The following is a 55,657-nucleotide window of genomic DNA, read 5'->3' on the forward strand; positions in this document are numbered from 1 at the left end:
AGAAGGCGTGATCACCGTTGAAGAAGGCACTGGCCTGGAAAACGAACTGTCGGTCGTAGAAGGCATGCAGTTCGACCGTGGCTACCTGTCGCCGTACTTCGTCAACAAGCCGGAAACCATGGTTGCCGAGCTGGACAGCCCGCTGATCCTGCTGGTCGACAAGAAAATCTCCAACATCCGCGAAATGCTGCCGGTGCTGGAAGCCGTTGCCAAGGCCGGCCGTCCGCTGCTGATCGTTTCCGAAGACGTCGAAGGCGAAGCCCTGGCGACTCTGGTCGTGAACAACATGCGCGGTATCGTCAAAGTCGCTGCCGTCAAGGCGCCAGGCTTCGGCGACCGTCGCAAGTCCATGCTGCAGGACATCGCTGTATTGACCGGCGGCACCGTCATCTCCGAAGAGATCGGCCTGAGCCTGGAAAGTGCCACCCTGGAGAACCTGGGCAGCGCCAAGCGCGTGACCATCTCCAAGGAAAACACCATCATCGTTGACGGTGCTGGCGTTGAAGGCGACATCCAGTCCCGTATCAACCAGATTCGTCAGCAGATTGGCGAAACGTCCTCGGACTACGACCGTGAAAAACTGCAGGAGCGTCTGGCCAAGCTGTCTGGCGGCGTTGCAGTGATCAAGGTAGGCGCTGGCTCCGAAGTTGAAATGAAAGAGAAGAAAGCCCGCGTTGAAGACGCCCTGCACGCAACCCGCGCAGCCGTCGAAGAAGGCGTGGTACCTGGCGGTGGCGTTGCGCTGATCCGTGCTCTGGAAGCGCTGACCAACCTGACCGGCGACAACGCCGACCAGAACGTCGGTATCGCTGTACTGCGTCGCGCAGTCGAAGCACCGCTGCGCCAGATCGCTGCCAACTCCGGCGACGAGCCAAGCGTTGTGGTCAACGAAGTCAAGAACGGCACGGGTAACTACGGTTACAATGCTGCAACTGGCGTCTACGGCGACATGATCGAAATGGGTATCCTGGATCCTACCAAGGTGACCCGTTCGGCATTGCAGGCAGCAGCCTCCATCGGTGGTCTGATCCTGACGACCGAAGCAGCCATTGCTGACAAGCCGAAAGCCGAAGGCGCAGCTGGCGGCGGCATGCCAGACATGGGCGGCATGGGTGGCATGGGCGGCATGATGTAAGCGAGCCCTCGCGCTCTACCTGTTTACAGGTAAGAAAAACCCCGGCCAGTCATGGCCGGGGTTTTTTTATGCCTGCCCAGCCTATAAGCTGCGCGAGCCCCGTCGGGGCGACAGCAGCACTCGGAGATCTGCCCATGCGAATCCTATTGGTTGAAGACAACCGCGACATCCTGGCCAACCTGGCCGATTACCTGGGTATGAAAGGCTACACCGTCGACTGCGCCCAGGACGGTCTGTCCGGCCTGCACCTGGCGGCCACCGAACATTACGACCTGATCGTGCTCGATATCATGCTCCCGGGCATCGACGGCTATACGCTGTGCAAGCGCCTGCGCGAAGACGCGCGACGCGATACGCCGGTGATCATGCTCACTGCGCGCGATCAGCTCGATGACCGCCTGCAGGGCTTTCGTTCCGGTGCCGACGACTACCTGCTCAAGCCGTTCGCGCTGTCGGAGTTGGCGGCGCGCATCGAAGCGGTCCTGCGTCGTGCCCAGGGCGGTGGTCGTCGCTCGCTGCAGGTCGGCGATCTGATCTACGACCTCGACACCCTCGAAGTCACCCGCGAGGGCCGCCTGCTCAAGCTCAACCCGGTGGGCCTCAAGCTGCTCGCCGTGCTGATGCAGAAGAGCCCCCATGTGCTACGCCGCGAAGTGCTGGAAGAAGCCCTGTGGGGCGATGACTGCCCCGACAGCGACAGCCTGCGCAGTCACGTCCACCAGTTGCGTCAGGTGATCGACAAACCGTTCGACAAGCCCTTGCTTCATACCGTGCATGGCGTGGGTTACCGTCTCGCCGAAGGCCGCGATGGAGTTTAAGCAGAGCCTCGCACAACGCATCATCATCGCCTTTGCCTTGATGAGCGCCCTGGTGGCGGGCGCTTTCGCAGTCGGTATCGTGGCCACCGTGCACCTGGTCGAGGAACGGTTGATTTCCGCAGGCCTGGGCGGCGACCTGCAGCGCCTGCTGCTGATGGACAACGGCGCCGACTGGAGCCACCGCCCCGAACCCGACCAGTTGTTCTACTACGATGGAGGTCCCGGCGAGTTCGAGCTGGCGCCGGACGTGAAACACCTGCCGGTCGGCTTTCACGAGGTATTTCGCGACAAGTTGTCCTACCACGCGATGATCCAGGTGGTCGACGGGCGTCGCTACGCCCTGTTGCAGGACCAGAGCGATTTCGAAGAGCGTGAGCGCGTGTTGTTCGCCGTGGTGCTGGTGGGCTTCGTTCTCAGCCTGGCCCTGGCGATCTTTCTCGGCTGGGTGCTGGCGCGCAAGGTCATGGCGCCCGTCGTGCGCCTGGCGCGTCAGGTCCGCCATCGTGATCAGATCCTCGGCATGGCACCGCCGCTTGCGCCGGACTACACGGCCGACGAAGTCGGTGAGCTGGCCGTGGCGTTCGATGCCACCCTTGGCCGCCTTCGCGATGCACTGACCCGCGAGCGCCTGTTCACCAGCGATGTCAGCCATGAACTGCGCACGCCACTGATGGTACTGGCCAGCTCCTGCGAACTGCTGTTGGAAAATCCGGCGCTGCCCGAGCGATCGCGTGCCCAGGTACAGCGCATCGCGCGCGCCTGCGAGGACATGCGCGATCTGGTGCAGACTTTCCTGATGCTGGCGCGCGCCCAGCGCGATGACAGCGGCCGCGTGACGCCGGCCACGCTGGGCCAGGTCGCCGAGGACCTGATGACTCAATGGCGACCGGCGATCGAAAAGAAGGGCCTGAGATTGGAGTTCGTGGCCGGTGCGCCCCTGAGTCAAACCTACAACGGTACCTTTCTACACGCGGTGATGGGGAACCTGTTGCGTAATGCCCTGCATTACACCGATCAGGGCTTCATTCGCCTGACGCTGGACGCAACTAGCTTCCAAGTGGAAGACAGCGGCGTGGGCATTCCCGAGGCTCAGCGAGAGGCCATGTTCCAGCCTTTCGTGCGTGGCCCTGAAAAGCGCGGGGAGGGGCTGGGCCTGGGGTTGTCGCTGGTTCAGCGCATCTGCGAAGACCAAGGCTGGCAAGTCCAACTGGAGCCTGTCGAACCCCACGGTTGTCGCTTCACCATCGAACTCGGATTGGGCAAGCACGCATTGGCCTGATGCTTGCTTCCAACTGCCGCGTGCCATTACTGTAGGAAATATCCTGTATCACCTAGGAAATTTCTGACAAATTTTTCACAGTGACATGACCTGGCCATGACGGTTGGATGAATAAGGTGTGCGCCATCTGTCCTAGAGGCGTGCCCCATGTCCGATCCCGTCAAGTTGGAATTTTCCGAGAAGTATGACCGCGCCCACGCGCAGAAATATTTTGATAAACATCGCAACAGTTTTGCTCGACGCATGTCACACAGGCGCGACGAGCAACTGGCCCGCAAGGCACTGGCACTGGTCGGCGAGCCCGGCCTGGTGCTGGACCTGCCATGCGGTGCCGGTCGTTTCTGGCCGCTGCTGGCCGAGAAGCACAACCGCGTGATCATCGGTGCGGACAATTCGGCGGCCATGGTGGAAACCGCGTGCGCCTCGCAACCCAAGGAGATCGTGGAGCGGGTTCAGCCGTTGCAGACCTCGGCGTTCGATATTGCGCTGCCGGACAATTCGGTAGACAGCATCTTTTGCATGAGGTTGCTGCACCACATCGGTGAAGCCGAACACCGCCTGACCATTCTCAGGCAGTTTCACCGGGTAACCCGTGACAGCGTGGTGTTGTCGCTGTGGGTCGACGGCAACTTCAAGGCCTGGAAGCGTGAGCGGGCCGAACAGCGTCGACGTCTGCGCAACGATCAGGACGAGTATCAGAACCGCTTCGTGTTGCCTGCGGCAACCGTGGAAGCGGAGTTCATCCAGGCCGGTTTCCGTATTCAGGAGCGCCTGGACTTTTTGCCGATGTACGCCATGTGGCGAGTGTACGTTCTACGTAAGGGGTAAGCAGGATGGCGGTTGAGGGCATGACGGCAGGCACGGCGAGCGGCAAGGCCGGCTTCGATCATTACTGGCGGCAACAGGGCGCATGGGTCGAGGAGCCCAACGTGCGCCGTGGCGGCGAAAGCGGCGTGCAACGCCTGTTCGCGGCCGACGGGCAGATGATCTACGTCAAACGTCAGGTCGGACACATCTATCGCAGTTGGCTGCACCCGTTCGGTCGTCCCACGGTGTTGCGCGAACGTGATGCGTTGACCGCGCTCTACCAACTGGACGTCAACGTGCCGAAGATGATCTTCTGCGGCACCCAGCGCGACGAGAACAACGAGTGGCAAGCACTGCTGGTGACCAAGTCGCTGGACGGTTTCGAAGAGTTCGAGCATTGGTTGCAGGGCGGCGGTCGCGAGCGTCATGGCGAAGCAGTCTACGAACAGGTTCTGCAGAGCCTGGCGACCAACCTGGCGCGCATGCACCGCGGACGCTGGCAACACAGCTGTATCTACATCAAGCACGTATTCGTCCGGGTCACGGGCGAAGGTAGCAATGCGCGCGGTGAAGTGGCGCTGCTGGACCTGGAGAAGTGCCGTCAACGCATGACCGCTCAGCAGGCGGCCTCACACGACATGAAGCAGCTGCGTCGCCATTCGTCGTTCAGTGATCCGGACTGGCGCAAGCTGATCTACCTTTATGAGGCGGCATTCGGCAGCTCCATCAAAGGTTTACGGTGATGAAACTAGAAATCGCACGAGGTTTGTTTCTGGTGGCGGCGCTAGGCGTGGCCACCGCGGCGGCAGCGGCGTGGGAACAACCGCGCGCGGCCATCCTCAGCGCTGCCCACGGCGAGGGCAACTGTCCGTTGCCGCGTTCGCAGAAGGCGCAGATGGCCGTCACTCCGGACAAGGATTTCATTCTGTTCATGCTGGGCCTGAGCCAGGGCGTACGCACTCAGGGGTAAGGCACCCAGCTCACCTGTATTCAAGCCACGTTCAAGTGCAGGTACAGGTGATTGTCCCAGAGCCCCGACGGCAGTTGCAGCGGCGCTCCCACCAGCTGTGGAGCGCGGCAGTCGTAGTAGCGGCAGCGGCCTTGCCCCGAGGTCACCACGAAACCATCTTCCACGGCACCGACGCCCGCGCAATCGGGCAAGGTGCCGTCGTGCTTCACCGCACCGCTGTCCATGTCCCAGATGAAGAAACGGTTGGCCCTGGGCGCGGTGAGTGCCACCAGGCGCAGCTCGCTGTGCACTGCGACGCTGGCGGTGTAGTGCCCCATCGACTGCAATTGTTCCAGCGAAACGGGGAAGGCCTCAAAGGCCTGGCCCGGTCGCTTGACGGCCAGCAGCGGGGCGCTCTCGTGGCTTGGTCCCATGAACTGCTGACAGGCGAACACGGTGTCGTCGGCACTGATCGCCAGATGCCGCACGCTGTTCATCGGCTGCTCCAGACATTCCTTGCTCAGCAGCGAGCCATCGCGGCGCATCATCACCAGGCTCGGCTGCATGGCGTCCAGATTCATCTCGACCCGGCTTTCGGCTTCGGTGCGGATGCCACCGTTGGCCACCACCAGGGTTTCGCCGTCCGTCATCCATGACACCTGATGCGGGCCGATACCGTGGGTGGACAACTCGCCGCTGTGCACCAGGCGACCGTCGACGAAGCGATAGACACCCAGCATGCCACGGCCTGGATCGGTGGTGTCGTTCTCGGTGGCATACAACCATTCGCCGTCCTTGTGAATCACGGCGTGGCCATAGAAGTGCCGGTCAGGGCGCGATTCCAGGGTTTGCAGCAGCGCCCCATCACGCAAGTCGATCAGGTAACTCTGAGTGCCGGGACGACGCGCGACGAAGAGGGCCACCGGCAAGGTCGGGTGGTCGACGATGTCATGGCAGCGTTGGCCGACCTGGGTGGCGAACACCTCACGGCCGTCCAGCCGATAACCCACGGCGTAGTGCCCGCCATCGGCATCGTCACGGGCCGACAGCAACAGTGGTTCACGCTGTGCGTGCCTGGACAGTGTCCAATTGCCCAGAGTCAGGGCCTTGAGCAGCACTTGGGTCAGCTTCTGCGCCGAGCGTGCGATCATCGTCAGTCACCGTCGTTGGCATTGAAGCCCAGCTGGATGTTCAGGGCGCGGGCCAACTCGCCTTCGTGCAGGCGGTGGACCACGTTGAGGCTGTCGTAGAGGGTGTTGAGAAACTGTTTGCCGGCATCGTCGCCAAGCAGGTCGCCCAGGCTGCGCGTGTTGCTGTCGAGCAGCTTCATGGACGTGGCGTAGGCTGCATCGATCTTGTCGGCCAAGGCTTTCTGGTCGCTGGGCAGCAGGCCGCGCAGGCCCTTGTTGTCGACGCCGACCCAGACGGTCTGCGCAGCCGCCAGACTGGCCCGCACGCTGTGTATCGACTGGGCGCTGCGCCAGGCTTCGGCCTGGTAGGGTTGGGCGATGCCCTTGGTGAGGCGGCCCATGGGCGCGCCGAGCTTCTTCTTCAGGGTGTCGAGTGCGGTGACCTGGGCCCGCAGGACGTCGGCGATGGCCTCGTGAGAATCGGCGTAGCGCTGATTGGGAAACTTGGTCATCTGCGCAAGCATGCCGTCGGCGCTGTTCCAACTGGCGAGAATCTCTTCAGCCAGGGCTTTCTGGTGCTCGCCGATGGCAGTGAGCAGCGGGCAATAGCGAGCCTTCTGCGCGGCATCGGCAATTTCCGGCTTGCTGTCGAAAAGGATGTACTCGTACGCCGACAGCCCCTGCACCACCACGCTGGCCTTGGCCAGGCTCTGTGCATCGATGGGTTGCTCGGCGTTGGCAAGCTGCTCGACCTGGCGCCCGACCAGGTTTTTCTTGTCCGGCCAGAACTGCACCGACCAGGCCTTGTTGCCCTCGGCCAGCGGGCCGATCAGCAAGGGTTGCAGCTCGGCCCAGGCTTTTTGCGCCTTGAGGAAATCAGCGCGCGCGGCGTCCAGTGGCTGGGAGCCTTGGCAGAACGCCAGGGCGCTGGCGGCCAGTTGCCGATCGGCTTCTACCCAACGGCTGTAGGTCGGCAGGATGACCTGCTTGGCGATGGCGGCACTGGTGACGGCTTGCTGGTCTTGGGGCGAGCAGGCGCCCAGTGCCAGGGCGGCGAGGCCGGTGAAGAGCAGCTTGGGACGGAACATGTAGGCTCCTGAAACGTGTAGTCATCTAGAGAGAGTTCAAGAACGCCAGCAGCGCAGCGCGCTGCTGGTCGTCGAATTGCAATACCTGCTGTTTCGCCGCTTCGGCCTCACCGCCATGCCACAGCACGGCTTCGAGCAGGTTGCGCGCACGGCCGTCGTGAAGGAACTGGCTGTGCCCACTGACCGTTTCGCTCAAGCCGATGCCCCACAGCGGCGGCGTCCGCCAGTCCTGTGCGCCGGCCTTGAACTCGCTGCGTCCGTCGGCAAGGCCGGGGCCCATGTCGTGCAGCAGCAGATCGGTATAGGGGCGAATCGTCTGGTTGCGCAACTCCGGTTCCGCGGCGTCGCTGGCCGTCGTGTATTGCGCCACATGGCAACCCTGACAGCCAGCCTGGTAGAACAGATTCTTGCCGGCCAGTACCTGCGCAGAGTCGACGTCGCGGCGCGCCGGTACGCCCAGGTTGCGGGTGTAGAACAGCACCAGGCGCAGAATGTTATCACTGACTTCGGGTTCGCCGCCCGGGCCATTGCCATTGATCGCCCCACGGCAGGCGGTTTGCGCCGCCGTGCACTCATCGAACGGACGCAGCGAAGTGGTCAGCCCCATGTCGCCGGAGAAGGCATGCACATTCTGCTGATTCAGGTTGGGCTGCCCGGCTTTCCAGCCGAAGCGGCCGAGCACGGTACGGTTCTGGGCATCGTCCCATACCTGGTTGGGCCGACCCTTGATCGGGCCGGCGCTCTCGGCCTGGTGGCGGGCATTGGCCAGGATGTCCTGCTCGCTGATCGCTTCGAGCAGGCCCAGACCGATCATCGGTGGCGCGATCCGCGCGGATAAGCGTGTATCGGGATGCAGGTCGCCGTAGCCCAGTTGGCTGATCTGCAGCTGCGGCTTGCGCAGTTCGATCTGCGTACCGTCCTTGAAGCGCACCGGCACGCTCTGGTAGGTCACCCGCACCTTGCCTTCAGGGGCATGACCGGGGATGGCCATGTCCTGCAATTGCGTGCCATAGACCGGTTCGGGCACCACGCCCAGGCGCTCGATCTCGCGCAGGTAGTTCGGGCTGTCGGGCAGCGACAGGCGTACCAGCATCGACACGGCACTCAGCGCGTCGTCCTCGGGCGGGTGGCCGCGACCGTCCTTGATGTGGCAGTTCTGGCAGGCATTGGTGTTGAACAGCGGCCCCAGGCCGTCGCGCGCGGTGGTGGTGGATGGCGCGATGACCCACGGGCTGCGGAAGAAACTGTTGCCCACGCTGAAATCCAGGCGCCGGACCGGTGACAGATTGGCCGAAGGCATGGAGTAGGCATTGACGTCGAATTTGCGCACCGTGGCCTGGCCTGCGCTGTTCGCTTCGCCAGGTTCGGCCTGGGTGAAGCGCGGGGCGTCGTCGCACCCGCCCAGGCTGCAGGCCAGAAGCAGAGAGACGAAGCAGGGCAGGGCTGTGCGCATGGTCTGGAAGCTGTGGGAATCGGTTGAAAGTTTGGCGATGGGGCTGTGAAAGCCTGGCGGGCAGCGGACTCGCCGCCCGCTTCGCCTGTACGGGCTTTCGAGCCTTGGGTGAACGGGCTGCACCGGACGCGCGAGTGCCTGTCGGTGCAGCCCGGATCGATCAGAACTCGTGGTCGGCGGTGTCCGGGTTGAGATCGGTGATCCCCAGTTTGCCGGCGGCCTGCTCGATAGCGCCGGTCTGCTTGACCAGGGCGGCGATGGCATCGCGCACCACTTGCTGGCCGGCGGCGTTATCGCTGCTGATCAGCTGATCGAAGTGCTCGCCCTTGTTGGCGCGGTCGACGATGGCCTGCATCTTGGCTTCGGTGTCGGCCAGGTCGGCCTTCAACGCGGTATCGGTGGCCGGGTCGGCCTTGGCCACCAGCGAGGACAGGCTTGCACCGGTCAGCTTGGTGCCGTCGGTACGGGTGTACTCGCCCAGGTAGACGTTGCGGATACCCTTGGCGTTGTAGAACGCCGAGTTGTGCGTGTTGTCGCTGAAGCAGTCGTGCTCGTCTTCCGGCGAGTTGGCTTCCAGGGCGACCTTCATGCGCTCGCCGGCCAATTCGCCGAGGGACAGGCTGCCCATGCCGAAGAGCATCTTGCGCAGGCCGCTGTCGACCGGCTCGCCCACCAGGGTGGCGCGGTAGTTATCGGCGACGTTGGGTTTCCAGTTGGCGAGCATCTCTTCGAGGTCGCTGACCAGCAGGTCGGTGACGGCCTTGAGGTAGGCACGACGACGGTCGTTATGGCCACCGGTGGCACCGGCGCCTTCCAGGTAGTCAGACGCTGGACGGTTGCCGGCGCCTGGGCCGGTGCCGTTGAGGTCCTGGCCCCAGAGCAGGAACTCGATGGCGTGGTAACCGGTAGCGACGTTGGCTTCCGAACCACCGAGTTCGTTCAGGCTGGCGAGCTTCTCGGGGGTGATGTCGCTGACGTCGACCTTGTCTTCACCGACCTGGATGATTTTGTTGGCGATGATGTTGGCGGTAGCGCCGGGGTTGCCCAGGGCGTGCTCGTAGCTCTTGTCGGTGTAGTCGATCAGGCCTTCGTCCAGGGGCCAGGCGTTGACCTGACCTTCCCAGTCGTCGATCAAGGTATTGCCGAAGCGAAAGGTTTCGGTCTGCAGGTACGAAGGGCGCGAGGCAACCCAGGCGTCGCGGGCAGCTTTGAGCGTGGAGTCGCTGGGCGCGGCAAGGAAGGCGTCGACGGCTTTCTGCAATGCCTGAGCGGTGGTCAGAGCATCTTCGAACGTGGCGTGCACGATGTCGGCGTAGTGGGCGACCACGGCCTTGGCCGCAGCTTCGTCGAGGGTGCCGGAAGCCGTAGGCACCGCCGCCGGGGCCGCCGGCGCGGAGGCAGCCGGGGCTGGGGTCTGGGCGGTGGTGGTTTGCTTGTCCTTGCTGTCGCAGCCGGCAAGAGCGATGGCGATGGCCAGCAGACTGGCGGTGGCCAGGGGCGTACGAATCATGGCGAAATCCTGCGTCAAGAGTGGCGAGCGGGCGCGCGGAGGGCGCGCAAAACTGCGCCATAATGCGAAAGATATGCATTTTCTGTAAAGGGCTAATGTGAAAAAAGCTTCAGGCTGACGCGTTGCGCTAACTCTGCGACGGTGTCGAGGTGAGGTGGGTACGGCTGCGCTCCGATTGCTTGAGCAGGGCCGTCAACTCACGGGCCGCCAGCGGCTTGCTGTAGAGGTAGCCCTGACCCTCGTGGCAGCCCTGGGCGACGATGTACGCCTCCTGCTCCAGCGTTTCGACACCTTCGGCGATGACCTGCATGTTCAAACTCTTGCCCAGTTGGATGATGGCCCGCACGATGGTCGCGTCATCCTCGTCGCTGAGCACGTCCTGGACGAAACTCTTGTCGATCTTGATCTTGTCCAGAGGCAGCGACTTCAGGTAACTGAGCGATGAATAGCCGGTGCCGAAGTCGTCGATGGCAATCAGCGCGCCCGAGCGGCGCAGGCTCAGCAGGTGCTGCGCGGCCGTGCTGATGTCCTCCATCAGGCCGGTTTCGGTCACCTCCAGCTCCAGGCTGCGCGGCGGCAGGCGATACATTTGCAGGATGTTGCTGACGACGCGGGGCAGTTCGTTGTGGTGCAACTGCACCGTGGACAGGTTGACTGCCATGCGCAGGCCGATGAAGCCCTGGTCATGCCACTCGCGCAACTGGCTGCAGGCCTGATTGAGGACCCATTCGCCGATGGCGATGATGCTGCGGTTCTGCTCGGCCAGGGGGATGAACTGATCGGGGGGAACCAGGCCGTGTTCCGGGTGCTGCCAGCGCAGCAGCGCCTCGACGCCGACGATACGGTGGTCGCGGTAGCTGATCTGCGGCTGGTAGACCAGGTGCAGTTGATTGCGCGCCAGTGCCTCGCGCAGGTCCTTTTCCAGCTCGCGGCGTCGGCGCATCTCGGTGTCGACGCTGGCGATGTAGAACTGGTAGCGGTTGCGCGAACGGACCTTGGCCAGGGTCATGGTCTGCTCGGCTTTCTGCAGCAGCTTCTCGGTACTGTCGCCGTCTTCGGGAAACAGGGTGATGCCGATGGTGGCGCGCAGGCGGATCGAATGCTCGTCGAGCGCGAAAGGGGCATCGAGGTCGTCGAGAATGCGCTGCGCCAGCTCCGCAGCCTTGTAGGGCTGTTCGATGTCCGCCTGAACCAGCGCGAACTGGTCGCCGCCCAGGCGTGCCAGGTTGCCGAACCTGCCGCTGTGGGCCCGCAGGCGGTCGGCCAGGGCGCGCAGCAGGAGGTCGCCCGTCTGGTAGCCGAACTGCTCGTTGATGCCCTTGAAGTCATCCAGGCCGACGCACAACACCGCGACCCGACGCTGCAGGCGATGGGCGTCAAGCAGGACCTTGTCCAGTTGTTGCTGCAGCTGCACGCGATTGGCCAGGCCGGTCAGCACGTCGTGCTGGGCCATGTGCAGCATGGTGTCTTCGGCTTCGTGGCGAAGTTGGGTGTTGCGCTCGATGGACGCCAGGAGCTGGTTGGCCGTGTTGACCCACAGGCCCAGCTCATTGTGCTCATGACCGCGTGGCAACGGCAGTTGGTATTCACCGGGCCGGTCGGGATTGATCTGCAGCAGGTGTTCGATGATTCGTGACAGCGGCTTGGTCAGCAGCCAGTGATAGATCAGGTACAGCAACAGGCCCAGGGCCAGGGCGCGCAAGGTGCCGGAAATGAAGATGATCACCGAGCTGACGATGAAGTCCTCGCCATAGGTGGCGGTGTCCAGGGTGATGTGCAGGTCGCCGTAGTATTCGCTGAAGGGTCCGCGACCGACCAGGCGTGTGCTGAAGCTGCGCTCCTGGCCCAGGATGCGATCGGTCAGCCAGCGGCTGCTCAAGCTCTGCAGTGGGCGCGAGCGTTCGGCCAGCATGGCTTCGTTGGGGTGGCCGATGGACGCCTGGCGCACTGCCTCATCCTGAAACAGCCCTTCGATCACCTGCATGCCCATTTCCCGGTCCAGGCTGTAGAGCGCCTGGGTCGAAGGGTCGCGGAACATGGCCAGGATCCGCTCGGCGTCGGCGGAGATGGCCTGGCGGGTCTTGTAGCCATCGAAGACGATCTGCGCACAGCTGAGCACCATGCCCACGACCAGGGCCGACATCAGCACCGCGCGAAGCAACTTGACGGACAAGCTGTTCCTGACTTCCAGCTTCAATGGCAATTCCTTGTGTCGAACGCTTGGCATCAAGATGCCACGAGTATTGGCAACTTACCGTGGGCCGTAAAGCCACAAATGAACGCGAATCGTACCGATTGTCTCGAATGGCGACAGGCGCGCCAGTGTGTCGGCCGGCCTGGATGCATTCTTGAGCGACAATCTGGCAACACGGTAGACCGGAAGTGCCATCGGCGAATGCAGGCGGGCACAAAAAAGCCCGGCACGAAGGCCGGGCTTTTCAGAAACGATGTGGCTTATGCAGTGAAGGCGCGGCCTTCGTACTGCTGGGCCACGAAGTCCCAGTTCACCAGGTTCCAGAACGCCTCGACATACTTCGGACGCACGTTGCGGTAGTCGATGTAGTAGGCGTGTTCCCAGACATCGCAGGTCAGCAGCGGGGTGTCGCCGTTGGTCAGCGGGTTGCCGGCACCGATGGTGCTGGCCAGGGCCAGGGAGCCGTCAGCTTTCTTCACCAGCCAGCCCCAGCCGGAACCGAAGGTGCCGACCGACGTCTTGGTGAATTCTTCCTTGAACGTGTCGAACGAACCGAACGCGGTGTTGATGGCTTCGGCCAATGCACCGGTAGGCTGGCCGCCGGCGTTGGGCGCCAGGCAGTTCCAGTAGAAAGTGTGGTTCCAGACCTGGGCGGCGTTGTTGAAGATGCCACCGGACGACGACTTGACGATTTCTTCGAGGGTCTTGCCTTCGAACTCGGTGCCAGGCACCAGGTTGTTCAGGTTCACGACATAGGTGTTGTGGTGCTTGTCGTGGTGATACTCCAGGGTTTCCTTGGAGATGTGCGGCTGCAGGGCATCGTGGGCGTAGGGCAGCGGCGGCAATTCGAAAGCCATGGTGATTCTCCTAATCAGGTCTGTTGCGGTTTGCGCACGGCCGATCACGGGCGGCCTGAGAAACGTCGGCGAGTTTTTACTCTTTGCGACGCAGTGCCGGATCATAGCATCGGCATGGGGCCTTAACCACGCAACAACTGTGTGGGATAGAGGTTCCAGAGCCTTTGCCTGGCCAGACTGACGGTTTCAGGTGAACACCAGTTGCGCCGCGACCGCGAACATCATCACCGCCACCATCAGGTCGAGCAGGCGCCAGGTGGTGGGGCGTGCCAACCAGGGGGCGAGCCAGGCCGCAGCCAGGGCCAGGCCGAAGAACCACACCAGCGACGCACTGGTGGCGCCGGCCACATAGGCCGCGGGTACGCTTTGCTGGGCGCCCAGTGAGCCGATCAACAGCACCGTGTCCAGGTACACATGGGGATTGAGCAGGGTCACCGCCAACGCACTCAGCAGCACTGCCTTGCGCGAGCGCAGCCCGGTATTGTCGGCCCGTTCCAGGCTCTGCCGCGAGCAGGCACGGCGCAACGCCTGGGCGCCGTACCAGAGCAGGAACAGGGCGCCGCCCCAGCGCGCCACCGCCAGCAACGTCGGATTGTGCGCCAGCAGCGTGGCCAGGCCGAACACGCCGGCGGCCACCAGCAGCGCGTCACAGGTCACACACAGCAGGGCTACGGGCAGGTGATGCTCGCGGCGCAAGCTCTGCGCCAGAACGAACGCATTCTGCGTGCCGATCGCCATGATCAGGCCGAACGAAACCAGCAAACCATTCAGGTAACTCTGCCACATCGGTGTTTCTCCCTTTAGAAGCTGGCCATTGTGAGGACTGGCGCGGTATAAGAAAAACCAATAGTGCTGATCACTCATTAGGGAAACTGATGTTCGATTACAAGCTGCTCGCCGCACTGGCTGCCGTGGTGGAACAGACGGGGTTCGAGCGTGCTGCCCAGGTGCTGGGCTTGTCGCAATCGGCGGTGTCGCAGCGGATAAAGCTGCTCGAAGCGCGGGTGGGTCAGCCGGTGCTGATCCGCGCCACGCCACCGGCGCCCACCGATATCGGCCGGCGCCTGCTCAACCATGTGCAGCAGGTGCGCTTGCTCGAGCGTGACCTGCAGGGGCAGGTGCCGACGCTGGATGAGCAGGGCATGCCCGAGCGCCTGCGCATCGCCTTGAATGCCGACAGCCTCGGCACCTGGTGGGCGGGGGCGGTGGGTGAGTTCTGCATTCGCGAGCAGTTGCTTCTGGACCATGTGGTGGAGGATCAGGACGTCGGCCTCAAGCGCATGCGTGCCGGTGAAGTGGCGGCCTGCCTGTGTGCCAGCGAGCGGCCTCTGGCCGGCGCGCGCAGTCTCTTGCTGGGGGCCATGCGCTACCGGGCGCTGGCCAGCCCCGATTTCATGGCCCGGCATTTTCCCGACGGGTTCGACCCGGCCCATCTGCCGCGCACGCCCGCACTGGTGTTCGGTCCCGACGACTATCTGCAACACCGCTTTCTGGCATCGCTGGGTCTGGCCGAGGGCTTTCTCCATCACCTGTGCCCCTCGTCCGAGGGGTTCAACCGTTTGGCCAAGGCCGGCATGGGTTGGGGCATGGTTCCCGAACTGCAGGTCGAGGACGCGCTGGCCGAAGGCAGTCTGATCGAGATCTGCGTCGGACATCCGGTGGATGTGCCGCTGTACTGGCATCACTGGCGCAACGGCGGACAGTTGCTCGAACGCCTCACGCACCATCTGCGCGACGGTGCCGGGAGCTGGTTGGTGCCGCTGTGAGCCCTGCGCGCGTCTATCGGTAGCAGGCGTCGTCAAGGCGTGCAGTGCACACCCGTAAATCACCTCGAAGCACGCGGCAAAGCCCTTTTCCGGGCGAGCTGCGGTTACACATTGATCGATGTACAGCGGAGCAATTCATGAAGATTCTGGTCACCGGCGCAAGCGGCTTCATCGGCGGACGCTTCACGCGTCTGGCGCTGGAGCAGGGGCTTGAGGTGCGCATCAATGGTCGCCGGGCCGAAGGGGTGGAGCATCTGGTTCGACGCGGTGCGCAGTTCACCCAGGGTGACTTGCTCGACCCCGATCTGGCCAAGCGCCTGTGCATAGGCATCGATGCGGTGGTGCATTGCGCCGGGGCCGTGGGTACCTGGGGCCGCTACCAGACGTTTCATCAGGCCAACGTCGAAGTCACCGAGAACGTCGTCGAGGCCTGTCTCAAGGAGCATGTGCAACGGCTGGTGTACCTGTCGTCGGCGGCGGTCTATGTCGACGGCCGCAGCCACCTCGGACTCAAGGAAGAGCAGGTGCCCAAGCGTCTGCGTGGCCATGAGGCGCGTACCAAGTGGCTGGCCGAGCAGAAGGTGCTGGGCGCCGCCGAGTTCGGCCTGGAAACCGTCGTGCTGCGCCCGCATCGGGTGAACGGCGCTGGCGACGGGCAGCAGTTCGCACGGCTGATCGAGCGGCAGCGCAAGAATCGCCTGCGGATCATCGGTGACGGCTTGAACAAGGTCGATTTCACCAGTGTGCAGAACCTCAATCAAGCACTGCTGGGCGCGTTGTCGGCGGGCGATACCGCGCTCAACCAGGTGTACAACATCAGCAATGGCGCGCCGATACCGTTGTGGGACGTGATCAACTACGTGATGCGCCAGCTCGAATTGCCCCAGGTGCAGCGCTATCGCGATTTTGGCCTGGCCCACGGCAGCGCTGCGCTCGGCGAGGCGGCCTGCCTGCTCTGGCCCAGCCAGCCTCGGCCGCGACTGTCACGCTTCGAGGTGCAGGCGCTGCATGAGCATTTCACGCTGGATATCAACCGCGCCCGACACTACCTGGGTTACGACCCGCGGACCTCGCTGTGGGCATCGCTGGATGAGTTCTGTGGCTGGTGGCGTGCCCAGGGCGCGCCCGGCGCTTGAGCCAATTGCCTCGGTGGTCGGGCGATGGCCGCGGTTGCGAGGTTATACTCGCGGTCCCGGCCATTACCCCGTGACACAAAGGTTTCTCACATGCGCAAAGATGCCCGCGACGACTTCGACGACAACCTGCCCAGCCTGCGCGGCGATACCCGCGACGATGACGACTTTGCCCCGGTGGACGGCGGGCGCGAGCGCGATGCGTTGTATTCGCGCAACACCCCGGTGGTGCGCGTCAAGGCGCCCAGCACCGGCGCGCTGTGGGCACTGATCGGGGCTTTGTTCATCGCCTTGGGCGGGCTGGGGTGGTGGAGCTTCCAGCAGATCAACCTGATGGAGCAGCAGTTGGTGGCGACCCAGGAAAGCTTCGCGCGCATCAGCGAAGAAGCGGCGGGGCGCCTGCAGGATATCAGTGGCAAGGTTGCCAACACCCAATCCACTGCCGTGTCGGGCAGCGAAGCGATGCGGGCCGAGATCAAGCAGTTGCAGGACCAGTTGGCACAGCAGACCCAGCAGCAGAGTGGTGTGGCCGGTCAGCAGAGCACCTTGCAGACACGTCTGGAGCAGGCGGCGTCGCAAGTGGCCGCGCAGCAGGCGCTCAACGAGCAGTTGCAGGCGCAGTTGAAGAGCCTGGGCAGCGAGCTTGCCGCACTCAAGCAGGCCCAGCCGGATACCGGCAAGTTGCAGGCACGCTTGGATGGCCTGGACGGCGAGCTGGCCGCATTGAAGAAGAGCAACCCCAGCGCGCAATTGGAGCGTCTGGAGCAGGACCTGATCGTGCTCAAGAGCGAGCAGGAGAATCGCCCGGCGGCCAGCAGTGGGCCGAGCGTCAATGAATTCGATGCGTTTCGCGGGCAGGCGACGCGCAGCTTGACCACCTTGCAGAGTCAGGTACAGAACCTGCAACAGCAGATCAGTCAGCTGCGGCGCTGAACGGCCGGGCGCGCCTCATGGCGGCCCGGCCTGCCGCTTACATGCGCGGGTAGTCCAGGTAGCCAGCAGCGCCCTTGGCGTAGAACGTTTCAGGGTGTGGCTCGTTCAGCGGTGCATCGGCCTGCAGACGCTCGGGCAGGTCGGGGTTGGCGATGTACGGCACGCCGAAGGCCACGGCATCGGCGATGCCGTTGGCCAGGGCAGCGTTGGCCGAGGCCTTGTCGAAACGCTCGTTGACGATGTACGGACCGCCGAATGCATCACGCAGTTGCGCGGCCAGGCTGTCTTCCCCTTCTTTCTCCCGGGCACAGATGAACGCGATGCCACGCTTGCCCAGCTCGCGGGCCACATAGGTGAAGGTTTCGGCGCGGTTGGCGTCGCCCATGTCATGCAGGTCGGCGCGTGGCGAGAGGTGCACGCCGACACGGTCGGCGCCCCAGACGTCGATGGCCGCATCGGTCACTTCCAGCAGCAGGCGCGCGCGATTTTCCAGCGAGCCGCCGTAGGCGTCGGTGCGCTGGTTGGTGCTGCTCTGCAGGAACTGGTCGAGCAGGTAGCCGTTGGCGCCGTGGATTTCCACGCCGTCGAAGCCGGCGGCCTTGGCGTTTTCCGCGCCCACACGGTAGGCCTCGACGATGTCGGCGATTTCAGCGGTTTCCAGCGCCCGTGGCGTTTCGAAACCGGTGATCGGACGCACCAGGCTGACGTGGCCGTCAGCAGCGATGGCGCTGGGGGCCACCGGCAGTTCGCCGTTCAGGTACAGAGAATGGGAGATACGGCCCACGTGCCACAGCTGCAGCATGATCCGCCCACCGGCGGCGTGTACGGCCTGGGTGACGTTGGCCCAGCCACGCACCTGGTCGTTGGACCAGATGCCGGGGGTGTCAGGGTAACCGACGCCCATGGGCGTGACCGAGGTCGCTTCGCTGAGGATCAGGCCGGCGCTGGCGCGCTGGACGTAGTAGTCGGCCATCATCTGGTTCGGCACGCGGCCTTCGTCGGCGCGGCAGCGGGTCAGTGGGGCCATGATGATACGGTTCGGCAGTTCCAGCGCGCCGAGCTTGATCGGGTCGAAAAGTGTAGTCATGGAAAACAGCCTCTATCAGTGAGTGGCAGGTGCCAGGTCCGGAGTCCGGGTCTGGCGAAAAGTGATCAGGGTGACGATCAGGGCGAGCACGGCCAGGACCGCCGCGGCCAGTGGCACGCTGGTCAGGCCGAGGCCGCCGGCGATGACGGCGCCGCCGATCCAGGCGCCCAGGGCGTTACCGACGTTGAAGGCGCTGATGTTCAGGGTCGACACCAGGTTGGGTGCCGACTTGCCGAAGGTCACCACGTTGATCTGCAGCGCAGGCACGGCGGCGAAGGCCGCAGCGGCCCACAGGAACAGGGTGATTTCGGTGGGAATGACGGCGACTGCGGTCCAGCTCAGCGCGGTGGACACCACCGCCATGGCCGCGAACACGCCGACCAGGGTCGCGCCCAGGCGTCGATCCGCCAGCTTGCCGCCGATGATGTTGCCCACGGTCAGGCCCAGGCCGATCAGCAGCAGGGTGTAGGTGACGCCGCGCGGCGAGATGCCGGTGACATCGCCCAGCAGCGGCGCGATGTAGGTGAACAGGGTGAACATCGACGCGGCGAACAAGGCCGTCATGCTCAGCGACAGCCAGATCCCGGCGCCCTTGAGCGCCGACAGTTCGGCGACCATGTCCAGCTTGGCTTCTTCGCGATTGCTCGGCAGAAAACGCAGCAGACCGATCAGGGCGACGACGCCGATCAGCGTCACCACCCAGAAGGTCGAACGCCAGCCTGCGGCCTGGCCCAATGCGGTGCCCAGCGGCACACCCAGCACGTTGGCCAGGGTCAGGCCGGTGAACATCAGGGCCACGGCCGAAGCGCGCTTGTTGGGCGCGACCAGCCCCGCAGCCACCACCGAACCGATGCCGAAGAAGGCGCCGTGGGACAACGCGGTGACCACCCGGGCGAACATCAGCACGTTGTAGTCGCTGGCGATCGCGCACAGCAGGTTGCCGATGATGAAGATGCCCATCAGCACCACCAGCGCCGCCTTGCGTGGCAGGCGCGCGGTGGCCAGGGCCATGAATGGGGCGCCAATGGCGACGCCCAGGGCGTAGCCGGTGACCAACCAGCCGGCGCTGGGGATGCTCACGCCGAGATCGCCCGCCACATCGGGCAGCAGGCCCATGATGACGAACTCGGTGGTGCCGATGGCGAAAGAGCTCAGCGCCAGGATCAGCAGGGATAGAGGCATGGAAAAATCCTTGTCAGAGCTGTTCGCTCATTTGCGCGAGAAACGCCTGGATGACGTCCTCGTTGCGTTTGAAAAAGTGCCACTGGCCAACCTTCTTGCTGCTGATCAGACCGGCCCGTTGCAGGGTCGCCAGATGGGCGGAGACGGTTGACTGCGAGAGGCCGCAGCGTTGATCGATCTGCCCGGCACACACTCCGTTTTCGGTGCTGTGGTGCTGATCGGGAAACTGCCCCTGGGGATCCTTGAGCCACGCCAGGATTTCCCTGCGCACGGGGTGGGAGAGGGCTTTTATTATTTCGTCGAGATCAAGAGGCATGACGGACTCGGCTTATATCGGGACGGGACGAAATATATATCTGTATTTCGCGATATACAAATATGATTGCGTGCTAACGAAGGGCCGTTCGGCTATATCGGGTTATAACGATACAGGCGCAATGGTGCTAAGCTGCCCGCCATGAACTACCTTGCGCACCTTCATCTCGGCGGTCCTTTACCTGAGCAACTGCTCGGCAGCCTCTATGGCGATTTCGTCAAGGGCCGCCTGGAGGGGCGCTTCAGCGCGCCCCTGGAAGCCGGCATCCGGCTGCACCGGCAGATCGACGCGTTCACCGACAGCCATCCGCTGGTGCTGGCTGCCATTGGCCGTTTTCCGGCAGAGCGGCGACGCTATGCCGGGATCATCGTCGACGTGTTCTTCGATCACTGCCTGGCGCGGCACTGGGCGGATTATTCACAGCAGCCGTTGGCGGACTTCTCACGCCACGTCTATCGCGTGCTGGCCGCCGAAGCCGACCTGCCCGGACGGCTGGCGGCCATGGCGCCGCACATGATCGCCGAGGATTGGCTGGGGTCGTACCGCGATTTCCGGGTCATCGAGCGGGTGCTGCAAGGCATCTCGCGGCGCTTGTCCAGGCCCGAGGGGCTGGCCGGGGCGTTCGATGAAGTGCAGGCGCTGTATGAGCCACTGAGCGAGGATTTTCGGGCGTTCTATCCGGTGGTGCAGGGGTTCGCTCGGGAAATGCGGTGATCGTGCCGACGCTTTCGCGGGCAGAGGGCTCGCCGCCCGCCCCGCTCCCACAAAGTCCATCCCCTATCCCCTATTATGTGGGAGCGGGCTCTGCCCGCGAAGGGCGCACCGCGGTCTTCCAGACTCACGCCGCCCGCCGCATCTCCTCGACCTCACCGAACAACGCCAGCCGCACCGCCTCCTGCGCTTCAAAGGCCAGCGCCGCCCGTTCCTTGCCCGTGCTGGCAATCGGCGTCAGCACCTGAATCAACACCTGCCCCCGAGGCTGCGCAAACAGTCGCAACAGGTGCGACAACAGATCGTCATCGCCCACGAACGGCGCGATCGGATCCAGATCGCCGCCCCGTTCATAACGGATTGCGATCGGCTGCACCGCCACGCCGGCATCGATGGCGCTGGACATCAGCCGCCCATGGAACGTCCGCAGGCTGTGTCCATCGGTGGTCGTGCCTTCGGGGAAGATCATCAGGTCCAGATCGTTGCGCAGGTGCTGGGTCATCTGCCGGCGGATCAACTGGCTGTCGCCCGCGCCGCGGCGGATGAACAGCGTCCCGGCCTTGAGCGCCAGCCAGCCGGCCACCGGCCAGGTGCGGACTTCGGCCTTGGACAGGAACGAAAGCGGCGCCAGCATGCCGAGCAGCGGGATGTCGGTCCAGGACACATGATTGCCGACCCATAGCATGGGCGTGCGTGGCAACTCGCCCTGCACGGTGACTTCGAAGGGCAGGGCGTTGCTCAGACGTTCCATGAACCAGCGCGACCAGCGCTGGCGCCGCTCCATGCAGTTCGGTACGCGCAGCCGCTCCAGCAGGCTGAACGTCCCGGCCAGCGCCAGGCCCAGACCGATCACCCAGAGCAGCCGCAGGATGCGCGCGTAGACGCGCCAGCGCGGCATCACACGGCCGCCTTGAAGTGGCGGGCATAGCGCGGGCAGAGGTCGTCGCGCTTGAGCAGGATGAACACGTCGGCCACCTGGAAATCCGGGTCCCAGCACGGCTCGCCGCAGATCTTCGCGCCCAGGCGCATGTAGGCCTTGAGCAGCGGCGGCAGTTCGGCGATGACGTTGCCGGGAATGTCCAGGCTCGGCAATGGCATCTTCGGCTCGGCACGCAAGTGCTCGTTGCACAGGTAGCGCTCGCGCAGCCGCTGCATGATCGCCTGGGCCTGGATGCCGCCGTCCTGCATCGGAATGCTGGCGCAACCCATCAGGTAATCGTAGCCGCCTTCGTTGAGCACCTCGGCCAACTCGCCCCAGAGCACCGCGATGGGGCCGCCGTTGCGATAGGCCGGCGCAACACAGGTGCGGCCGATTTCCAGGATCGAACCTTGCAGATGCCGCAGACCGTGCAGGCTGAATTCCTCTTCGCTGTAGAAGCGGCCCAGCCGATTGGCCGCTTGATGGTCGAGCAGGCGGGTGGTCGCCACCAGCCGCCCGGTGGCCAGGTCGCGCACCCCGATGTGCTGACAGTGGGCATCGTAGTCGTCGACGTCCAGACCCAGCTCGGCGCTCTTGAGCGTGGCGTTGAGTTCGGTGCTGAACACGGCGAAGCGCAGGGCCTGGGCCTCGTGCAGAGCTTGCGGGCCGGTGAGGCGTTCGGCCTGCAGACGGCGTTCGGTACGGGTGTCGCCAGAGCGTGCGATCTGAGTCATTGCAAGTCTCCAAAAGCCGGCCGGTGAGTGCGGCAGGTCGATTTTGCTAGGCATGGCCAGCCTAGGAAGACGCGGTGTCACCCCCGTGAAGCTTTGGTGATGCTTGCGTGACAGACCCGGCGGCCGCATGCCACACAACTCTTGCAGCGAACGGCTGTCATACCCGCACTGCACACTCGCGCCAACCCCGCTCACGAGCCTTTCCCGCATGTCGCGTCTGTTTATCCTGTCGATCTTTCTGCTGTGCTCGGTATCGGTGGGTGCGCAAAGCTGGCCGTCTGCGCAGTGGCCCCAGGCATTGGCACCGGCGTCGCCGGCCATTGCCGAGCTGGAGCGCTATGCGTTCGTGCCGCGCGATGACGTCACGCGCGAAGGCGTGCGCACCGACGCCTTGCTGGTCATCCGCGACGGCGAGATCGTCTACGAGCGCTACGCCGGGCCAGGCGCCGCCGATCGGGTGCATGCCACCTGGTCGATCAGCAAGAGCCTGCTGGCAACGGTGATGGGCGTGGCCTACGGCGAAGGGCGCTTCGCCCTGGAGGATGCCGCTGCCGACTATTTCCAGCCGCTCGACTCCCATCGTGACATCCGGGTCGAGGACCTGTTGCACTGGGCCTCGGGGCTGGACTGGGAGGAGGACTACGAATACGCACCGCTCAATTCATCGGTGGTGGCGATGCTCTACACACGCGGCCGCCAGGACATGGCCAGTTACGCTGCCAGCCACCGACGTGCCCATGCCCCCGGCGAACGGTTTCGTTACTCCAGCGGCGACAGCAATCTGCTCGCCGCCGCGCTGCGCAACATGGTCGGCCTGCATGAATACCCGGACTACCCCTGGCAGGCGCTGTTCACCCCGCTGGGCATCGACCGGGCGGTGTGGGAGACCGATGCCAGCGGCACCTTCGTCGCCTCTTCATATGCCTACCTGACCGCGCGGGATCTGGCGCGCGTGGGCCTGCTCATGCAGCGCGATGGCCAATGGCAGGGCCGGCAGTTGCTGCCCCAGGCCTGGGTCGCCTTCAATCGCACTCCATTCGCCCCGAGCCGGGACGTGCCGGGCGAGCCGGCCGCAGGCGCGCATTGGTGGCTCAACAGCAACGCCGCCTGGCCCCACGCCCCGCGCAGCACCATGGCAGCGCTGGGGCACTGGGGGCAGGCTCTTTACGTGTTGCCCGAGCAACGTCTGGTGGTCGTGCGCTATGCCGACGATCGCGATGCCAGCTTCAGCCATGACGCTCTGCTGCAACGGCTGCTGGCCGCCTTTGCCCCGGAGAGTGGCCAATGAGCACCGGCAAGCGCGCCTGGGTGGCCCTCAGCTTGCTGCTATCGCTGACGGCGGCCACCTGGCTGTGGCACGAGCGCACCCAGTTGCTGGCATTTCCGGACATCCTAAGTGCCTATTCGGCAAAAGAGTACTGTTCATGCCGCTACGTCATGCAAAACAGCGTCGAGTACTGTCAGAGCTACATCAGACAGTATCTGCCGTTGAGCAGCCTGAGCGAAGACTCGGGCCAGCGGCGGGTCCTGGCCAGTGGTCTGGGACGCAGCAACACGGCAGCCTGGGTCGGTCCGCGGCAAGGCTGCCGGTTGATTCCGGGGAGTGATGGATGAAACTGCCCACGCCACGTTGCCTGCGTCGATCACTGGCCTTTTCTTTCACTTGGTTACAGGACTGCCCATGCGTGATTCGAACGGCTTGCAAGCGACCCTACCTGTCATGAAGGGGCGCTGATATGGGCGGGCCGGTGTTCCCATGGCGCAATTCCAGCGAGTTCGAACTGCTCATCGATGGGCCGCAGTTCTTTCCGCGCATGCTCGAACGCATCGGCCAGGCCGAGCACACGATCGATCTCGAGCTCTACCTGGTGGAAGCCGGTGCCTGCGCGGCGGCTGTGGTTCAGGCTCTGCAGGCGGCTGCAGTGCGTGGTGTCCATGTGCGCTGCCTGTTCGACCATTACGGCTCGCTGGCCTTCACCGCGGAACTGCGCGCACAGCTGACCGACGCCGGCGTCGAGCTGCGCTTCTACAACCCGATCAGTTGGCGCCGCGGCGTGCGCAACCTGTACCGCGACCACCGCAAGCTGCTGCTGGTGGACCAGCAATGGGCGATGGTGGGCGGCACCGGCGTGACCGACGAATTCTGGCAGCCGGATGAAAGTGTCAGCGAATGGCACGAAGTGATGGTCGCCATCACCGGCACCCTGGTCGCCGACTGGCAGATGCTCTTCGACCGCCAATGGCGCGCCAACCTCAGGCGCACCGCCTGGCGCCCGCCGACCCATTTCGGCCTCGCGCGCGTGCCGCCCATGCCCGAAGGCGGCCAAGGGCTGGGTCGGGTAGCCTACGCGGACGCTCGTCAACATCGCGACATCCTCCAATCGCTGGTGCGCGCGCTCAACAGCGGACAGCGGCGCATCTGGCTGGCGACGCCGTATTTTCTGCCGACCTGGAAGGTGCGCCGTTCTCTGCGCCGGGCGGCCAGTCGCGGCCTGGATGTGCGGCTGTTACTCACCGGCCCGCGCACCGACCACCCCTCGGTGCGCTACGCCGGGCACAACTATTACCCCAAGCTGCTCAGGGCCGGGGTCAAGATCTACGAATACCAACCCTGTTTCCTGCACCTGAAAATGGTCTTGATCGATGACTGGGTCAGTGTCGGTTCTTGCAACTTCGACCACTGGAACCTGCGCTTCAACCTGGAGGCCAACCTCGAAGCGCTCGATCCCGGCCTGACCGAGGCGGTCGAGCGCAGCTTCACCACCGACTTTGCGGCCAGCCACGAAGTCAGTCTCAGCGATTGGCGCCGTCGGCCGTTCTGGGGGCGGGTCCAGCAGCGCATCTTCGGCTGGATGGATCGCCTGAGCGTGGCCGTGTTCCGTCGCCGCGGCTGAAGCTGCTCGGCAGGCGTGGCCGGATGCCGGGCAGGGCTCTACACTGTCGCGCTACTGCGCACAGGACACCTCAGTGACTTCCAGCATCTTCTGGTACGACTACGAAACCACCGGCATCAATCCGCGCTGCGACCGGCCCTTGCAGGTCGCCGGGATCCGCACCGATGCTGACCTCAACGAGATCGCCGCGCCAGTCAATCTGTACTGCCAGCCCAGCGACGACATTCTTCCGCACCCTGCGGCCTGCATGATCACCGGCATCACCCCCGAGCGCCTGGCCGACCGCGGCCTGAGCGAGGCCGACTTCATGACCCGGGTCCACGCACAACTGGCGATGCCCGGTACCTGCGGAGCCGGCTACAACACCCTGCGCTTCGATGACGAGATGACCCGTTACAGCCTGTACCGCAATTTCTTCGACCCCTATGGGCGGGAATGGCAGGGTGGCAACAGCCGGTGGGACCTGATCGACGTGGTGCGTGCGGCCTATGCCCTGCGTCCGGACGGCATCGAATGGCCAGAGGTGGACGGGCGCGCCAGCATGCGCCTGGAGCTGCTCACGGCGGCCAACGGCATCGACCATGGGCAGGCCCATGACGCGCTGTCCGACGTCCGCGCCACCATCGCCCTTGCACGTTTGATCCGCCAGCGCCAACCCAAACTGTACGACTGGCTGTTTCAAATGCGCAGCAAACAACGGGTGCAGCAAAGCATTCAGCTGTTGCAGCCGCTGGTACATGTTTCCGGTCAATTCGGTGCTGCGCGACGCTATGCTGCAGTGGTTCTGCCACTGGCTTGGCATCCGACCAATCGCAATGCGTTGATCGTCTATGATCTGGCTCACGATCCCCAACCCTTGATCGAACAAAGTATCGAAGTATTGCAAGAGCGGTTGTACAAGCGGCGTCAGGATCTGGCCGAAGGCGAAGCGCCCGTGCCTTTGAAACTTCTGCACATCAATCGTTGCCCGGTCATCGCGCCCCTCAACGTATTGCGCGATGAAGATTGGCAGCGCCTCAATCTGGATAAACCGCTCTATCAGGCTCGGGCGATGCGCTTATGCAATGACCAGCCGCAATGGCATTACAAATTGTCACCGCTCTATCAAACGACGACGTTTCCCGAGAGTGCCGATCCAGAGCAGCAGTTGTATGACAGCTTCATTGGCGACCGCGACCGATTATTGTGTGAACGCATTCGTACATTGGATCCACAACAGTTGGCGAGCGCGGACTGGGTGTTCGATGACCCGCGACTGCCCGAATTATTGTTTCGCTATAGAGCGCGCAACTTTCCGGACACCCTGAATCCTCTTGAAACACAGCGCTGGTTGCAATTCTGCCAACAGCGCTTGAGCGATCCTGTGTTTGGCGCACCCAATACCTTGCAGGGTTTCAATGCCGCGCTGGGCGAATGCATGGCCAAGGCTGATCCGGCGCAGACGCAAGTGCTGCGGCATTGGCAGGCCTACGCTCAGGCATTGGCGGTACGCGTGGGCATGGTGCCTCATTGAGCTGAACAGAGGCCATAAAAAAACGCCAGTCCTGGGACTGGCGTTCTTTGATTGGCACGGTGCGACTTAACAAGATGTAACGATTAGCCCAGGAAAGTGGCCCAGGTCTCGACCACATCGCCACCCCATTTGGCTTTCCATTCTTTCAGGGTCTTGTGGTTGCCACCTTTGGTTTCGATGACTTCACCGTTGTGCGGGTTCTTGTATTGCTTGACCTTGCGCGCGCGCTTGGTGCCGGTAACTTTTCCGGTGGCAGGGCGCGGTGCCTTGTTCAACTTGGCTTCCGGGTCCAGCAGGGCGATGATGTCGCGCAGCGACTTCTGGTATTCGCCCATGAGGGTGCGCAATTTGCCTTCGAATTCCAGTTCGGTTTGCAATTTGTCGTCTTGCGACAGGTTTTTCAAGCGGGCTTGAAGCTCTTTGATGGCTTCTTCTGTAGCGCGATATTCGTTGATCAGGGACATGGTGGTACCTCGGGAATGCAAGTGTCAGTGAAAACAGTGGTGTGATAATAAGCATCCTTCCGAACCAAGTAAACAATTAACGTGAACAGCGTTTTTAGCCGGGCCGGTTATCCACGATTCAGGTGAAGGGTTTTTCATGTTTACATCCGCACATCTATATAATACCTGCCCCTGTATCGACACTGTGCTCGTCGGCGCCGATCGGTGCAGCAGGGCGGCTCTGCACCTGACAGCCAAGGCTGCAATCAATACTGCAGACTTGCCCGTCAACCGCTAGAATGGCGCCCTTTGCGAAGTTTCTGGAGTTTGAATACATGCGCACTTTTCGGCTGGTGACCGCTTGCCCGGACCGCGTTGGCATCGTTGCCAAAGTCAGCCATTTCCTGGCGTCCCACAATGGCTGGATCACCGAATCGAACCACCACTCCGATGACCAGAACGGTTGGTTCTTCATGCGCCACGAAATTCGTGCCGACACCCTGCCGTTCGATATCGAGGCGTTCCGCGCCGCGTTCGCGCCCATCGCCGAAGAATTCGCCATGGAATGGCGGGTCACCGACACCGCGCAGAAAAAGCGCGTGGTGCTCATGGCCAGCCGCGAATCCCACTGCCTGGCCGACCTGCTGCACCGCTGGCACAGCAACGAGCTGGACTGCGACATTGCCTGCGTGGTGTCCAATCACGATGATCTGCGCAGCATGGTCGAATGGCATGGCATTCCCTACTACCACGTGCCGGTCGACCCTGCGGACAAGCTGCCGGCGTTTGCCGAGGTCTCGCGCCTGGTCGATCAGCACCAGGCCGACGTCGTGGTGCTGGCGCGCTACATGCAGATCCTGCCGCCGCAGCTGTGCCAGGCCTATGCCGGCAAGATCATCAACATCCATCACAGCTTCCTGCCGTCCTTCGTCGGTGCCAAGCCGTACCATCAGGCCTCGCTGCGTGGCGTGAAACTGATCGGTGCTACCTGCCACTACGTGACCGAAGAGCTGGACGCCGGTCCGATCATCGAGCAGGACGTGGTCCGTGTCAGCCACAGCGACAGCATCGACGACATGGTGCGTTTCGGCCGCGACGTGGAGAAGATGGTTCTGGCCCGTGGCCTGCGCTATCACCTGGAAGATCGGGTGATGGTGCACGGCAACAAGACCGTCGTGTTCAGCTGAACATGAACGAGCCCGGCGACAAGGCCAGTGCAAAGCCGTTGCCGGTGCTTGGGGCGGGTTGCGCGAGCCGTTATGATCCCGAAGCGCTGAACGAAGAACACGGCACCGAGTTTCCCGGTGCCGAGGCGTTGTGGGCGCAACAGGTGTCGGAACAGCAGCAGGGTACGCCTGCCCGCGACGCCGACACGCCTGCCGAGCTCAACCCTGACGAGCCCGCAGCAACTTGTTGAGCAGGGGCTTGCCCAGCAGGGCGACGAACACCGGGCCGCCGGCGATCAGGTAGAAATAGTAGGTCACCAGTCGCCAGATCAGGATGGCGGCAGCGGCGGTCGACTTGCCCACCATGGGCGCCAGCAAGGCGGCCGAGGCCAGCTCGGCCGCGCCCGCGCCACCGGGCAACAGGCTGAACTGGCCGGCACTCAGGGCCAGCATCTGGATCAGGAAACTCCACGCCCAGTCCACCTCGCTACCCAATCCCTGCAAGGTGAAATACAGCACGCTGTAGCGCAACGTCCAATGCACGCAGGTCAAGGCGAACACTTGGGCGAGCACGCGGCGGGGCAGGCGGAAATTGTCGGCGAAGGCGTCCAGAAAGTGCAGCAGCTTGCGTGCCCAGCGCCGGCGCGTGGCCGGCTTGATCCGCAGCAGTCGCAGGAATCGACCGTTGAGCTTGATCGCCGGGCGGTGATAGCGCGCCAGCATTGCGCAGGCGACCAAGGCCCCGGCCATCAGGATACCGCTGGCCAGCAGCATGCTTTCCAGGGCCTGGCTGAGGTTGTGAAACAGCGCGTAGACCAGAATGCACAGCAGGGCGAAAAAGAAGAACATCAGGTCGTTGAGCTGGTCCATGGCGAACACGGCGCTGGTCTTGGCCGCGCCGATGCCGTGCCGGCCGAGCAGTGCCAGCAGTGTCAGCGGTGCGCCGCTGCCGCCAGGGGTGGCGCAATAGGCGAACTCTGCGGCCATCACCACGGCCACGGTCTTCAGCCGACCGATGCGCGTCGCCTGCTCGGCCAGCAGCAGGCGCAGGCGCGTGGCATTCACCACCCAGCCGACACAGATCATGCCGAACATGCCCAGCAGCAGAAGCAACGAGAACCCGCGCAGACGCTGAAGCATTTCGGTGCCGCCCATGATCACTGGAATCAGTACGGCGACGACGATGATCAGGACCAGCCACAGCATTCGGTTCATGGCTGGTGGTTCGCCGCGAGGTTGCAGGGAAGCGAAAGGGGAGTGCGCTGCATGGGAAAGTCCGTATGGGCCGGCGCCAGGCCGTCGTGGCCGAGATGATAGCCGCGTAGGGGGGATTCGTCAGCGGCTTGGCGTTGTGGGGCTTGGCTGGTGCACGAATTCTCGGGCCTCTTCGCGGGCAGAGGGCTCGCCGCCCGCCCCGCTCCCACAGGCGTATCTGTGCATGTGGGAGCGGGTCTCTGCCCGCGAAGAGGCCCTCACTGACTCCCACAGAAATGCTTCCAGCGCACGTTTTTCCTGCACGCCGACTTTTTTGGCATTACGCTGGGTCATGCTTCATTGAATAAAAACAGAGGTGCAAGATGACGGATGCCAGACACGTACTGTTCGGTGCCGATTCCAGCGGTGAACCCGTAGGCCTGGACCTGCGCTTGGCCAACCGCCATGGTTTGATCGCCGGGGCCACCGGGACCGGCAAGACGGTGACCTTGCAGCGCCTGGCCGAGGCGTTCAGCGAGGCCGGGGTGGCGGTGTTCGCCGCCGATATCAAGGGCGACCTGTGTGGCCTGGGTGCCAGCGGCAACCCTCAGGGCAAGATCGCCGAGCGCATCGCCCAGATGCCTTGGCTGAATTATCGCCCTCAGGCCTGCCCCGTGACGTTGTGGGATATCCAGGGCCAGTCCGGGCATCCACTGCGAACCACGCTCAGCGAAATGGGGCCGCTGCTGCTGGGCAGCCTGCTGGAGCTCACCGACAGCCAGCAGTCGGCGCTGTACGCCGCCTTCAAGGTGGCCGATCGCGAGGGCCTGCTGCTGCTCGACCTCAAGGACCTCAAGGCCTTGCTCAACCACCTTCGGGACAATCCCGAGCTGCTGGGCGACGACAGCGCCTTGATGACCACGGGGTCGAGCCAGGCCCTGTTGCGCCGTCTGGCCAGCCTGGAACAGCAGGGCGCCGAAGCGCTGTTCGGCGAGCCGGCCTTGCGTCTGGAAGACATTCTGCACCCCGACGCCGAGGGTCGCGGCCGCATCCATTTGCTCGACGCCAGCCGCCTGGTCCACGAAGCCCCCAAGGTCTATGCCACGTTCCTGCTGTGGCTGCTGGCCGAACTGTTCGAGCAATTGCCCGAGCGCGGTGATGCCGACAAGCCGCTGCTGGCATTGTTCTTCGACGAAGCCCACCTGCTGTTCAACGGCACGCCCAAGGCCTTGCAGGATCGTCTGGAACAGGTGGTGCGGTTGATCCGTTCCAAGGGCGTTGGCGTGTACTTCGTCACTCAGTCGCCCAGCGACCTGCCCGATGCGGTGCTGGCCCAGCTCGGCCTGCGCATCCAGCACGGCCTGCGTGCATTCACCGCCCGCGAGCAGAAGGCCTTGAAGGCCGTCGCCGAAGGCTTCCGACCCAACCCTGAGTTCGACACCCTGGCCGTGCTGACCGAATTGGGCACGGGTGAAGCCTTGGTCGGGACGCTGCAGGAAAAAGGCACCCCGGCGATGGTGCGACGGGTCGCGATCGCGCCACCGCAGTCGCGCATCGGCCCACTGACCGACGCCGAGCGGGCAGCCACGGTGCGCAACTCGCCGCTCGCCGGTCGCTACGACAAACCGATCGACCGCGAGTCCGCCTATGAAATGCTGACTGCGCGTAAACTGCCGCCGACGGCAGATCCGGTACAGCCAGCGGAGCCGAGCCTGGCCGACAAGGCCGGGGAGTTTCTCAGTGGGGCGGCGGGGCAGGCGTTGAAGTCGGCGATGCGCCAGGCTGCCAACCAGTTCGGCCGCCAGTTGGTGCGTGGCTTGATGGGTTCCCTGTTGGGAGGGAGCAAGCGCAAGTAGCGCAGGAGGTTTCTTCAGCCATGCAAAAAGGCGCCCGCGGGCGCCTTTTTGCAGAGTGTCACGCGGTGGTCATCCCACCAGTTGGCTGGCCAACCAGAACAGACCGGCCGCCAGGCCCATGGAGGCCGGGAGGGTCAGCACCCAGGCCAGCATGATGGTACGAACCGTGCCACCTTGCAGGCCGCTCTTGTTGGCCACCATGGTCCCGGCCACACCCGAGGACAGGATGTGCGTGGTCGAGACCGGCAGGCTGAACACGTTGGCCGCGCCGATCGCGCACGCGGTGACGATCTGAGCCGACATGCCCTGGGCATAGGTCATGCCCTGCTTGCCGATCTTCTCGCCGATGGTCAGAACCACACGCTTCCAGCCGACCATGGTGCCGATACCCAGCGCCAGGGCCACGGCCAGAATCACCCAGAACGGCGAATACTCGGTGGTGGCAGTGAGGTCCTTGCGCAATTTCTCCAGATCGGATTTCTCGCGCGGTTCCAGTGCCGGCAGCTTGCCGACCTTCTTCGCCGTATCATCCAGGCAGAGCAGGTAGCGACGCACTTCGATACGGTGTTCGGCAGCCAGCGAGTGGTAGTCGGAGACGCCATCGAGGGTGCTCAGCAGCGCTGCGATGGTCGGTTCGGTCTGCTGTGGATTGCAGCTGAATTTCTCCGGCAGATCGCCTTGCTGAGCCTTGCCCAGCGCCAGGAACTCACCCAGGGTGGCCTGGTTGCGCTGGTAGAACTGGCTCAGGTGCTGGGTCGCGTCGCGGGTCCGCTCGATCTGGTAGGTGGTCGCGTTCAGGTCCAGCACGAACTGCTGCGGAACGATACCGATCAACACCAGCATGATCAGGCCGATGCCCTTCTGGCCATCGTTGGAACCGTGCACGAAGCTCACGGCCATGGCCGACAGGACCAGCACCAGGCGATTCCAGAACGGTGGGTGTTTCTTGTCGTCCAGCTTGCGGCGCTGCTCCGGGGTCTTGTGCATCTTGGACGCCGGACGCCACCACTTCAGGCCGATCAGCACCAGGGCCGCCGCCACGAAGCCGGCCAGGGGCGAGAACACCAGCGAGGCACCGATATCGATCGCCTTCTGCCAGTTGACCCCGTCGCCCAGCGGGATGTCGTTGATCAGCGCGTTGGCCAGGCCCACGCCCAGAATCGAGCCGATGAGGGTGTGCGAGCTCGACGCCGGAATGCCGAAATACCAGGTGCCCAGGTTCCAGGTAATGGCCGCGGCCAGCAGCGAGAACACCATGGCCAGGCCGTGTCCGGTGTTGACGTTGATCAGCAACTCGACCGGCAGCAGGTGAACGATTGCATAGGCCACGCCGACGCCGCCCAGCAGTACACCCAGGAAGTTGAAGATACCGGACAGGAACACCGCCAGATGGGGCGGCATGGCCTTGGTATAGATGACTGTGGCGACCGCGTTGGCGGTGTCATGAAAGCCGTTGATGAATTCGAAGGTGAGTACGAACGCCAGCGCTAAGAACAGGCTGATCAGCACCCACGCATCCAGTGCGCTGAATAATTCGATCATGAAGGTTTTGTGACCGGGCCATTGAGGGGGCGCGATTATGCCAGAAATCGACGCGGTATGACCCCCCAGGCGCTGACCGGTGGGTCCGCTTTTCGAGCGACCGGGCAATGGCGGCAGCGCATGTCTTGCAGACAAGCCTGGCTCGAGCCCCGAAAATTCGGGCTATCGATAGGCCACGATAAAGCGGTGAGCCAGGAGAAATGATTCAAACGGTCGTATGAAATCTGTCAGCGGATGACGCAATTCTGAAGACAATTGACGTGGCACAAGCGGCCCATGGCCGCCTGCCACGTTTGTGTCATGCGTTCTGTTGCTCGAGATCCTTTTCGATCTTCTGGATCTCTTCCTGAAAGGCCTGATCGAGAATGCTGGCACGTTTGCGCCACGGTTTGCGTTCTGGATCTGGCTGAGCGGCATAGGTGGTGATCTCACCGCCGTAGACTTCCTTGTAACGTTGTTCCTGGCGCTCCAGTTGCGCGCGCAGTTCGTCTTTCGTCACTTTTATTACTCTGTTATTTGGAAAGTTGAAACCCACCGATGAGGCGTCGAAAGCCGCCTGGCAGTTGGAGCCCGCATTGTAGCCGGTTGCAACCGCGACAGGGCAGGGAGGCCGTTTATTCGGTGTGTATCAATGTGCAGAACACAATCTGAGAAAGCACAGACAGGAATAAGTTTCAGGGCGCCCGGCAACGCCATCCGGCCAAGAATCGGATCAGCGCAATGGATTTGCGATTATCGCCCACCGGTCCGATAATCGCCCTCGGTCGGTTTCGAACATTCCAGAGGGCAGCACCATGAGCGAACACACACCACCGGCAGGCACGTCAGCGACCGGTTCGAAAGTGCCACAGCGCCCTGCGTTCAGCTCACTGGCCCCGCCGATCGTCGCATCGCCTGCCAAGCGCATTCAGGCCTTCACCGGCGACCCGGACTTCATGACCTCGCTGGCCCGCGGACTGGCGGTGGTGCAGGCGTTCCAGGAGCGCAAGCGACACCTGACCATTGCGCAGATCAGCCACCGGACGGAAATTCCCCGCGCTGCCGTGCGGCGCTGTCTTCATACCCTGATCAAGCTCGGTTATGCCACCACCGATGGGCGCACCTACTCGCTGCTGCCCAAAGTGCTGACCCTGGGCCATGCCTACCTGTCCTCGACGCCCTTGGCCGTCTCGGCGCAACCCTACCTGGACCGCATGAGTGAGCAGTTGCACGAAGCCTGCAACATGGCCACCCTCGAAGGCGATGACATCCTCTACATCGCTCGTTCGGCCACGACTCAGCGGCTGATTTCGGTGGACCTGTCGGTGGGCGGTCGGCTGCCGGCGTACTGCACTTCCATGGGGCGCATCCTGCTCGCGGCACTCGACGACGCGTCGCTGCACGAATACCTGCAGCACACCGATCTTGCGCCCAAGACCAGTCGGACCCTGACCAACAAAACCGCGTTGCTGGAGTGCCTGGAACGGGTTCGCCAGCAGGGCTGGTGCATCGTCGATCAGGAGCTGGAGCAAGGGCTGCGTTCGATTGCCGTGCCGGTGTACGACGCGTCGGGGCAGGTATTGGCCGCGCTGAATGTCAGCACCCATGCCGGTCGCGTCACCCGGGCGGAACTTGAGCAGCGTTTTCTGCCGATCATGCTGTCGGCCAGTCGCGATCTGAGCGCGCAGTTGTTCGCTTGAACGCTTGGCGGGGGCTCTGCATGGCAGTGTGCGGTGACCGCACACATCCGCCAGTGCCCGATTGACCCGGCCGGGGCGCGCTGACTAATGTCCATCGCATCGACCGCTCAAGCGGTCGCCAATAAAAATAGCGAGGATCACCTCATGCCCAACGCCTTCAGCTTTTGCTCCCTTTGCGTTCCGACGCTCACCACGCGACACCCCTAGACCTTCGACTGCCCAGGCATGCGGCCGCATGGCCTGCATCGACGTGCCCGTCTTTCCCGGACAATCACAATGACAAGAACAACAATGAACAAACCTGCCAACGCTGCGGGGCTGTGCCTGGATGTGCAGACCCTGATCAATGACCGACCGCTGTCGCGCTATCAATGGCGCGTGGTCATCCTGTGTTTCCTGATCGTCTTCCTCGACGGGCTGGACACTGCCGCCATGGGCTTCATCGCACCTGCGCTGTCGCAGGAGTGGGGCATCGACCGCGCCAGCCTCGGACCGGTGATGAGCGCCGCATTGATCGGCATGGTGTTCGGCGCCCTGGGCTCCGGGCCATTGGCCGACCGTTTCGGGCGCAAGCTGGTGCTGGTCGGCGCCGTGCTGGTGTTCGGCGGGTTCAGCCTGGCTTCGGCCTACAGCAGCAACGTCGATCAACTGCTGATCCTGCGCTTTCTCACCGGGCTGGGGTTAGGGGCCGGCATGCCCAACGCCACTACGCTGTTGTCCGAGTACACCCCGGAGCGCTTTCGTTCGCTGCTGGTGACCAGCATGTTCTGCGGGTTCAACCTCGGCATGGCCGGGGGCGGGTTCATGTCCGCCAAGCTGATTCCCGCCTTCGGCTGGCACAGCCTGCTGTTGCTCGGCGGCGTTCTGCCGCTGGTGCTGGCGGTGGTGTTGATGATCTGGCTGCCCGAGTCGGCGCGGTATCTGGTGGTGCGCAACAAGGGCGTGGAAAAGATACGTCGCACCCTGGCGCCGATCGACCCGGAGCAGGTGGCGCGGGCCGAGCGTTTCAGTGTGCCCGAACAGAAAACCGTCAAGGCGAGCAACGTGCTGGCGGTGATCTTTTCCGGCACCTACCGCGCCGGCACCCTGCTGCTGTGGCTGACCTACTTCATGGGCCTGGTGATCGTCTACCTCCTGACCAGCTGGCTGCCGACGCTGATGCGCGAGAGCGGCGCGAGTCTGGAGCAGGCCGCGTTCATCGGCGCGCTGTTCCAGTTCGGCGGTGTGCTGAGTGCCGTGGGCGTGGGCTGGGCCATGGACCGGTTCAACCCGCACAAGGTCATTGCCACGTTCTACCTGCTCGCTGGCGTATTCGCCTACGCGGTCGGGCAAAGCCTGGGCAACATCACGCTGCTGGCGACGCTGGTACTGATTGCCGGCATGTGCGTCAACGGCGCGCAGTCGGCCATGCCGTCGCTGGCCGCGCGCTTCTACCCCACGCAAGGGCGTGCCACCGGGGTGTCCTGGATGCTGGGGATCGGCCGTTTCGGCGCGATCCTGGGGGCCTGGATGGGCGCGACCTTGCTGGGCCTCGGCTGGAATTTCGAACAGGTCCTGACCGCGCTGGTCGTTCCTGCCGTGCTGGCCACCGTGGCCTTGTTGATCAAGAGTCGCGTCAGCCACGCCGACGCGACCTGAAACACGCCGCTGTATCGTTCGATTATCGAACGGATAGTCGATAATCGGATTGTTCGTGAGGAGCTGGCGCCCTAACCTGTACGCCAGCTTCATTCAAACAAGATGGCTCACAGTATCGAGGAGTCCTGCCCACATGGCTGCAATCCTGTCGCTTACCGATGCGGTGAAGCAATTCGTCAACGATGGTGACACCGTCGCGCTCGAAGGCTTCACCCACCTGATTCCAACCGCCGCAGGTCACGAGATCATTCGTCAAGGCAAGAAAGACCTGACGCTGGTCCGCATGACCCCCGACCTGATCTACGATCAGTTGATCGGCGCCGGTTGCGCTCGCAAGTTGATCTTCTCGTGGGGCGGCAACCCCGGTGTCGGCTCGCTGCATCGTCTGCGCGACGCGGTCGAGAAGCAGTGGCCCCAGTCGCTGGAGATCGAAGAACACAGCCATGCCGACCTGGCCAATGCCTACGTCGCCGGCGCCTCCGGCCTGCCATTCGCGGTCCTGCGGGCCTACGCCGGTTCCGATCTGCCCAAGGTCAACCCGCTGATCAAGACAGTCACCTGCCCGTTCACCGGCGAAGTGCTTGCAGCCGTGCCTTCGGTACGCCCCGACGTCACCGTGATCCACGCGCAGAAAGCCGACCGCAAGGGCAACGTGCTGCTGTGGGGCATTCTTGGGGTGCAGAAGGAAGCGGCCTTGGCCGCCAAGCGCTGCATCGTCACGGTCGAGGAAATCGTCGATGACCTCAACGCGCCGATGAACAGCTGTGTGTTGCCGGCCTGGGCGTTGGCCGCCGTGTGCCATGTGCCCGGTGGTGCGCATCCGTCCTACGCCCATGGCTACACCGAGCGCGATAACGTGTTCTACCAGGCCTGGGACCCGATCGCCCGCGACCGCACGACCTTCACCGCCTGGATCGACACGTACATCCGTGGTACCCAGGACTTCAGCGAATACCAGGCGAAACTGGCCAGCGCAGCGCAGGTGACTCCATGACTTACTCCACCAACGAGATGATGACCGTCGCAGCCGCGCGGCGTCTGCAAAACGGCGCGGTGTGCTTCGTCGGCATCGGCCTGCCGTCCAAGGCCGCCAACCTGGCCCGTCTGACCTCCTCGCCGGACGTGGTGCTGATCTACGAGTCCGGCCCGATCGGCGCGAAACCCACTGTGCTGCCCCTGTCCATCGGCGATGGCGAGCTGGCAGAAACCGCCGACACCGTCGTGCCCACCGGTGAGATCTTCCGCTACTGGTTGCAAGGCGGACGCATCGATGTGGGCTTTCTCGGCGCCGCTCAGGTCGACCGTTTCGGCAACATCAACACCACGGTGGTGGGCGACTACCATCAGCCCAAGGTCCGTCTGCCGGGCGCCGGTGGTGCACCGGAGATTGCAGGTTCGGCCAAGAGCGTGTTGATCATTCTCAAACAGTCGCACCGCAGCTTCGTCGAGAAGCTCGATTTCGTCACCTCGGTCGGCCATGGCGAAGGCGGCGATTCGCGCAAGCGCCTGGGCCTTCCAGGACAGGGGCCGGTAGGGATCATCACCGACCTGTGCATCATGGAACCTGAAGCCGGCTCCAACGAATTCGTGGTGACGTCCATTCACCCGGGCGTGACGCGTGAACAAATCAGCGCAGCGACCGGCTGGCCGATCCGCTTCGCCGACCAGGTGCAGACCACGGCCGAGCCTGACGCCACGGAACTCGAAGCGTTGCGCGCCCTGGAAGCACGCACGGCGGCCGCCCACGGCCAGGCACCGGGAGAAGCATGATGCGCGACGTATTCATTTGCGATGCGGTGCGCACGCCCATCGGTCGCTTCGGCGGCAGCCTGGCCCACGTGCGCGCCGACGACCTGGCAGCGGTGCCGATCAAGGCGTTGCTCGAACGCAACCCCGGCGTGGACTGGGCGCAGCTGGACGAGGTGTTCATGGGCTGTGCCAACCAGGCGGGCGAAGACAACCGCAACGTCGCACGCATGGCGCTGCTGCTGGCCGGTCTTCCCGAAGGTGTACCTGGCGTGACCCTGAACCGCCTGTGCGCTTCGGGCATGGATGCGGTCGGCACAGCGTTTCGCGCCATCGCCAGTGGCGAAATGGAGCTGGCGATTGCCGGTGGCGTCGAGTCGATGTCGCGCGCGCCTTTCGTCATGGGCAAGGCCGATGCCGGTTTTTCCCGCAACATGAAACTGGAAGACACCACCATCGGTTGGCGTTTCATCAACCCCCTGATGAAGGCCCAGTACGGCGTCGATGCGATGCCGCAGACGGCAGATAACGTGGCCGACGATTGCCAGGTTTCCCGTGAAGACCAGGACGCCTTCGCCGTGCGCAGCCAGCAACGCACCGCTGCCGCACAGGCTGCGGGTTTCTTCGCCGAAGAAATCGTGCCGGTGCGCATTCCGGGTAAGAAGGGCGAAACCGTCGTCGAGCAGGACGAGCATCCGCGCGCCGACACCACCCTGGAAACCCTGGCCAGGCTCAAACCGGTCAACGGCGCCGACAAGACCGTGACCGCGGGTAACGCATCGGGTGTCAACGACGGCGCCGCCGCGATGATCCTTGCCAGCGCCGAGGCGGTGCAAAAGCACGGCCTGACTGCCCGTGGCCGCGTGCTGGGCATGGCCAGTGCCGGGGTCGCACCGCGGGTCATGGGGGTCGGTCCGGTGCCGGCCGTGCGCAAACTGCTCGAACGCCTGAACCTGGCGGTCGAGGACTTCGACGTGATCGAGCTCAACGAGGCGTTCGCCAGCCAGGGCCTGGCGGTGTTGCGCGACCTGGGGCTGGCGGACGATGCCGCGCAGGTCAATCCGAACGGCGGTGCGATTGCCTTAGGCCACCCGCTGGGCATGAGCGGTGCGCGGCTGGTGTTGACGGCGCTGCATCAGTTGGAAAAAAGCGGCGGCAAGCGCGGGCTGGCGACGATGTGCGTGGGGGTAGGGCAGGGGTTGGCGTTGGCGATAGAGCGGGTTTGAGGGGGACCTGACGGGCCTCTTCGCGGGCAGAGGGCTCGCCGCCCGCCCCGCTCCCACATAGATCAAATGTCCTTGTGGGAGCGGGTTTTTCTGTGGGAGCGGGCTCTGCCCGCGAAGAGGCCCTAAAGCCAACCCTCAACCTCCCAGACAGCCAATCACCTTGTGCCTGGGGTTGTAACAGGTTATGTCTAGCCTTTACCGACCTCAATGAGAACTAAAACATGACAACAGTTCATTACACCGGTGAGGAGCGCAAGAAGCGCATTTTCGCAATCGTCGGCGCGTCATCGGGCAATCTGGTGGAGTGGTTCGACTTCTATGTCTACGCCTTCTGCGCCATCTACTTCGCCCCCGCGTTCTTTCCCTCCGACGATCCCACCGTGCAATTGGTCAACACCGCCGGGGTCTTCGCGGCGGGCTTCCTGATGCGGCCCATCGGTGGGTGGCTGTTCGGCCGGGTGGCCGACAAGCATGGCCGCAAGAATTCGATGATGATCTCGGTGCTGATGATGTGCGCCGGCTCGCTGGTGATCGCCTGCCTGCCCACCTACGCCACCATTGGCGTCTGGGCGCCGATCATCCTGCTGCTGGCCCGGCTGTTCCAGGGCCTTTCGGTGGGCGGTGAATACGGCACCACGGCCACCTACATGTCGGAAGTAGCCTTGCGCGGCCAGCGTGGCTTCTTTGCATCGTTCCAGTACGTCACCCTGATCGGTGGGCAGCTGCTGGCGGTGTTGACCGTGGTCATCCTTCAGCAGTTTCTCGATGAGCAGGAGTTGCGCGCGTGGGGCTGGCGTATTCCGTTCTTCGTCGGTGCGGTGGCCGCGATCATTTCGCTGTTGCTGCGCCGTACCCTTGAGGAAACCAGTACCGCCGAGACCCGCAACGACAAGGACGCCGGCAGCATCGCCGGGCTGTTCAAGAACCACAGCGCGGCGTTCATCACCGTGTTGGGCTACACCGCAGGTGGCTCGCTGATTTTCTACACCTTCACCACGTACATGCAGAAATACCTGGTCAATACCGCGGGCCTGCACGCCAAGACCGCCAGCCTGATCATGACCGGCGCGCTGTTCCTGTACATGTGCATGCAGCCGCTGTTCGGCATGCTCGCCGACCGGATCGGCCGCCGTAACTCCATGCTCTGGTTCGCCGGTCTGGGTACCTTGTGCACCTTGCCGATCCTCATGGTATTGAAGACCGTCACCAGCCCGTTCCTGGCCTTCGTGCTGATCACCCTGGCCTTGGCCATCGTCAGCTTCTATACCTCGATCAGTGGTCTGGTCAAAGCCGAGATGTTCCCGCCGCAAGTGCGCGCGCTGGGCGTTGGCCTGGCCTACGCTGTGGCCAACGCCGTGTTCGGCGGGTCGGCGGAGTTCGTCGCGCTGAACCTGAAGAACATGGGCAACGAAAACGCGTTTTACTGGTACGTGACGGTGATGATGGCGATCGCGTTCCTGTTCAGTCTGCGCTTGCCCAAGCAACCCAAGTACCTGCATACCGACCATTAAGCCCACAGGCGCGCCTTGTGTGGCGCGCCGTTACAGGGGAGTTCCATGAGCCAACCGCCGAACAATCAGTTGTTCGATGTCTATTTCACTGCGCCCGCCATGCGCCAGATCTTCTGCGACCATGGCCGGGTGCAGGGCATGCTCGATTTCGAAGCCGCGCTGGCTCGTGCCCAGGCCCGCGTCGGCGTGATACCCGGCTCGGCAGTCGCCTCCATCGAGGCCGCCTGCAAGGCCGAGCAGTACGATTTTCAGGCCCTGGCGCAAGCCATCGCCAGCGCCGGCAATTCGGCCATTCCGCTGGTCAAGATGCTCGGCAAGGTCATCGCCGCTTCCGACCCCGATGCCGAGCGCTATGTGCATCTGGGCGCGACCAGTCAGGACGTGATGGACACCGGGCTGGTCCTGCAACTGCTGGCGGCGGTCGACCTGATCGAAGCCGACCTGCAACGTCTGAACGAGGCGCTGAGCCAGCAGGCCCGTCACCATGCCGCCACGGTCATGCCCGGACGCACCTGGCTGCAACACGCCACGCCCGTCACCCTGGGCATGAAGATCGCCGGCTGGCTCGGCGCCCTGAACCGCAGCCGGCAACGCCTGCGTGAGCTCAGGCCGCGGCTGGCCTGCCTGCAGTTCGGCGGCGCCTCGGGCTCCCTGGCCGCGCTCGGCGAACAGGCAATGCCGGTGGCCCAGGCGCTGGCCGAGGAACTGCACCTGAACCTGCCCGACCAGCCCTGGCATACCCAGCGCGACCGGCTGGTGGAACTGGCCTCGGTACTTGGCCTGGTGGCCGGCAGCCTGGGCAAGCTGGGCCGGGACATCAGCCTGTTGATGCAGACCGAAGCGGCGGAAGTGTTCGAGCCGTCCGCGCCGGGCAAGGGCGGTTCGTCGACCATGCCGCACAAGCGCAATCCGGTCGGTGCGGCAGTGCTCATCGGCGCTGCCACCCGAGTGCCGGGGCTTGTGGCGACGCTGTTCAGCGCCATGCCTCAAGAGCATGAACGCAGCCTGGGGCTATGGCATGCCGAATGGGAAACTCTGCCGGAGATCTGCTGCCTGGTTTCCGGTGCGTTGCAGCAGGCCCTGGCCATTGCCGATGGCATGCAGGTCGACGCTGAGCGCATGCGGGCGAACCTGGACCTGACCCAGGGCCTGGTGCTGGCCGAAGCCGTCAGCATCGTGCTGGCCCAGCGGATCGGTCGCGACCGCGCGCACCATGTGCTGGAACAGTGCTGCAAGCAGGCCGTCGCTCAAGGCCGACATCTACGTGCGGTGCTCGGCGACGAGCCGCAGGTCACCGAGCAATTGAGTGCCGATGAACTGGACCGTCTGCTGGACCCTTCGCACTACCTGGGCCAGGCCCAGGTCTGGGTTGAACGGGCCGTAGCCGAACACGATCTTTTGAATGCGTGAGGAGATGAGCGTGGCACAGGTACAACTCGCCGACGGCGAACTCGATTACAGCCTGGAAGGCCCCAAGGACAAGCCCGTCCTGGTGCTGTCCAACTCGCTGGGCACCGACCGACACATGTGGGACGGCCAGATGGCCGCCTTCACCGAACATTTCCAGGTGCTGCGCTACGACACCCGTGGTCATGGCCAGTCCCTGGTCACCCCTGGGACGTACACCATCGAGCAGTTGGGTGGCGACGTCCTGGCGTTGCTTGATGCCCTGAACCTGGACAAGGTGCATTTCTGTGGCCTGTCCATGGGCGGTCTGATCGGCCAATGGCTGGGCATCAATGCCGGCGAGCGCCTGCACAAGCTGGTGATCTGCAACACGGCGGCGAAGATCGGCACCCAGGACGTCTGGAATCCACGCATCGAAATGGTCCTCGGCCAAGGCGAGGCTGCCATGCAGGCGTTGCGTGACGCGTCCATCGCGCGCTGGTTCACCCCGGCGTTCGCCGAGGCCCATCCGCTGGAGGCCACACGCATCACCGACATGCTCGCCGCCACCTCCCCGCAGGGCTACGCCGCCAACTGCGCTGCGGTGCGCGATGCCGATTTTCGCGAACAGCTGGCTGCCATCCAGGTGCTGCTGTTGGTGATCGCAGGCAGCGAGGACGCCGTCACCACACCGGCGGATGCGCAGTTCATCGTCGAGCGGGTGGCCGGTGCACAGTACGCCGAATTTGCCGCTGCGCATCTTTCCAACGTCGAAATCGGTGCGCCGTTCAGCGACCGGGTCGTCGAATTTCTATTGCGCTGAAGGAGCCCGTTCGTGGACGAGAAAGAACGCTACAACGAAGGAATGAAAGTCCGGCGTGCCGTGTTGGGCGAGGCCCATGTGGAGCGCAGCCTGAACAACCTGACCGAGTTCAACAGCGAGTTCCAGGAGATGATCACCCGCCACGCGTGGGGCGATATCTGGACCCGTCCGGGTCTGCCGCGGCACACGCGCAGCCTGATCACCATCGCCATGCTGATCGGCATGAACCGCAACGAAGAACTCAAGCTGCACCTGCGCGCGGCCGCCAGCAACGGCGTCACCCGTGAGGAGGTCAAGGAAGTCCTGATGCAGAGTGCGATCTACTGCGGCATTCCGGCGGCCAACACAACGTTTCACCTGGCCGAATCGGTCTGGGATGAGCTGGGCGTCGAATCACGCCAGTGATGGGGGAAGGCGGGCGGTAGCGCGCTGAACGCGCGCCACCGCCCCGGCGATTACAAAATGCTCAACGGGTAGCTGACGATCACGCGGTTTTCGTCGAACTCGCTGGTGCTGTAGTCGCGGCGCATGGTCGAGTTGCGCCAGCGCATGTTCAGGCTCTTGAAGGTGCCCGACTGCACGGTGTAGGCCAGCTCGGTTTCGCGCCCCCATTCCTTGCCGTCGGTGACGGTGGCGGTGTGCACGTTGTCGCCGCTGATGTAGCGGTTCATCAGGGTCAGGCCTGGAACGCCCACGCCGGCAAAGTTGAAGTCGTGGCGCAATTGCCAGGATTTTTCCTTGGCATTCTCATAGCTGGAGTTATAGCTGTCGTTAGCCAGGGTACCGCCACTGGTGCCGTTGACGCGCATCCAGCCATTGTCGCCGGTGACTTTCTGCAGGCCGACATAGAAGGTGTTGCTGCCGTACTTGACGGACAGCAGCGCCGACCAGGTCTTGTTGTCCAGATCACCGGCCCGTGCGCTGCCGTCTTCCTTGCCATGGAAGAAACCCAGGTTGGCGCCCAGGGTCCAGTCACCAATGGGCTGGCTGTGCAGGATCTGCAGGTATTGCTGCTGGTAGATGTCCTTGAGCTCGGCGTTCCACAGGCCGACCAGGGTGTTCTTGTTGTTGAAGGTGTACTCGCCACCGACGAAGTTGAAGCGATCGGAAGTGATGCCGGCACGCCCCTGCAGGAACATGTCTTCCATGCTGGCATCATTGCGCGGGCTGTTCTTGCGGAACTGGCCGCCGTACAGGGTCAGGCCATCGATTTCCTGGGAGGTGATCTGTCCGCCCTGGAAGGTCTGCGGCAGCGAGCGGCCGTCGTCCGAGCGCAGGATGGGCAGTACCGGCATCCACTCGCCGACCTTGAGCACGGTCTTGGAGATCTTGGCCTTGGCGGCCACACCCAGCCGGCCGAAGTCATCGGCCGGGTCATTGCCATCATGCACAGGCAGCAACTGCGTGCCATAGGTACCGCGGCCACCATCGAGCTTGACCGAGTACATGCCCAGCACGTCCACACCGAAGCCGACCAGGCCCTGGGTGTAGCCGGACTTGGCGTCGAGGATGAAGCTCTGGGTCCACTCCTCGGACTTGCTTTGCGGGAAGGCTGGGTTTACGTGATTGCGATTGAAATAGAAGTTGCGCAGGTTCAGACCGACCTTGGCGTCTTCCAGAAAGCCGGACTCGGCTGCGAAGGAAGGCAGGGCGGCCGTGGCAACGGTCAACGCGATCAGGTTGGGCAACAGACGGGGTGAACGATGGAAGTGCTGGCGCATGGGGTAAACCTATTGTTATTGATTTTATGATTGACGCACGCTGGAACGGGCTTTTCTGACATTTTGTTACGCGTTGCGCGGATGGTGCTTCGGGGTGAAGCACGATTCAACCGACCGCACAGGAATGCGTGCGATAACCGAACACTAACTAACTAGTTAATAACAAGTCAGTTATCTGGTCATCGGACCACTATTGCTCATGATTGAACTTTCGGCCAGTCCCGCGTGACATTTTCTTCAGCCCTTTCGCGCTGACTCACTCCTGGCAGCAGGTCACAGGCGTAAAAAAACCACCGCAAGCGGTGGTTTTTTCATGCCATCAGGGGTCAGCTCTTGGGCGCCTGCGCTGGCTGGGCCAACTGAGCCTGGCCAGTGCGCTCGTACCAGCCGCCTCCCAGCGCCTTGTACAGATTGACCTCGCTGGTCAGCTGCGACAGCCGGTCGGTGATCAGCGATTGCTGGGCACTGAACAGCGAGCGCTGGGCATCGAGGAAGGTCAGGTTGCTGTCGATACCGATACGGTAGCGACGCTCGGCCAGGCGGTAGTAATCCTGGTTGGCCTGCACCGAATCACGTTGAGCCTGCAACTGCTCGTTGTAGGTCTTGCGTGCGGCCAAGCCGTCGGACACTTCCTGGAACGCCGTCTGAATGACCTTCTCGTAGTTGGCTACGTTGATGTCTTTCTGGATCTTCGAGTAGTCCAGGCTGGCACGCAGCGCACCGGCATTGAAGATCGGCAGGCTGATGCTCGGCGAGAACAGCCAGCTGCCGGAACCGGCGTCGAACAGGCCGGACAGCTGCCGGCTCGACGTACCGGCATTGGCAGTCAGGCTGATGCTCGGGAAGAACGCCGCGCGGGCCGCGCCGATGTTGGCGTTGGCGGCCAGCAGGGCGTGCTCGGCTTCGAGAATGTCCGGGCGCCGGGTCAGCAACTGCGACGGCATGCCGGCCGGCACTTCGCTGAGCAGGTCGGCGTCCAGCCCGCGGGCTTCTGGCAGGTCGGTCGGAATGGCCGTGCCCAGCAACAGGGTCAGGTTGTTGCGATCCTGAGCCACCTGGCGCTTGTAGCGCGCCAGGCTGACACGGGCAGTTTCCACCGCCGTGCGTGCCTGGCTCAGGTCCAGGGCCGAGGACACGCCTACTTCGGTGCTGCGGCTGGTCAGCTTGAGGCTCTGCTCGAAGGCGCCCAGGGTCTCCTGGGTCAACTTCAGCAGCGCCTGGTCGGCCTGCCAGGTCAGGTAGGCGTTGGCCACGTTGGCCACCAGGCTGATCTGTGTGGAGCGACGAGCCTCCTCGGTGGACAGATAGGTCTGCAGGGCCTGTTCGCTGAGGCTGCGGATGCGCCCCCACAGGTCCAGCTCATAGGCACTCACGCCCAGCGTGACGGCGTACTGGCTGGAGATGCCCGACTCGCCAAGCTGTGACAGGTCGGCCGGTGTGCGCTGACGCGTACCGGTGCCGTCGGCATTGATGGCCGGGAACAGATCGGCACGCTGGATGCGGTACTGCGCCCGATAGGCTTCGATGTTCAGCGCCGCAACCCGCAGGTCGCGGTTGTTCTCAAGCGCTACCTGCACCAGGCGCTCGAGCGCCGGATCGGTGAAGAACTGCCGCCAGCCTTGTTCCGCCGCCGCCACTTCGGCCGCATCGGCGGGCGCGTAGGCCTCGCCCTGCGGGAACTGCTCGGCCACCGGCAGGGCAGGCTGCTTGTACTCGGGGATCATCGAGCAGCCGCCGAGCACGAAGGCGGCGACAGCGATGGATATCAGTGACTTGCTCATTGGCCAGCCTCATCGTGTGTAATGGCTTTGTCGTTGTCCTTCTCGTGTTCCTTGTCGTACTTGCTCTTGAACATCGACGACACGGCCACGTAGAACATCGGCACCCAGAAAATTGCCAGGACGGTGGCGGTGATCATACCGCCGATCACGCCGGTACCGATCGCATGTTGGCTACCCGAGCCTGCGCCGCTGGAAATCGCCAGCGGTACCACGCCGAGGATGAACGCCAGGGACGTCATGATGATTGGTCGCAGACGCATGCGGCATGCTTCGGCCGCCGCTTCCACCAGGCTCTTGCCCTGTTCGTGCAGTTCCTTGGCGAACTCGACGATCAGAATGGCGTTCTTGGCCGCCAGGCCCACCGTGACCAGCAAGCCTACCTGGAAGAACACGTCGTTGGACAACCCGCGCATGCTGGTCGCGATCAGCGCACCGATCACACCCAGCGGCACAACCAGAAGCACCGCGATCGGGATCGACCAGCTTTCATACAAGGCCGCCAGGCACAGGAACACGAACAGCAGCGAGATGGCGTACAGCGCTGGAGCCTGCGAGCCGGACAGACGCTCTTCGTATGACAGACCGGTGAACGAATAGCCCACGCCGGCAGGCAGCTTCTTGGCCAGCGCCTCGACCTCGGCCATCGCCTGACCCGAGCTGTAGCCCGGTGCCGGAGTACCGAGGATTTCCATGGCTGCGACACCGTTATAGCGCGACAGCTTGGGCGAACCGTAGATCCATTCACCGGTAGCAATCGCAGACAGCGGCACCATGGTCCCGGCGTCGTTGCGCACGTACCACTTGTTCAGGTCTTCAGGTGTCATGCGACCGAAGGCTTCGCCCTGCACGTACACCTTCTTCACCCGACCGCGGTCGATGAAGTCGTTGACGTAGCTACCACCCAGAGCGATCGATAGGGTCTGGTTGATGTTCGACAAGGTAATGCCCAGTGCACTGGCCTTCTCGTCATCCACGGTGAGCTGGTATTGCGGCTCATCGTTCAGGCCGTTGGGACGTACGCCTGCCAGAATCTTGCTCTGTGCCGCCATCCCGAGGAACTGGTTGCGCGCTTCCAGCAGTTTTTCGTGGCCGACACCGCCCTGGTCCTGCAGGTAGACGTCGAAGCCCGACGCGTTACCCAGTTCGAGTACCGAAGGAGGCACCACGGCGAACACCATGGCATCGCGGAAGCTGGCGAAGTGTTTCTGTGCCCGTTCGGCGATCTTGAACACGGTGGTCTCGGCGTCGCGCTCATCCCAGGGCTTGAGCATGACGAACGCCAGGCCCGAACTCTGGCCACGGCCAGCGAAGTTGAAGCCGTTGACGCTGAACACGGATTTGACGCCCGCGCCTTCGCCGTTTTCGCCATCGAGCAGGTAGGTGCGCATGTCGTCGATGACTTTCTGCGTCCGCTCGGCGGACGAGCCAGCCGGGGTCTGCACCTGGGCAAAGATCACGCCCTGGTCTTCATCCGGCAGGAACGCTGCCGGAATACGCATGAACAGGAAGACCATGCCAGCGAAAATCAGCAGGTACACCAGGAACGCCGGCAACTTGTGGGTCACCATGCGTTTGACGCCGTTCTCGTACTTGACCACGCTGCGGTCGAAGGTCCGGTTGAACCAGCCGAAGAAGCCGCGCTTGGGTTGGCCGTGCTTTTCCGGATCGATCGGCTTGAGCATGGTGGCGCACAGCGCCGGGGTGAAGATCAATGCGACCAGTACCGACAGGGCCATGGCCGAAACGATGGTGATGGAGAACTGCTTGTAGATCACACCCGTGGAGCCGCCGAAGAAGGCCATCGGCAGCAGTACCGCCGACAGCACCATGGCGATACCGACCAGAGCACCCTGGATCTGGTCCATGGATTTCTTGGTCGCCTCCTTGGGCGACAGATGCTCCTCTTCCATCACCCGTTCGACGTTCTCCACCACCACGATCGCATCGTCCACCAATAGCCCGATCGCCAGGATCATGCCGAACATGGTCAAGGTGTTGATGGTGAAACCGAAGGCGGCGAGGATGCCGAAAGTGCCGAGCAGTACCACCGGGACCGTCATCGTAGTGATGATGGTCGCGCGCAGGTTCTGCAGGAACAGGTACATCACCAGGAACACCAGCACGATCGCTTCGATCAGGGTGTGGACCACGCCTGTGATCGATTCGGTCACGGTCGGTGTGGTGTCATACGGGTAGACCACCTTCATCCCAGGCGGGAAAAACGGCTCCAGGTTGGACACCGTGGCACGAATGGCCTTGGCGGTGTCCAGAGCGTTGGCGCCCGTGGCCAGCTTGATCGCCATACCCGATGCCGGGCTGCCGTTGAACTGCGCGTCGATGCTGTAGTTCTGACCGCCCAGGCCAATGCGCGCGACGTCCTTGAGGCGGACCTGCGCGCCGTCGTTATCGACTTTCAGGAAGATATTGCCGAACTGCTCGGCAGTCTGCAGGCGGGTCTTGCCGATGATGGTGGCGTTGAGCTGGGTGCCGGGCAAGGCCGGCAGGCCGCCCAGCTGACCGGTCGCGATCTGCACGTTCTGCGCAGTAATCGCAGCGCTCACGTCCACCGGTGTCAGCTGGAATTTGTTGAGCTTGGCCGGATCCAGCCAGATACGCATGGCGTACTGCGAACCGAACACCTGGAAGTCACCCACACCGGAAGTCCGCGAGATCGGGTCCTGGATGTTGGAAACGATGTAGTTGGACAGGTCGTCCTTGGTCATGCTGCCATCTTCGGACACCAGACCGATCACCAGCAGGAAGTTCTTCACCGACTTGGTCACACGCAGACCTTGTTGCTGCACTTCCTGCGGCAACAGGGGCGTGGCCAGGTTGAGCTTGTTCTGCACCTGAACCTGAGCGATGTCGGGGTTGGTGCCCTGGTTGAAGGTCACGGTGATGGTCATGCTGCCATCGGAGTTACTGTCCGAGGAAACGTAACGCAGGTTGTCGATACCGTTGAGCTGCTGCTCGATGATCTGGACCACGGTGTCCTGCACGGTCTGTGCGGAAGCACCTGGGTAGGTGACCTGGATATCGATGGCGGTCGGCGCGATGGCCGGGTATTGGTTGATGGGCAACTTGAGAATTGCCAGCCCGCCCACGAGCATGATCACCAGGGCGAGCACCCAGGCGAAAATGGGGCGGTCAATAAAGAATCTGGACATCGATTACTTACCTTCGCCTGTGGCGGTGGAATCGGACTGGCCGGGCGTCAGGTTGCCCGCTTCCTTCACGGTCACGTCGGCGCCTGGCTTGACGTACTGCAGGCCCTCGGTGATGACGCGATCGCCGGCGTTCAGGCCTTTCTCGATCACCCAGAAGGCGCCGTCGGTGCGGTTGGCCACCAGCTCGCGCTGCTCGACCTTGTTGTCCTTGTTCACGATCAAGGCGGTCGGGGTGCCCTTGAGGTCACGGGTCACGCCTTGCTGCGGTGCCAGGATGGCCTCGCTGCGCACACCGGCCTGCAGCTTGGCGTGAACGAACATGCCCGGCAGCAGCACGTGCTCGGGGTTGGGGAACACGGCGCGCAGGGTCACCGATCCGGTGGCCTGGTCGACTGACACCTCGGAGAACTCCAGCTTGCCGGTCTGGCTGTATTCGCTGCCGTCTTCCAGGGTCAGTTTCACCGACGCGGCATTGTCGCCGGCCTTCTGCAACTTGCCGCTGTCCAGGTCGCGACGCAACCGGAGCATTTCGGCGGACGACTGGGTCACGTCGACATAGATCGGGTCCAGCTGCTGGATGGTGGCCATGGCGTTGGTCTGGCCGTTGGTCACCAGGGCACCTTCGGTCACGTCGGAGCGACCGATGCGGCCCGAGATCGGCGCCAGCACCTTGGTGTAGCGCAAGTCGATCTGCGCGCTCTTGACCGAGGCTTCGGCTTGCAGCTGCTGCGAGCGGGCGTTGTCGTACTCCTGGCGGCTGACGGCTTGCTCGTCGATCAACTGCTTGTAGCGTCCGGCCAGCGACTTGGCCGATTCCAGGGTCGCCTGGGAGCTGCCCAGCGTGGCCTCGTACACCGACGGGTCGATCTGGTAGAGCTGCTGCCCGGCCTTGACCTCGGTACCTTCCTTGAACAGACGCTTGAGGATGATCCCGTTGACCTGCGGCCGGACTTCGGCCACGCGGTACGCGGTGGTCCGGCCCGGCAGTTCGCTGGTCAGGGTGTAGGGTTGGGCTTTCAAGGTAACCACGCCGACCTGAGGAGCCTGCTGAGCCTGCTGCGGGGCTGCTTCTTCCTTTTTGTCACAGCCGCTGAGCAGGGTTGCCAGGGCGACGGCGGATACCAGAGCGGTAACAACTGGCTTGAATTGCATGAAGATCCTCGGGTCGTGAGCGCGTGGGAGGGCTCAAGAATAGTGGAAGGTTGAAAAAATGTTACGACTGGATTAATAGCTTACTAACGAATATACTTACATTCGTGGTTGTTTGTAAACAACTTGATGGCCTGATGCCCGCGACGAGGCGGCGCACCATCGACATTCGGGACAAGCCCCGCACAAAAGGGATTCCCGGCCTGAGCACGCGCCGCGTATCGCATGGCCCGTGCATTGAAGATTGAGGTTCTACTGCCATGGTTCGCCGTACCAAAGAGGAAGCCCAGGAAACCCGAAGCCAGATTCTCGAGGCCGCCGAACAGGCTTTCTACGAGCGCGGTGTGGCTCGCACGACCTTGGCCGACATCGCAACCCTGGCCGGGGTGACGCGCGGCGCCATCTATTGGCACTTCAGCAACAAGGCCGATCTGGTCCAGGCCATGCTCGACAGCCTGCAGGAACCGCTCGAGGAATTGGCCCAGGCCAGCGAAAGCGAGGATGAGCCCGATCCACTGGGTTGCATGCGCAAGCTGCTGATCCGCCTGTTCCAGCAGATCGCCGTGGACCCCAAGACCCGCCGTCTCAACGAAATTCTGCATCATAAGTGCGAGTTCACCGATGAAATGTGTGACATGCGTCGCCAACGTCAGACGGTCAGCATCGACTGCAATGTGCGCATCGAACGCTCGCTGAGAAATGCGGTGAACCGCGAACAGCTGCCGCGTGACCTGGATACCGTCAGGGCCGCCATCGCCTTGCACGCCTATATAGATGGCATGATCGGTCAATGGTTGCTGGTCCCTGACAGTTTCGACCTTTTCCAGGAGGCCGAGCGTTGGGTGGACCTGAGCCTGCAAACGCTGAGCCTGACGCCGGCGTTGCGCAAATAAAGTTGTGAATCAAGTTGTAACACTGCCCCCGCTCGCGCCATCATCGACCTTACCCGCCCGGTCGGTACCCTTTCATCATCCTGTTGCGAGCGTGTGAATGAGCGTGCAAAACCCGTTGCTTACTGGGGCCAGCCAGCCGCTGCGCGGTATCGCGCTGATCTGTCTGGCGACGTTGCTGTTCGCCAGCCACGACGCCTTGTCCAAGTACCTCTCCGGGTTTTTTCCCATCGTCGTGGTGGTGTGGGCGCGCTATGTGGTGCACACCCTGTTGATGCTGGCCATCTTCGTGCCGCAGACCGGTTTGTCCACGGTCATCCGCACCAAGCGACCCGGATTGCAGCTGCTGCGAGCGCTGTGCCTGATCGCCACCAGCCTGTTCTTCACCACCAGCCTGCGTTACATACCGTTGGCCGAGGCCACCGCGGTGAACTTCCTGGCGCCATTGCTGGTGACGGCGCTGTCGGTGCCGCTGCTCAAGGAAGTCGTCACCCGCGCGCAGTGGGCGGCGGTCATCACGGGCTTCATCGGTGTACTCATCGTCATCAGGCCCGGCGGTGCCTTGTTCACCCCGGCCATCATCCTGCCGCTGATTTCCGCGTTCTTCTTCGGTCTGTACCAGCTGCTCACGCGCAAGCTCAGCGGCATCGACAGCCCGACCACTAGCAACTTTCTTGCCGGTATCTTCAACACCCTGATCATGAGCGCGGTGCTGCCGTTCTTCTGGCAAGCACCGGGCTGGATCGATGCCTTGTTCATGGTGGGGCTGGGCACCTGCGGCATGTTGGGGCATCTGCTGCTGACCCAGGCCTTCCGCCATGCCGCGCCGGCGTTGCTGGCGCCGTTCAGCTACGGGCAGATCCTGTTTGCCGGCATGTATGGTTACCTGATCTTCGACCACACCCCGGATATCTTCGGGGTGGTGGGCATCAGCGTCATCTGCCTCAGTGGCCTGGCCGTGGCCTGGGCCCAACGCAAGAAGCGACCGGCTGTTTGAGCAGGCCCCTTCGCGGGTAGAGCCCGCTCCCACAGATCAAGCAACTTCGCTCCACCCCTTGTGGGAGCGGGTTCTACCCGCGAAGAGGCCAGACCTGCCCCCCATACAAGCTACTTCTCCCACTCCCTTGTGGGAGCGGGTTCTACCCGCGAAGGGGCCGGACCTGCTTAGCACACACGTCACTTCTCCCCATGCCCACGGCCACGCAGTTCCAGATTGGGCAGCGCCAGTGCCACGGCCAGTCCCAGCAGCGAAATACCGGCACTGGCCCACAGCAGGTGTTGAAAGGTCTGCCCCAGTTCCAGACGCAAGGCGTCCCGTGCCGGGCCTGCCGCCGCATTGAGCCCGGTCAGCAGCACATTGTCGCCCATCGCTTCGAGGCCGTGACCGCCCAAGGCACTGTCCGCCAACTGCACGCCATGCAACATGGCCAGGAGCAGGGCCGACAGGCAGGCCACCCCAACCGCGCCCCCCAGCGAGCGAAATAATGCCAGGGTGCTGGTCGCCACACCAATGTCCCTGGCCTGCACCGAGTTCTGCGCGCCCACCAGCGACGTGGGAAACTGCAGACCACAGGCAAAGCCGGTCAACAACATGAAGCCCACGCTGAGCAGCAGGTTGTCCGGCGGGCTGAACGACATGCCCACAATTCCCAGCGGAGCGAGCAAGGCCCCAGTCAGGATGATCGGTTTGTAGCGCCCGGTCTGTGAAGTCCGACGCCCGCCCAGGAACGCGCCAATCGGCAGGCCCAGCGCCAGCGGCAGCAGGTACAGCGCCGCCGCATCGGCCCCGGCCCCGGTAACGGTCTGGAAACGCAGGGGCATCATCACGCTCAGGCCAATGGCCTGAAAACTGGTGAAAAACACCGAGCACCAGCACAGCACCGCCGCTGGAATGGCGAACAGGTGCAGCGGCAGTAGAGGCTCGCGAAAGCGTCGCTCATGCCAGACGAAACCCAGCAGTGCCACCACGGCCACCACCAGCAGGCCCCACACCTGCGTGTCGCCCAGCCCATGGCCCTGGCCGATGCGGGTGATGCTCATCAGCAAGGTACTCAAACCGATGATCATCAGCACCGTGCCCAGGTAGTCGATGATCGGCGTGCGCTGCGGAATCGGCAGCCCCGCCAATTTGCGGTTGGCGTACCAACAGGCGAATGCGCCCATCGGCAGGTTGATCAAAAACACCCAGCGCCACGACAGGTACTGGGTCATGTAGCCGCCCAGCACCGGCCCCAACACACTGGCCGCGGCGTACATACTGCTGAAATACCCTTGGTAGCGACCGCGCTCGCGGGGCGGCACCACGTCACCGATGATTGCCTGGCTGACCGATATCATGCCGCCAGCACCCACCCCTTGCAGCAGGCGCGCCAGCACCAGCTGCTCCATGCTCTGCGCCATGCCGCAGAACAGCGACGCGACGGTGAACAGTCCGGTGCCGATGAGGATCATTCGCCGACGGCCATACAGGTCGCCCAGCTTGCCGTAGATCGGCGTGGCCACGGTCATGGCCACCATGTAGCCGGAAATCACCCAGGCTAGCCGGTCGACGTCGTTGAACTGCGCGGAGATGGCCGGCATCGAGACCGCAACGATGGTCTGATCCAGGGCGCCGAGAAAAATGGCCAGCATCAAGGCCACCAGAATGCTCTTGATGGCCGGCGGGGAATGGCTGAGATCGGTCACAGGTAGGCCTGTAGGGAAACGCCGAGACCAGATGGCCGCGGGCCGTGGCTTCGAGTGTACTGGATAGCTAGCTATCGGTTCTATCGGTGACCCAGTGTTTTTTCCAGGTCTGTCTGCTCGGCCCTACAGACTGATCCGCAGCCGTGCCAGATCGCGCACCGGCGGCGCGCCGAAATGGCGGCTGTATTCGCGGCTGAACTGGGAAGGGCTTTCGTAACCCACTCGATACCCGGCCGCCGAGGCGTCGAGGTCTTCGCTGAGCATCAGCCGGCGCGCCTCCTGCAAACGAAGCTGTTTCTGATATTGCAGCGGGCTCATGGACGTCACCGCCTTGAAGCGGTGGTGCAGGGTGGACACGCTCAGGTTGACTTCCCGGGCCAGGTCTTCGATGCGCAGACTGCGATGGAAATGCCGGTTGATCCAGGCGATGGCTTGGCTCACGCGATGGGTCTGACTGTGCGCCACCGCGATTTCGTACAGTCGATGACCTTGTTGCCCGCCCAACAGACGGTAGAGGATTTCCCGCCGCACCAGGGGTGCCAGCACGGCAATGTCCCGTGGAGTCTCAAGCAGCCGGACCAGGCGCAGCACGGCATCCAGAAAGGCCGTGTCCATTCGCTCCACGTACAGGCCGCGCTGGGTCGAGCGCGTGGGCACACCCAACGGTCCGGCGTCGGCGATCACTGCGTTGATTTCCTCGGGGTCGATGTCCAGCCGCAGCGACAGGCTGGGATCGTGCGGGGTGGCATCGAGGATCCGTCCCGAGACCGGCATGGCCACCGACACCACCAGAAAATTCAACGGATCGTAGACATAGCGCTCATCGCCCAGGCGCACTTCCTTGCTGCCATTGGCAAGAATGCACAGCGCCGGTTGGACCAGGGCCGGGAATGACTGCACGCATTCCTCATAACGTACCAGGCGCAGGCCGCTGATCGCGGTGCCATGGTCGCCTGGCGTCTGGGCGCCGCGCGCGATGCGCTCGGCCAGTTCGCGACGGCTGTGTTCCAGAGCAGGATCCAGCGGTAACAAAGCAGGGGCGGAGAGGGTCATGCGGGCTCCAGGATCTGTACATCACATGAGACGAGGATAATCCGCGCTTAATGCCAGAGGTAGACGATAGCTGCCGGATGTTTGCCCAATCCTGCGAACTTGCGTCAGGGCCTTGTGCATACCGCAGCAGGCAGTATCGGCGGGCACGTCTGAAAGCGCCCAAAATAAGCCATACCGGTTGAACGAAGCTGCAACCCGGCAGGATCGGGCAAGACCTTGACAGGAAACGGCTAACCCCTGCGGTCCGGGGTTGCGTAACGTTGTCGCTGCAACTGTGTTCACCGCAGAACGTTCAATCAGGGAGAGTCGAGCATGAACTCATTTTCTACCGTCAGTCATTGTGCCCTGGTCACCGCCCGGCCAGGTGATTCGGAGCGGGTCGGGCTGGGTTTGTCGGCGCTGGTACGGCCCGCGCTGGCCATGCCTGGCTGTCTGCACTTTGCGGTTCAGCGCAGTCACGGCGACGAGCGACTGTGGCAGGTGGCTGGCGTTTGGCGCGATCAGGCCGCAATGACCGCCTGGCTCAACTCGCCGGGCATGCAGGTGTTCTCCGATCTGGTCCACGGCCTGCTGGTGACCAGCCTCGACCTGCA

Annotated in this window: 51 protein-coding genes (2 of these 51 only partly in view); 29 read left to right on the forward strand and 22 right to left on the reverse strand. The window is 63.4% G+C overall.

Annotated features, from left to right (window positions below; translation table 11 throughout):
* The 6 genes from groL to BLV18_RS04360 form a co-directional block, all read left to right on the forward strand.
* On the forward strand, positions 1-1,135 hold the 3' portion of the coding sequence (gene groL, locus BLV18_RS04335) for a chaperonin GroEL (protein ID WP_056845066.1). 512 nt of this gene lie to the left of the window's left edge; the window shows 1,135 of its 1,647 coding nt (coding positions 513-1,647); its start codon lies off the left edge, out of view; it ends in the stop codon at positions 1,133-1,135.
* Between the two features lie 134 nt (positions 1,136-1,269).
* Positions 1,270-1,953 carry a two-component system response regulator ColR gene (gene colR / locus BLV18_RS04340; protein ID WP_043186890.1) on the forward strand — a complete coding sequence of 228 codons (684 nt, stop codon included), beginning with the start codon at positions 1,270-1,272 and terminating at the stop codon, positions 1,951-1,953.
* The gene (locus BLV18_RS04345; protein ID WP_056845067.1) at positions 1,943-3,232 is read left to right on the forward strand and encodes a sensor histidine kinase; all 1,290 of its coding nucleotides are present in this window, start codon (positions 1,943-1,945) and stop codon (positions 3,230-3,232) included. The genes colR and BLV18_RS04345 overlap by 11 nt, the downstream gene beginning before the upstream one ends.
* A 147-nt stretch (positions 3,233-3,379) precedes the next feature.
* Positions 3,380-4,060 carry a class I SAM-dependent methyltransferase gene (locus BLV18_RS04350; RefSeq protein ID WP_049860642.1) on the forward strand — a complete coding sequence of 227 codons (681 nt, stop codon included), beginning with the start codon at positions 3,380-3,382 and terminating at the stop codon, positions 4,058-4,060.
* Positions 4,061-4,065: 5 nt separating this feature from the next.
* Positions 4,066-4,782 carry a lipopolysaccharide kinase InaA family protein gene (locus tag BLV18_RS04355; protein WP_090356559.1) on the forward strand — a complete coding sequence of 239 codons (717 nt, stop codon included), beginning with the start codon at positions 4,066-4,068 and terminating at the stop codon, positions 4,780-4,782.
* Positions 4,782-5,009 carry a hypothetical protein gene (locus tag BLV18_RS04360; protein ID WP_090356560.1) on the forward strand — a complete coding sequence of 76 codons (228 nt, stop codon included), beginning with the start codon at positions 4,782-4,784 and terminating at the stop codon, positions 5,007-5,009. Before BLV18_RS04355 ends, BLV18_RS04360 begins: the two co-directional genes overlap by 1 nt.
* A 20-nt stretch (positions 5,010-5,029) precedes the next feature.
* Here BLV18_RS04360 and BLV18_RS04365 read toward each other — a convergent pair whose 3' ends face one another.
* The 7 genes from BLV18_RS04365 to BLV18_RS04395 all read right to left on the reverse strand — a co-directional run bounded on the left by BLV18_RS04365 (position 5,030) and on the right by BLV18_RS04395 (position 14,006).
* A complete protein-coding gene (locus BLV18_RS04365; RefSeq protein WP_090356562.1) occupies positions 5,030-6,139 on the reverse strand; it encodes a DUF1513 domain-containing protein in 1,110 nt (369 codons plus the stop codon).
* Positions 6,140-6,141: 2 nt separating this feature from the next.
* Positions 6,142-7,206 carry an imelysin family protein gene (locus BLV18_RS04370; protein WP_090356563.1) on the reverse strand — a complete coding sequence of 355 codons (1,065 nt, stop codon included), beginning with the start codon at positions 7,204-7,206 and terminating at the stop codon, positions 6,142-6,144.
* Between the two features lie 25 nt (positions 7,207-7,231).
* A complete protein-coding gene (locus tag BLV18_RS04375) occupies positions 7,232-8,659 on the reverse strand; it encodes a di-heme oxidoreductase family protein (RefSeq protein ID WP_090356566.1) in 1,428 nt (475 codons plus the stop codon).
* A 160-nt stretch (positions 8,660-8,819) separates the two neighbouring features.
* The gene (locus BLV18_RS04380) at positions 8,820-10,169 is read right to left on the reverse strand and encodes an imelysin family protein (RefSeq protein ID WP_090356568.1); all 1,350 of its coding nucleotides are present in this window, start codon (positions 10,167-10,169) and stop codon (positions 8,820-8,822) included.
* 127 nt (positions 10,170-10,296) lie between these two features.
* Positions 10,297-12,366 (reverse strand): putative bifunctional diguanylate cyclase/phosphodiesterase, encoded by a 2,070-nt coding sequence (locus BLV18_RS04385; RefSeq protein ID WP_090356570.1) that lies wholly within the window; start codon positions 12,364-12,366, stop codon positions 10,297-10,299.
* 257 nt (positions 12,367-12,623) lie between these two features.
* Positions 12,624-13,220: a superoxide dismutase gene (locus BLV18_RS04390; RefSeq protein ID WP_043186911.1), complete on the reverse strand. Its 597-nt coding sequence runs from the start codon at positions 13,218-13,220 to the stop codon at positions 12,624-12,626.
* A gap of 186 nt (positions 13,221-13,406) precedes the next feature.
* On the reverse strand, positions 13,407-14,006 hold the full coding sequence (locus BLV18_RS04395) for a LysE/ArgO family amino acid transporter (RefSeq protein ID WP_056845075.1): 600 nt from the start codon (positions 14,004-14,006) through the stop codon (positions 13,407-13,409).
* Between the two features lie 89 nt (positions 14,007-14,095).
* On the opposite strand from BLV18_RS04395, the gene BLV18_RS04400 reads away from it, so the two are divergent.
* The 3 genes from BLV18_RS04400 (at position 14,096) to BLV18_RS04410 (ending at position 17,052) form a co-directional block, all read left to right on the forward strand.
* Positions 14,096-14,986, forward strand: coding sequence for a LysR family transcriptional regulator ArgP (locus BLV18_RS04400; protein WP_090356573.1), 891 nt, complete (start codon positions 14,096-14,098; stop codon positions 14,984-14,986).
* A 137-nt stretch (positions 14,987-15,123) separates the two neighbouring features.
* Complete coding sequence (locus BLV18_RS04405) at positions 15,124-16,122, forward strand: NAD-dependent epimerase/dehydratase family protein (RefSeq protein ID WP_090356575.1); 999 nt, start codon at positions 15,124-15,126, stop codon at positions 16,120-16,122.
* A gap of 90 nt (positions 16,123-16,212) precedes the next feature.
* Positions 16,213-17,052 (forward strand): ATPase, encoded by an 840-nt coding sequence (locus BLV18_RS04410; RefSeq protein ID WP_090356577.1) that lies wholly within the window; start codon positions 16,213-16,215, stop codon positions 17,050-17,052.
* A 37-nt stretch (positions 17,053-17,089) separates the two neighbouring features.
* Here the strand turns inward: BLV18_RS04410 and BLV18_RS04415 are convergent, their stop codons facing one another.
* Genes BLV18_RS04415 through BLV18_RS04425 form a run of 3 tightly spaced genes read right to left on the reverse strand, consistent with a single transcriptional unit; the run spans position 17,090 to position 19,637 of the window.
* Complete coding sequence (locus tag BLV18_RS04415; RefSeq protein ID WP_049860654.1) at positions 17,090-18,139, reverse strand: alkene reductase; 1,050 nt, start codon at positions 18,137-18,139, stop codon at positions 17,090-17,092.
* A 15-nt stretch (positions 18,140-18,154) separates the two neighbouring features.
* Complete coding sequence (locus tag BLV18_RS04420) at positions 18,155-19,321, reverse strand: MFS transporter (protein WP_056845080.1); 1,167 nt, start codon at positions 19,319-19,321, stop codon at positions 18,155-18,157.
* 13 nt (positions 19,322-19,334) lie between these two features.
* The gene (locus BLV18_RS04425; protein WP_049860656.1) at positions 19,335-19,637 is read right to left on the reverse strand and encodes an ArsR/SmtB family transcription factor; all 303 of its coding nucleotides are present in this window, start codon (positions 19,635-19,637) and stop codon (positions 19,335-19,337) included.
* A gap of 141 nt (positions 19,638-19,778) precedes the next feature.
* Between BLV18_RS04425 and BLV18_RS04430 the strand changes: the two genes are divergently transcribed.
* The gene (locus tag BLV18_RS04430; protein ID WP_090356580.1) at positions 19,779-20,351 is read left to right on the forward strand and encodes an acyl carrier protein phosphodiesterase; all 573 of its coding nucleotides are present in this window, start codon (positions 19,779-19,781) and stop codon (positions 20,349-20,351) included.
* Positions 20,352-20,475: 124 nt separating this feature from the next.
* Here BLV18_RS04430 and BLV18_RS04435 read toward each other — a convergent pair whose 3' ends face one another.
* Both BLV18_RS04435 and olsB read right to left on the reverse strand, forming a co-directional pair.
* Entirely contained in the window at positions 20,476-21,246 is a 771-nt protein-coding gene (locus BLV18_RS04435; protein ID WP_090356582.1) for a lysophospholipid acyltransferase family protein, read from the reverse strand.
* The gene (olsB, locus tag BLV18_RS04440) at positions 21,246-22,001 is read right to left on the reverse strand and encodes an L-ornithine N(alpha)-acyltransferase (RefSeq protein ID WP_090356584.1); all 756 of its coding nucleotides are present in this window, start codon (positions 21,999-22,001) and stop codon (positions 21,246-21,248) included. Before olsB ends, BLV18_RS04435 begins: the two co-directional genes overlap by 1 nt.
* Positions 22,002-22,209: 208 nt before the next feature.
* Between olsB and BLV18_RS04445 the strand changes: the two genes are divergently transcribed.
* From BLV18_RS04445 to sbcB, 4 genes are all read left to right on the forward strand, one after another.
* Entirely contained in the window at positions 22,210-23,289 is a 1,080-nt protein-coding gene (locus tag BLV18_RS04445; RefSeq protein ID WP_090356586.1) for a serine hydrolase domain-containing protein, read from the forward strand.
* Positions 23,286-23,615 carry a hypothetical protein gene (locus BLV18_RS04450; protein WP_049860661.1) on the forward strand — a complete coding sequence of 110 codons (330 nt, stop codon included), beginning with the start codon at positions 23,286-23,288 and terminating at the stop codon, positions 23,613-23,615. The genes BLV18_RS04445 and BLV18_RS04450 overlap by 4 nt, the downstream gene beginning before the upstream one ends.
* A gap of 122 nt (positions 23,616-23,737) precedes the next feature.
* A complete protein-coding gene (locus tag BLV18_RS04455; RefSeq protein WP_090356588.1) occupies positions 23,738-24,895 on the forward strand; it encodes a phospholipase D-like domain-containing protein in 1,158 nt (385 codons plus the stop codon).
* A gap of 73 nt (positions 24,896-24,968) precedes the next feature.
* Positions 24,969-26,408, forward strand: a complete 1,440-nt coding sequence (gene sbcB, locus BLV18_RS04460) for an exodeoxyribonuclease I (protein WP_090356590.1) — start codon at positions 24,969-24,971, stop codon at positions 26,406-26,408.
* Between the two features lie 83 nt (positions 26,409-26,491).
* Here the strand turns inward: sbcB and mvaT are convergent, their stop codons facing one another.
* Positions 26,492-26,872, reverse strand: a complete 381-nt coding sequence (mvaT, locus tag BLV18_RS04465) for a histone-like nucleoid-structuring protein MvaT (protein ID WP_049860664.1) — start codon at positions 26,870-26,872, stop codon at positions 26,492-26,494.
* Positions 26,873-27,186: 314 nt separating this feature from the next.
* On the opposite strand from mvaT, the gene purU reads away from it, so the two are divergent.
* Both purU and BLV18_RS04475 read left to right on the forward strand, forming a co-directional pair.
* Positions 27,187-28,038, forward strand: coding sequence for a formyltetrahydrofolate deformylase (purU, locus tag BLV18_RS04470; protein ID WP_056845086.1), 852 nt, complete (start codon positions 27,187-27,189; stop codon positions 28,036-28,038).
* A 2-nt stretch (positions 28,039-28,040) separates the two neighbouring features.
* Entirely contained in the window at positions 28,041-28,268 is a 228-nt protein-coding gene (locus tag BLV18_RS04475) for a hypothetical protein (RefSeq protein ID WP_090356592.1), read from the forward strand.
* Here BLV18_RS04475 and gpgF read toward each other — a convergent pair.
* Positions 28,237-29,232 carry a glucosaminyl phosphatidylglycerol flippase gene (gene gpgF, locus BLV18_RS04480; protein WP_090356594.1) on the reverse strand — a complete coding sequence of 332 codons (996 nt, stop codon included), beginning with the start codon at positions 29,230-29,232 and terminating at the stop codon, positions 28,237-28,239. The genes BLV18_RS04475 and gpgF overlap by 32 nt on opposite strands.
* A 362-nt stretch (positions 29,233-29,594) precedes the next feature.
* Between gpgF and BLV18_RS04485 the strand changes: the two genes are divergently transcribed.
* A complete protein-coding gene (locus tag BLV18_RS04485) occupies positions 29,595-31,067 on the forward strand; it encodes a helicase HerA-like domain-containing protein (RefSeq protein WP_090356596.1) in 1,473 nt (490 codons plus the stop codon).
* Positions 31,068-31,136: 69 nt separating this feature from the next.
* On the opposite strand, the gene BLV18_RS04490 is transcribed toward BLV18_RS04485, so the two are convergent.
* Both BLV18_RS04490 and BLV18_RS04495 read right to left on the reverse strand, forming a co-directional pair.
* Positions 31,137-32,609 carry an inorganic phosphate transporter gene (locus BLV18_RS04490; protein ID WP_090356598.1) on the reverse strand — a complete coding sequence of 491 codons (1,473 nt, stop codon included), beginning with the start codon at positions 32,607-32,609 and terminating at the stop codon, positions 31,137-31,139.
* A 298-nt stretch (positions 32,610-32,907) separates the two neighbouring features.
* Positions 32,908-33,108, reverse strand: coding sequence for a hypothetical protein (locus tag BLV18_RS04495; protein ID WP_049860670.1), 201 nt, complete (start codon positions 33,106-33,108; stop codon positions 32,908-32,910).
* A gap of 295 nt (positions 33,109-33,403) precedes the next feature.
* Between BLV18_RS04495 and pcaR the strand changes: the two genes are divergently transcribed.
* The 9 genes from pcaR to pcaC all read left to right on the forward strand — a co-directional run bounded on the left by pcaR (position 33,404) and on the right by pcaC (position 43,023).
* Entirely contained in the window at positions 33,404-34,288 is an 885-nt protein-coding gene (gene pcaR, locus BLV18_RS04500; RefSeq protein ID WP_192065221.1) for a pca regulon transcriptional regulator PcaR, read from the forward strand.
* 291 nt (positions 34,289-34,579) lie between these two features.
* Positions 34,580-35,926 carry a 4-hydroxybenzoate transporter PcaK gene (gene pcaK / locus BLV18_RS04505; RefSeq protein WP_049860672.1) on the forward strand — a complete coding sequence of 449 codons (1,347 nt, stop codon included), beginning with the start codon at positions 34,580-34,582 and terminating at the stop codon, positions 35,924-35,926.
* A gap of 133 nt (positions 35,927-36,059) precedes the next feature.
* Positions 36,060-36,920, forward strand: a complete 861-nt coding sequence (locus tag BLV18_RS04510; protein ID WP_090356600.1) for a CoA transferase subunit A — start codon at positions 36,060-36,062, stop codon at positions 36,918-36,920.
* The gene (locus BLV18_RS04515) at positions 36,917-37,696 is read left to right on the forward strand and encodes a CoA-transferase subunit beta (RefSeq protein WP_056845092.1); all 780 of its coding nucleotides are present in this window, start codon (positions 36,917-36,919) and stop codon (positions 37,694-37,696) included. Before BLV18_RS04510 ends, BLV18_RS04515 begins: the two co-directional genes overlap by 4 nt.
* Positions 37,693-38,898 (forward strand): 3-oxoadipyl-CoA thiolase, encoded by a 1,206-nt coding sequence (gene pcaF / locus BLV18_RS04520; RefSeq protein WP_177331312.1) that lies wholly within the window; start codon positions 37,693-37,695, stop codon positions 38,896-38,898. Before BLV18_RS04515 ends, pcaF begins: the two co-directional genes overlap by 4 nt.
* Positions 38,899-39,119: 221 nt before the next feature.
* Positions 39,120-40,409 carry an MFS family transporter gene (locus tag BLV18_RS04525; RefSeq protein WP_090356603.1) on the forward strand — a complete coding sequence of 430 codons (1,290 nt, stop codon included), beginning with the start codon at positions 39,120-39,122 and terminating at the stop codon, positions 40,407-40,409.
* A 45-nt stretch (positions 40,410-40,454) separates the two neighbouring features.
* Positions 40,455-41,819 carry a 3-carboxy-cis,cis-muconate cycloisomerase gene (locus BLV18_RS04530; RefSeq protein ID WP_090356605.1) on the forward strand — a complete coding sequence of 455 codons (1,365 nt, stop codon included), beginning with the start codon at positions 40,455-40,457 and terminating at the stop codon, positions 41,817-41,819.
* 10 nt (positions 41,820-41,829) lie between these two features.
* Positions 41,830-42,618: a 3-oxoadipate enol-lactonase gene (gene pcaD / locus BLV18_RS04535; protein WP_090362008.1), complete on the forward strand. Its 789-nt coding sequence runs from the start codon at positions 41,830-41,832 to the stop codon at positions 42,616-42,618.
* 12 nt (positions 42,619-42,630) lie between these two features.
* Complete coding sequence (pcaC, locus tag BLV18_RS04540) at positions 42,631-43,023, forward strand: 4-carboxymuconolactone decarboxylase (RefSeq protein WP_090356607.1); 393 nt, start codon at positions 42,631-42,633, stop codon at positions 43,021-43,023.
* 50 nt (positions 43,024-43,073) lie between these two features.
* Here the strand turns inward: pcaC and BLV18_RS04545 are convergent, their stop codons facing one another.
* The 4 genes from BLV18_RS04545 to BLV18_RS04560 form a co-directional block, all read right to left on the reverse strand.
* Positions 43,074-44,339 (reverse strand): OprD family porin, encoded by a 1,266-nt coding sequence (locus tag BLV18_RS04545; protein ID WP_090356609.1) that lies wholly within the window; start codon positions 44,337-44,339, stop codon positions 43,074-43,076.
* Between the two features lie 326 nt (positions 44,340-44,665).
* Entirely contained in the window at positions 44,666-46,120 is a 1,455-nt protein-coding gene (gene adeC, locus BLV18_RS04550; protein ID WP_090356611.1) for an AdeC/AdeK/OprM family multidrug efflux complex outer membrane factor, read from the reverse strand.
* A complete protein-coding gene (locus BLV18_RS04555) occupies positions 46,117-49,287 on the reverse strand; it encodes an efflux RND transporter permease subunit (protein WP_090356613.1) in 3,171 nt (1,056 codons plus the stop codon). The genes adeC and BLV18_RS04555 overlap by 4 nt, the downstream gene beginning before the upstream one ends.
* 3 nt (positions 49,288-49,290) lie before the next feature.
* Complete coding sequence (locus BLV18_RS04560) at positions 49,291-50,439, reverse strand: efflux RND transporter periplasmic adaptor subunit (RefSeq protein ID WP_049860682.1); 1,149 nt, start codon at positions 50,437-50,439, stop codon at positions 49,291-49,293.
* A gap of 257 nt (positions 50,440-50,696) precedes the next feature.
* Here BLV18_RS04560 and BLV18_RS04565 point away from each other — a divergent pair, with 257 nt between their 5' ends.
* Complete coding sequence (locus BLV18_RS04565; RefSeq protein WP_090356615.1) at positions 50,697-51,329, forward strand: TetR family transcriptional regulator; 633 nt, start codon at positions 50,697-50,699, stop codon at positions 51,327-51,329.
* 97 nt (positions 51,330-51,426) lie between these two features.
* The gene (locus BLV18_RS04570; RefSeq protein ID WP_049860684.1) at positions 51,427-52,323 is read left to right on the forward strand and encodes a DMT family transporter; all 897 of its coding nucleotides are present in this window, start codon (positions 51,427-51,429) and stop codon (positions 52,321-52,323) included.
* 179 nt (positions 52,324-52,502) lie between these two features.
* Here the strand turns inward: BLV18_RS04570 and BLV18_RS04575 are convergent, their stop codons facing one another.
* Positions 52,503-53,957 carry an MDR family MFS transporter gene (locus tag BLV18_RS04575; RefSeq protein WP_425272642.1) on the reverse strand — a complete coding sequence of 485 codons (1,455 nt, stop codon included), beginning with the start codon at positions 53,955-53,957 and terminating at the stop codon, positions 52,503-52,505.
* A 177-nt stretch (positions 53,958-54,134) separates the two neighbouring features.
* Positions 54,135-55,064 carry an AraC family transcriptional regulator gene (locus tag BLV18_RS04580; protein WP_049860686.1) on the reverse strand — a complete coding sequence of 310 codons (930 nt, stop codon included), beginning with the start codon at positions 55,062-55,064 and terminating at the stop codon, positions 54,135-54,137.
* 312 nt (positions 55,065-55,376) lie between these two features.
* On the opposite strand from BLV18_RS04580, the gene BLV18_RS04585 reads away from it, so the two are divergent.
* Positions 55,377-55,657, forward strand: partial view of an antibiotic biosynthesis monooxygenase family protein gene (locus BLV18_RS04585; RefSeq protein WP_049860687.1) — the 5' portion only. Its footprint extends 43 nt past the window's final position; only the first 281 of its 324 coding nucleotides appear in the window; its start codon is at positions 55,377-55,379; its stop codon lies beyond the right edge, outside the window.

The sequence above is a fragment of the Pseudomonas coleopterorum genome (assembly GCF_900105555.1).
Lineage (GTDB): Bacteria > Pseudomonadota > Gammaproteobacteria > Pseudomonadales > Pseudomonadaceae > Aquipseudomonas > Aquipseudomonas coleopterorum.

What these genes read in the sequence shown, in the direction of transcription:
- BLV18_RS04355 (WP_090356559.1), top strand. Translation starts at nt 4,066, where the DNA reads ATGGCGGTTGAGGGCATGACGGCAGGCACGGCGAGCGGCAAGGCCGGC.
- BLV18_RS04405 (WP_090356575.1), top strand. Translation starts at nt 15,124, where the DNA reads ATGAAGATTCTGGTCACCGGCGCAAGCGGCTTCATCGGCGGACGCTTC.
- purU (WP_056845086.1), top strand. Translation starts at nt 27,187, where the DNA reads ATGCGCACTTTTCGGCTGGTGACCGCTTGCCCGGACCGCGTTGGCATC.
- BLV18_RS04490 (WP_090356598.1), bottom strand. Translation starts at nt 32,609, where the DNA reads ATGATCGAATTATTCAGCGCACTGGATGCGTGGGTGCTGATCAGCCTG.
- BLV18_RS04435 (WP_090356582.1), bottom strand. Translation starts at nt 21,246, where the DNA reads ATGCCGCGCTGGCGCGTCTACGCGCGCATCCTGCGGCTGCTCTGGGTG.
- BLV18_RS04570 (WP_049860684.1), top strand. Translation starts at nt 51,427, where the DNA reads ATGAGCGTGCAAAACCCGTTGCTTACTGGGGCCAGCCAGCCGCTGCGC.
- olsB (WP_090356584.1), bottom strand. Translation starts at nt 22,001, where the DNA reads ATGACTCAGATCGCACGCTCTGGCGACACCCGTACCGAACGCCGTCTG.
- BLV18_RS04525 (WP_090356603.1), top strand. Translation starts at nt 39,120, where the DNA reads ATGACAACAGTTCATTACACCGGTGAGGAGCGCAAGAAGCGCATTTTC.
- BLV18_RS04380 (WP_090356568.1), bottom strand. Translation starts at nt 10,169, where the DNA reads ATGATTCGTACGCCCCTGGCCACCGCCAGTCTGCTGGCCATCGCCATC.
- BLV18_RS04390 (WP_043186911.1), bottom strand. Translation starts at nt 13,220, where the DNA reads ATGGCTTTCGAATTGCCGCCGCTGCCCTACGCCCACGATGCCCTGCAG.
- pcaK (WP_049860672.1), top strand. Translation starts at nt 34,580, where the DNA reads ATGAACAAACCTGCCAACGCTGCGGGGCTGTGCCTGGATGTGCAGACC.
- pcaF (WP_177331312.1), top strand. Translation starts at nt 37,693, where the DNA reads ATGATGCGCGACGTATTCATTTGCGATGCGGTGCGCACGCCCATCGGT.
- BLV18_RS04420 (WP_056845080.1), bottom strand. Translation starts at nt 19,321, where the DNA reads ATGCCTCTATCCCTGCTGATCCTGGCGCTGAGCTCTTTCGCCATCGGC.
- BLV18_RS04555 (WP_090356613.1), bottom strand. Translation starts at nt 49,287, where the DNA reads ATGTCCAGATTCTTTATTGACCGCCCCATTTTCGCCTGGGTGCTCGCC.
- BLV18_RS04370 (WP_090356563.1), bottom strand. Translation starts at nt 7,206, where the DNA reads ATGTTCCGTCCCAAGCTGCTCTTCACCGGCCTCGCCGCCCTGGCACTG.
- BLV18_RS04545 (WP_090356609.1), bottom strand. Translation starts at nt 44,339, where the DNA reads ATGCGCCAGCACTTCCATCGTTCACCCCGTCTGTTGCCCAACCTGATC.
- BLV18_RS04450 (WP_049860661.1), top strand. Translation starts at nt 23,286, where the DNA reads ATGAGCACCGGCAAGCGCGCCTGGGTGGCCCTCAGCTTGCTGCTATCG.
- BLV18_RS04415 (WP_049860654.1), bottom strand. Translation starts at nt 18,139, where the DNA reads ATGACTACACTTTTCGACCCGATCAAGCTCGGCGCGCTGGAACTGCCG.
- BLV18_RS04400 (WP_090356573.1), top strand. Translation starts at nt 14,096, where the DNA reads ATGTTCGATTACAAGCTGCTCGCCGCACTGGCTGCCGTGGTGGAACAG.
- BLV18_RS04425 (WP_049860656.1), bottom strand. Translation starts at nt 19,637, where the DNA reads ATGCCTCTTGATCTCGACGAAATAATAAAAGCCCTCTCCCACCCCGTG.
- BLV18_RS04350 (WP_049860642.1), top strand. Translation starts at nt 3,380, where the DNA reads ATGTCCGATCCCGTCAAGTTGGAATTTTCCGAGAAGTATGACCGCGCC.
- mvaT (WP_049860664.1), bottom strand. Translation starts at nt 26,872, where the DNA reads ATGTCCCTGATCAACGAATATCGCGCTACAGAAGAAGCCATCAAAGAG.
- colR (WP_043186890.1), top strand. Translation starts at nt 1,270, where the DNA reads ATGCGAATCCTATTGGTTGAAGACAACCGCGACATCCTGGCCAACCTG.
- BLV18_RS04515 (WP_056845092.1), top strand. Translation starts at nt 36,917, where the DNA reads ATGACTTACTCCACCAACGAGATGATGACCGTCGCAGCCGCGCGGCGT.
- pcaR (WP_192065221.1), top strand. Translation starts at nt 33,404, where the DNA reads ATGAGCGAACACACACCACCGGCAGGCACGTCAGCGACCGGTTCGAAA.
- BLV18_RS04510 (WP_090356600.1), top strand. Translation starts at nt 36,060, where the DNA reads ATGGCTGCAATCCTGTCGCTTACCGATGCGGTGAAGCAATTCGTCAAC.
- BLV18_RS04575 (WP_425272642.1), bottom strand. Translation starts at nt 53,957, where the DNA reads ATGCTGGCCATTTTTCTCGGCGCCCTGGATCAGACCATCGTTGCGGTC.
- BLV18_RS04395 (WP_056845075.1), bottom strand. Translation starts at nt 14,006, where the DNA reads ATGTGGCAGAGTTACCTGAATGGTTTGCTGGTTTCGTTCGGCCTGATC.
- BLV18_RS04475 (WP_090356592.1), top strand. Translation starts at nt 28,041, where the DNA reads ATGAACGAGCCCGGCGACAAGGCCAGTGCAAAGCCGTTGCCGGTGCTT.
- adeC (WP_090356611.1), bottom strand. Translation starts at nt 46,120, where the DNA reads ATGAGCAAGTCACTGATATCCATCGCTGTCGCCGCCTTCGTGCTCGGC.
- BLV18_RS04530 (WP_090356605.1), top strand. Translation starts at nt 40,455, where the DNA reads ATGAGCCAACCGCCGAACAATCAGTTGTTCGATGTCTATTTCACTGCG.
- BLV18_RS04485 (WP_090356596.1), top strand. Translation starts at nt 29,595, where the DNA reads ATGACGGATGCCAGACACGTACTGTTCGGTGCCGATTCCAGCGGTGAA.
- BLV18_RS04410 (WP_090356577.1), top strand. Translation starts at nt 16,213, where the DNA reads ATGCGCAAAGATGCCCGCGACGACTTCGACGACAACCTGCCCAGCCTG.
- BLV18_RS04345 (WP_056845067.1), top strand. Translation starts at nt 1,943, where the DNA reads ATGGAGTTTAAGCAGAGCCTCGCACAACGCATCATCATCGCCTTTGCC.
- BLV18_RS04580 (WP_049860686.1), bottom strand. Translation starts at nt 55,064, where the DNA reads ATGACCCTCTCCGCCCCTGCTTTGTTACCGCTGGATCCTGCTCTGGAA.
- BLV18_RS04365 (WP_090356562.1), bottom strand. Translation starts at nt 6,139, where the DNA reads ATGATCGCACGCTCGGCGCAGAAGCTGACCCAAGTGCTGCTCAAGGCC.
- BLV18_RS04360 (WP_090356560.1), top strand. Translation starts at nt 4,782, where the DNA reads ATGAAACTAGAAATCGCACGAGGTTTGTTTCTGGTGGCGGCGCTAGGC.
- BLV18_RS04560 (WP_049860682.1), bottom strand. Translation starts at nt 50,439, where the DNA reads ATGCAATTCAAGCCAGTTGTTACCGCTCTGGTATCCGCCGTCGCCCTG.
- BLV18_RS04375 (WP_090356566.1), bottom strand. Translation starts at nt 8,659, where the DNA reads ATGCGCACAGCCCTGCCCTGCTTCGTCTCTCTGCTTCTGGCCTGCAGC.
- BLV18_RS04565 (WP_090356615.1), top strand. Translation starts at nt 50,697, where the DNA reads ATGGTTCGCCGTACCAAAGAGGAAGCCCAGGAAACCCGAAGCCAGATT.
- BLV18_RS04455 (WP_090356588.1), top strand. Translation starts at nt 23,738, where the DNA reads ATGGGCGGGCCGGTGTTCCCATGGCGCAATTCCAGCGAGTTCGAACTG.
- gpgF (WP_090356594.1), bottom strand. Translation starts at nt 29,232, where the DNA reads ATGAACCGAATGCTGTGGCTGGTCCTGATCATCGTCGTCGCCGTACTG.
- BLV18_RS04430 (WP_090356580.1), top strand. Translation starts at nt 19,779, where the DNA reads ATGAACTACCTTGCGCACCTTCATCTCGGCGGTCCTTTACCTGAGCAA.
- BLV18_RS04445 (WP_090356586.1), top strand. Translation starts at nt 22,210, where the DNA reads ATGTCGCGTCTGTTTATCCTGTCGATCTTTCTGCTGTGCTCGGTATCG.